This window comes from Variovorax sp. EBFNA2 (assembly GCF_033802765.1).
Lineage (GTDB): Bacteria > Pseudomonadota > Gammaproteobacteria > Burkholderiales > Burkholderiaceae_C > Variovorax > Variovorax paradoxus_H.
In genome coordinates this window covers 311614-366765 of the sequence record NZ_CP138496.1, presented here as the reverse complement: position 1 = coordinate 366765, position 55152 = coordinate 311614, and the positions used below count along the sequence as shown (strand labels likewise).

The window sequence follows — 55152 nt, the reverse complement described above, 5'->3', positions numbered from 1 at the left end:
GATCGGAGACAGAGGGAACCACGGCGCCGACCCCGCCCTGGTTGTTGCTCGCGCCCAGGCGCTGCGACACCGTGCCCGCGCAGGCCTTGAGCGCGCGCGCGATCTCGCCGTCCCAGGCGGTGTGGAAGATGCCGGCCGGGCCGATGGCGGTCACGGCCAGCACGATGGCGCCGGTGTGGTCGAACACGGGCGCGGCCATGGCGCTCACGCCCTCGATCACCTCGCCGTCGGAGCGGCTGATGCCGTGGTCGCGCACTTCCTGGCACTGGCGCGCGAAGTCGCTCCACGAGGGCAGCGGCTGCACCGGCGGCATGCCGGCCGGCGGCGCGGGCTCGGCGGCGCCCTTGCGCTGCTTCTGGCGCTGGCGCTCGTCCTCGAGCTGCGCGCGCACCACGGCCGGGTCGAGGTAGGCGGCAAACACGCGGCCCGAGGCCGTGTTGGTGAGCGAGAACACGGTGCCGTGGCGCATGTTCACGTGCACCGGCGAGGGCGACTCGGCCGTGCGCACGATGGTCGCGCCGCGCGCGCCCCACACAGCCAGCGCCACCGTGTGGCCGATCTGCTGCGCGAGCTGGCCGATCAGCGCCGTGGCGATGTGCACCGGGTCGGCCTGCTGCAGGCTGATCAGCCCCAGTTGCAAGGCCAGCGGGCCGAGCAGATAGTGGCCGCTGGCGCGGTCCTGCTCGATGAGGCCCAGCCGGCCGAAGCTCACCATGTACGGGTGGGCCTTGGCGGCCGTCATGTCCGCCTCGCGGGCAAGGTCTTTGAGCGCCATCGGGCGGCCGTGGTGCACCAGCGCGCGCAGCAGCTGCCCGCCGACTTCGATGCTCTGGATGCCGCGCTGGGCGCGGTCGGTGTCAACAGTCGCCATGGCCGCCTTGCCGTCTGGTTGTTCGTTCATGAAGAAGGCATTAGACATGAACTGATCTCGGGCTTACACTGCGCGCATTCGTCATCTGCAAACTCGTTCGCCTTAAACGAATAAGGTGAATCCAAAAACCACCCACCGGAGACACACGATGAGCCAAGCCAAGAAGTTCGCCAGCCAGGCCGACCTGGAAGAAAAGAAGATCACCTTCAGCCAGATCTCGGAGCACGCCTGGGCCTACACGGCCGAGGGCGACCCGAACACCGGCATCATCATTGGCGACGACTGCGTGCTGGTGGCCGACACCCAGGCCACGCCCGCCATGGCCGCCGACGTGGTGCGCCGCATCCGCGAAGTGACCGACAAGCCCATCAAGTACGTGGTGCTCACGCACTACCACGCGGTGCGCGTGCTGGGCGCGGCCGGCTACGGCGCCGAACACATCCTGGCCAGCCAGGACACGCGCGACCTGATCGTCGAGCGCGGCGAGGAAGACAAGGCCAGCGAAATCGGCCGCTTCCCACGCCTGTTCCAGAACGTCGAGACCGTGCCCCCGGGCCTGACCTGGCCCACCATGACCTTCACCGGCAAGATGACGCTGTGGCTGGGCAAGCTCGAAGTGCAGCTGCTGCAGCTGGGCCGCGGCCACACCAAGGGCGACACGGTCGTCTGGCTGCCGCAGGAGCGCGCGCTGCTGTCGGGCGACCTGGTCGAGTTCGGCGCCACGCCGTACGCCGGCGACGCCTACTTCCAGGACTGGCCGCAAACGCTGGACAATCTCGCCGCCCTGAAGCCCCTGGCCCTGGTGCCGGGCCGCGGCGCCGCACTGACCACGCCCGAAGACGTGGCCAAGGGCCTGCAGGAAACGCGTGCCTTCATCGCCGACGTGTACGCCAGTGTGCAGGACGGCGTGAAGGCCGGCCGCGACCTGAACGCGGTCTACAAGGAGACCTACGAGAAGCTCAAGCCCAAGTACAGCCAGTGGGTGATCTTCGACCACTGCATGCCGTTCGACGTGAGCCGTGCGTATGACGAAGCCTCGGGCCATGCGGACCCGCGCGTGTGGACGGCACAGCGCGACATCGACATGTGGAAGGCGCTCGAAGGCTGATTCCGCATGACTCCCTCCCCCGCTGGGGGAGGGCTGGGGTGGGGGCAGGCAGAGCGCCCGAAGTGAACGCCGCGTGCCCCCATCCCAACCTTCCCCCAGCGGGGGAAGGAGCAATGCAAGACACAAGACACGGAGACAACACGTGATCGACTACCAAAGCCTGCGCTTCGACTACACCCGCCACGCCGACCAGGACGCCGCCGCGCCCGCCCGCCACCCCGTGGTGGTCGTGGGCGCCGGCCCGGTGGGCCTCACGCTCGCCATCGACCTCGCCCTGCGGCAGATTCCCGTGGTGCTGCTCGACAACGACAACAGCCTGTCCAGCGGATCGCGCGCGATCTGCTTCGCCAAGCGCACGCTCGAGGTGTTCGACCGCCTCGGCTGCGGCGACCGCATGGTGGACAAGGGCGTGTCGTGGCACGTCGGCAAGGTGTTCTTCCATGACGAGCAGGTCTACCGCTTCGACCTGCTGCCCGAGCCCGGCCACGAGCGCCCGGCCTTCATCAACCTGCAGCAGTACTACGTCGAGGGCTACCTCGTCGAACGCGCCGCGGCCCTGCCGCTGATCGACCTGCGCTGGAACAACAAGGTGACGGGCATCGAGCAAGGCGAGGATGGCGCAGTGCTCACGGTCGAGACCCCCGAGGGCGAATACCGCCTGCAGGCCGGCTACGTCGCCGCCTGCGACGGCTCGCGCTCCAACCTGCGCCAGATGCTCGGCCAGGAAGCCAAGGGCCGCGTGTTCCGCGACCGCTTCCTCATTGCCGACATCACGATGGACGCGCAGCTGCCCACCGAGCGCCGCTTCTGGTTCGACCCCTCGTTCCACCCCGGCCAGAGCGTGCTGCTGCACAAGCAGGCCGACGGCATGTGGCGCGTCGACTTCCAGCTCGGCTGGGACGCCGACCCGGTGGAAGAACGCAAGCCCGAGCGCATCACGCCGCGTGTGCGCGCGCTGCTCGACAGCATCGGCTTCGAGGGCGTGCAGTTCCAGATCGGCTGGGCCAGCGTCTACACCTTCGCCTGCCAGCGCATGGAGCGCTTCCGCCACGGCCGCGTGCTGTTCGCGGGCGACTCGGCGCACGGCGTGTCGCCCTTCGGCGCGCGCGGCGCCAACTCGGGCGTGCAGGACGCGGACAACCTCGCGTGGAAACTCGCGGCCGTGCTGGCCGGCGACGCGCCCGATGCGCTGCTCGACAGCTACGCGAGCGAGCGCGAGTTCGCGGCCGACGAGAACATCCGCAATTCGACGCGCGCCACCGACTTCATCACGCCCAAGAGCGAGGTGAGCCGGCTGTTCCGCGACGCGGTGCTCGAGCTGACGAAGCGCCACGCCTTCGCGCGCTCGCTGGTCAACAGCGGGCGGTTGTCGGTGGCCACGGTGCTGCGCGACTCGCCGCTCAACACGCCCGATGCCGACTCCTTCGCCGGCGCGATGGTGCCCGGCGCGGCGGCGGCCGATGCGCCCGTGCGGCGCACCGACGGCAGCACCGGCTGGCTGCTGCGCGAATGCCATGTGGCGCGCTTCACCGCGCTGGTGTTCGGCACCGGCGACGCCGCCGAGCGCAGCCTGCAGGCGCTGAACGCCAGCGATCTCGCGCTGCATGTGGTGCGCGTGGACGGCGATGGTGCTGAACTCGCCACGCAGCGCTACGACGCGCAGCCCGGCACCGTCTACCTGCTGCGGCCCGACCAGCACGTGTGCGCGCGCTGGCGGCAGCCCACGGCGGCGAAGCTCCGCGCGGCCCTCGACCACGCACTGGCAAAGGCATGACCCCGATGCAACCACAGCTGATCACCACGCCGAACCTCGACGCGCCCGACGATTTCTACGAGGCGCTCATCGAGGCCCACCAGGGGCTTTCCACCGAAGAAAGCCACGCCTTCAACGCACGGCTCGTGCTCGTGCTGGCCAACCACGTCGGCTCGCTGGCCGTGCTGCGCGAAGCCTTCGACGCGGCGCGCGCCGGCTGACCTGCGACCACACTCCCACCTCATCGCGATTTTCGAAAGAGAAGCCCATGACCCAAGCAACACCCGCCTCCGAACGGCGCTACCAGAGCGGCTTCGGCAACGAATACGCCTCCGAGGCCGTGCCCGGTGCGCTGCCGCAAGGCCGCAACAACCCGCAGCGCGGCCCCTTCGACCTGTACACCGAGTTGCTCTCGGGCACCGCCTTCACGGCGCCGCGCCATGAGAACCGCCGCACCTGGCTGTACCGCCGCCAGCCCTCGGTGGTGTCGGGCCGCTACCAGCCCTACGCGCAGGCGCACTGGACCACCGGCGCCGACCGCGAGATCGCGTTGCCGCCCGAGCCGATGCGCTGGGGCCCGCTGCCGCTGGACGGCGCGGCCGACGCCGACTTCATCGACGGCATGCACACGCTGGCCGCCAACGGCGACGCCGAATCGCAGGTCGGCATCGGCTCGCTGATGTACCTGGCCGGCCGTTCGATGGAACAGCGCGCCTTCGTCAACGCCGACGGCGAGATGCTGGTGATGCCGCAACAAGGCCGCCTCGTCGTCACGACCGAACTCGGCGTGCTCGACGTGAAGCCCGGCGAGATCGTGGTGCTGCCGCGCGGCATGGCCTTCAAGGTCGCGTTGCCCGACGGCCTCTCGCGTGGCTACGTGTGTGAGAACTACGGCGCGCACTTCCGCCTGCCCGAGCTCGGCCCGATCGGCTCGAACGGCCTGGCCAACGCACGCGACTTCCAGGCGCCTGTGGCTGCCTTCGAGGCAGACGGCGGCGCCTACGAGCTGGTGAAGAAATTCGGCGGCCGCTTCTGGACCGCACCGACGAAACAGTCGCCCTTCAACGTGGTCGCCTGGCACGGCAACCTCGCGCCGGTGAAGTACGACACGGCGAACTTCATGGTGATCGGCTCGATCAGCTTCGACCATCCCGATCCGTCGATCTTCACCGTGCTGACCTCGCCCAGCGACACGCCCGGCACGGCCAACTGCGACTTCGTGATCTTCCCGCCGCGCTGGATGGTGATGGAAAACACCTTCCGTCCGCCGTGGTTCCACCGCAACCTCATGAGCGAGTTCATGGGCCTGGTGCTGGGCGAGTACGACGCCAAGCCGGGCGGCTTCAAGCCCGGCGGCGCGAGCCTGCACAACTGCATGGTGCCGCACGGCCCGGACGAGGAAGCCTTCGACAAGGCCACGCACGCCGACCTCAAGCCGCACAAGCTGGACAACACGCTGGCCTTCATGTTCGAGAGCCGCTACCGTTTCATTCCGACGAACTTCGCGCTGCAAAGCTCGGCGCTCGACACCGACTACACCGACTGCTGGGCCGGCCTCAAGGACCAATTCAAGCCATGAAGATGAAGAAGAGCGCTTTCGCCCTCACCCGCCGCGCGGCGGCCGTTGCACTGCTCGCGGCGCCATTCCTGCTGGCGCATGCGGCCGACTTTCCGTCGAAGCCGATCAAGTTCATCGTGCCCTACAGCCCCGGCGGCACCACCGACCTCGTGGCGCGCACCGTGGGCCAGAAGGTGTCGGAAAAACTGGGCCAGCCGGTGCTCATCGACAACCGCGGCGGCGCGGGCGGCAACATCGGCATGGACGCCGTGGCCAAGGCTGCGCCCGACGGCTACACGATCGGTTTCGGCGCGATCTCGACCAACGCGCTGAACCCGCACATCTACAAGTCGATGGCCTTCGACCCGCGCAAGGATTTCACGGCCATCAGCCTGCTGGGCATGTCGACCATCGTGCTCGAAGTGCCGGCCAGCTCGCCCATCAAGACCGTGCCCGACCTCATCGCCGCCGCGAAGAAGAACCCCGGCCTGCCCTACGCCACCGCGGGAGCGGGCACCTCGATGAACCTGGCCGGCGTGATGTTCGCGCAGATGACCGGCACCGAGCTCACGCACGTCGCCTACAAGGGCAGCGGCCCGGCCATCACCGACATGCTGGGCAACACCATCGGCGTGATGTTCGACAACCTGCCGGCGTCGCTGCCGCACATCCAGGCCGGCAAGCTGCGCGCGCTGGCGGTGGCGGGCTCCACACGCTCGCCCTCGCTGCCCGACGTGCCGACGATGGCCGAGGCAGGCCTCAAGGGCTACGCGCTGGAGCCATGGTTCGGCGTGTACGGCCCGGCGAAGCTGCCGGCGCCGATCGTGAAGGCGCTGAACGAAGCGTTCGTCGAAGCGCTCGCGATGCCCGACGTGAAGGCCAAGCTGCAGCAGGCCGGCTTCTCGCCGCGCGGCTCGACCGCGCAGGAGCTCACCACGCTCACCGACACCGAATACAAGCGCCTGGGCGACGTCGCCAAGAAGGCCGGCATGACCGCCGACTGATCCGATTCAAGAACCGAAAGACATCCATGACCGCACTCAACGCCACCCACGACCCGAAGTTGCGCAGCTGGGTTGCCGCCGCCAACGTGGCCGGCACCGACTTCCCGATCCAGAACCTGCCCTTCGGCCGCTTCCGCACCGCCGGCAGCAGCGAGGCCTTCCGCATCGGCGTGGCCATCGGCGACCAGATCCTTGACCTGCGCGCGGCCGGGCTCGTCGACACCGACGACATGAACGTGCTGATGAACGCGAGCGTGAAAGATCGCCAGGCCCTGCGCGCCGCGATCTCCGCCGGCCTTGCCGAAGGCAGCGGCCAGCAGGCCGTGTGGTCGAAGGCGCTGCTGGCGCAAGCCCAGGCCGAGATGACCGTGCCCTGCCGCATCGGCGACTACACCGATTTCTACACGGGCATCCACCACGCCACCACCATCGGCAAGCTGTTCCGTCCCGACCAGCCGCTCATGCCCAACTACAAGTGGGTGCCCATCGGCTACCACGGCCGCGCCTCGTCGATCGGCGTGAGCGGCCAGACCTTCAAGCGCCCGCAAGGCCAGACCAAGGCGCCCGATGCCGTCGCACCGAGCTTCGGCCCGTCGAAGCGGCTCGACTACGAACTGGAACTGGGCTTCCTCGTCGGCCGCGGCAATGCGCTGGGCGAGCCCATCGCCATCGGCGACGCCGAAGACCATCTGTTCGGCGTGACCCTGCTCAACGACTGGTCGGCGCGCGATCTGCAGGCCTGGGAATACCAGCCGCTCGGCCCGTTCCTCGCGAAGAACTTCGCGAGCACGCTGTCGCCCTGGATCGTGACGACCGACGCGCTGGCCCCGTTCCGCGCCAAGTTCGAGCGCCCCGCCGAAGACCCGCAGCCGCTGCCTTACCTCGACGCCCCCTCGAACCGCGCCAGCGGCGCGCTCGACATCACGCTCGAAGTGCTGCTGCAGACCGCGAAGATGCGCGCCGACGGCGTCGCGCCCGTGCGCCTCACGCTCGGCAACACCACCGAGGCCGCCTACTGGACCGCCGCGCAGCTCATCACGCACCACACGGTGAACGGCTGCAACCTGCAGCCCGGCGACCTGCTGGGCTCGGGCACGCTGTCGGGCCCGCAGCCCGACCAGGCCGGTTCGCTGATGGAACTCACGGGGGGCGGCAAGCAGCCGATCGTGCTGCCGAACGGCGAGAAGCGCACGTTCCTGGAAGACGGCGACACGCTGGTGATGCGCGGCTGGTGCGAGCGCGAAGGCGCGGTGCGCATCGGGCTGGGTGAGGTCACGGGGACCGTGATCGCCTGAGGCCCCGTGTTGTCCCCTCTCCCCTTGCGGGGAGAGGGTTAGGGTGAGGGCAAGGGCCTCACAACATCGCGCGGCCTCGATCGCCGCTCACCCTCACCCCCACCCTCTCCCCCAGGGGAGAGGGAGTCAGACCTTCAGGGCGTCGCCGCCGCCGCCGATGCCGCGCCCGCAGGCACCGGCGAAGCCGCCCCCGCCACGGGCCACACCACCTCGCTGGCCACGCGCGGCTTGCCCATCGGCGGACCGGCGCGGCCGATGCGCACAGCGGCCATGTCGGCCTCGCTGGGGTACTGGTCCATGAGCCAGTAGTCGAACACGCGGCGCGCAATGGGCGCCGCGGAGCCCGCGCCCCAGCCCGCGTTCTCGACGATGACGGCCAGCGCGATCTTCGGGTTGTTGGCCGGCGCGTAGGCCATGAACAGCGCGTGGTCGCGCTGGTGCTCTTCGAGCGCGCGCGCGTTGTACCGGGTGTTCTTGGCCTGCGTCACGGCCTGCGCCGTGCCCGTCTTGCCGGCTGCCTGGTAGCCCGCGCCCGCGAACACGCTGCGCGCGGTGCCGCTGGTGACCACGCTGGTCAGGCCTTCGCGGATCACCGCGATGTTGGCGGCGGTGAAGCCGAGGTTCTCGGCCGGCGGCTGCGGCAACGGCACGACCTGCCCGCTGACCGTGTTGCGCATCGCCAGTGCCAGGTGCGGACGGCGCTTCATGCCGCCGTCGGCCACGATGGCCGTGGCCTGCGCGAGCTGCAGCATGGTGAAGTTGTTGTAGCCCTGGCCGATGCCCAGCGAGATGGTCTCGCCCGCGTACCATTTTTTCTGCTCGGGCCGCTTGTAGGCGTTGCGCTTCCACTCGGTGCTCGGCAGCACGCCGCGCAGCTCGCCGCCCAGGTCGATGCCGGTGATCTGGCCGAAGCCCAGGGGCTTCATGAAGTCGTGGATGAGGTCCACGCCCATCTCGTTGGCCAGCGAGTAGTAGTAGATGTTGCTCGACACCTGGATCGAGCGGCGCATGTCGACGCCGCCCAGGTTGCCTTCGGGACTGCCGAAGCGGTGGCCGCCGAAGTTGAAGTAGCCGGGGTCGTTCACCACCACGCTCGCGCCGCGCTTGCCGGTCTGCAGCGCCGCCAGCGCCATGAAGGGCTTGTAGGTCGAGCCCGGCGGGTAGGTGCCGCGCAGCGCGCGGTTGAGCAGCGGCTTGTCGAGCGACTCGCTGAGCTCTTTCCAGCTCTCGGTGTCGATGCCTTCCACGAACAGGTTCGGATCGAAGGTGGGCTTGCTCACGAAGGCCAGCACCTCGCCGGTCTTGGGGTCGATGGCCACCAGCGCGCCGCGGCGCTCGCCGAACATGTCTTCCACCAGCTTCTGCAGCTTGATGTCCAGCGACAGCATGACGGTGTTGCCCGGCGTGGCCGGATGGCTTGCGAGCCGGCGCACGGCGCGCCCGCCGGCCGAGGTTTCCATCTGCTCGACGCCGGTCTGGCCGTGCAGCATTTTTTCGTAGCTCTGCTCGATGCCGAGCTTGCCGATGTAGTCGGTGCCCTTGTAGTTGGCCTGGTCTTCTTCTTCCCAGTCTTCCATCGCGGTCTTCTCGCGCTGGTTGATGCGGCCGATGTAGCCGAGCACGTGAGAGCCCGTCTCGCCGTTCGGATAGTTGCGGAACAGGCGCGCCTTGATCTCCACGCCCGGGAAGCGGTAGCGCTGGGCCGCGAAGCGCGCCACTTCTTCGTCGCTCAGGCGGGTGCGGATCGGAATGGAGTCGAAGCTGCGCGAGTCTTCGCGCAGGCGCTTGAAGCGGCGGCGGTCGCGCGGCGACACCTCGAGCACGCTGGTCAGGCTGTTGATGGTTTCCTCGACATCGCCGACCTTCGAAGGCGTGATTTCCAGCGTGTAGGCCGAGTAGTTGGAGGCCAGCACGATGCCGTTGCGGTCGAGGATGAGCCCCCGGTTCGGCACCACCGGCACCACGGCCGTGCGGTTGCTCTCGGCCTGCTCGGCCAGGTCGTCGTGGCGCACCACCTGCAGGTAAACGAGCCGCGACCCCAGCAGGCCGAAGGCGAACAGCACCGCCAGGCCGATGACGATCACGCGGCGCTTGAAGCGCGCCAGGTCGGCGGCAACGTTGCGGATTTCGGTCATGGCATCAGGAGCTTAGGCGTGCGCAGGTGCGATGGCAAATGCGGCGAAGGGCAGAACTTAGAGCGGCCGGTTCTCGTCGGGTTCGGGTGTGCGGCGCTGCGGTGCGAGCAGCAACGCACTGGCCAGCGGCCACAGTGCGGCCTCGAGGGCCGGCGAGATCAGCACGCCCCAGCCCGGGAACACGCCGCCGCCGATCATGCGCGTGATCACCTCGATGAACTGCGACAGCGCAAACAGCGGCAGCACCTGCAGCGCCTGCGAGAGCACCGGGTACCAGAGCAGGCGCCGGTGGATCATGGCCGCGAAGAAGCCCAGCGTGGTGTAGGACAGCGCATGCTGGCCCAGCATCGACGACTGGTGCACGTCCATGAGCAGGCCGAACATGAAGGCCGCGCCGATGCCCACGCGCGCGGGCTGGTGCACGCCCCAGAACACGATCACCAGCGCCAGCAGGTCGGGCATCCAGGCCGCGCGGCCGATGGGGATCATGTTGACCAGCAGCGCCACGAGCAGGCTGGTCCACATGAAGACGGGGCTGACGGGCAGCAGGAGCTGCTGCTGGCCGGGACGCTTGATCATCGCGTGGCTCCCGCGGGCTTCTTTTCGTTCTTGCCGGCGCCGGGCTTGCCGTCGGGGCGCTTGCGTTGGGTGGACGCGGCCTCGACGTGCGGCGGCGCCACCGGCGCGCCGGAAGGCTCGAGCACCAGCACGTAGCGCGCCGCCGTCACGCGGGCCAGCGGCACGCAGTAGATGCGCGCAAAGGCCGAATCGGCGCGGCGCTCGATGCGTTCGATCTTCGCCACCGGAAGACCGGCCGGGTAGATGCCGTCGACGCCGCTGGTGGACAGCAGGTCGCCCTCCTGCAGGTCGGCATTGGCCGCCATGAAACGCAGCTCCATGCCGCCGCCGTGCGCCGAGGCGTCGCCGAAGGCCACGCTGCGCACGCCGGTGCGGGTGTTCTGCACGGGAATGGCCAGGTCGCGGTCGATCACCAGCGTGACCTCGCTCGTGAAGGGCAGCACCTGCGTCACCTGGCCCAGCACGCCGCGCGCGTCGATCACCGGCGAGCCGGCGGCCACGCCCTGCGTGAGGCCCTGGTCGATGACGATCTTGCGCGTGTAGGGGTCGGCCGCGTCGTACAGCACCTCGGCCGGGCGGCCCGGCGTGGTGGTGGTCTGGCGCAGTTCGAGCAGCTCGCGCAGGCGGGCGTTGTCTTGGGCCAGCGTGTCGGCGCGGCTGGCGGTTTCGGCCTGCAGCATCAGGGCCTTGCGGGCTTCTTCTTCGTTGTGCTGCGCGGTCTGCAGTTCTTCGAAGTAACGGCTGCCGCCCATCACCAGCATGACGGGCTTGAGCGCCACCATCTGCACCGGATAGAGCACCGCGCCGATGGCCGAGCGGATCGGCTTCACGAGGTGAAAGCGTGCATCGGCCACCATGAGGAAGAGCGAGAGCGCGCCGAAGAAGATCAGCTTGCTGAGTGCCGATTGCCCCTGGTTGAACAGGGGTGGCGCTGTGCGATCGAGCGTGCCCAGAGGCATGTAGTCAGACCCGGCAGTGGTGCGGCATCAAATAACAAAAGGCCGGCCTGCGCAAGCAAAGGCCGGCCGATGGAGGCTTTCGCCTTTACTCGCTCGTGAAGATGCTACCGAGACGGTCCATGCGTTCGAGCGCGATGCCGCAGCCGCGCACCACGCAAGTCAGCGGATCTTCGGCCACAAGCACCGGCAGGCCGGTTTCCTCGGCGAGCAGTCGGTCGAGGTCGCGCAGCAGCGCGCCGCCGCCGGTGAGCATCATGCCGCGCTCGGCGATGTCGGCGCCCAGTTCGGGGGGCGTCTGTTCCAGCGCGTTCTTCACGGCCGAGACGATGTTGTTCAGGGGGTCGGTCAGGGCTTCCAGCACTTCGTTGCTGCTGATGGTGAAGCTGCGCGGCACGCCTTCGGAAAGGTTGCGGCCCTTGACTTCCATTTCCTTGACTTCGGAGCCCGGGAAGGCCGAGCCGATGTTCTTCTTGATGACTTCGGCCGTCGGCTCGCCGATCAGCATGCCGTAGTTGCGGCGGATGTAGTTGATGATGGCTTCGTCGAAGCGGTCGCCGCCCACGCGGACCGAGCCCTTGTAGACCATGCCGCCCAGCGAGATCACGCCCACTTCGGTGGTGCCGCCGCCGATGTCGACCACCATCGAGCCCGAGGCTTCGCTGACGGGCAGGCCGGCGCCGATGGCCGCGGCCATGGGTTCTTCGATGAGGTAGACGGCGGTGGCGCCGGCGGCTTCGGCCGCGTCCTTGATGGCGCGGCGCTCGACCTGCGTGGAACCGCAGGGCACGCAGATGATGATGCGCGGGCTCGGCGTGAGCAGCGTGCGCGGGTGCACCATCTTGATGAACTGCTTGATCATCTGCTCGGTGATCACGAAGTCGGCAATCACGCCGTCCTTCATCGGGCGGATGGCCTCGATGTTGCCGGGCACCTTGCCCAGCATGGCCTTGGCTTCGCGGCCGACGGCCTGGATCACCTTCTTGCCATGGGGGCCGCCTTCGTGGCGGATCGCGACCACCGAGGGCTCGTCCAGCACGATGCCCTTGTTGCGGGCGAAGATCAGGGTGTTGGCGGTGCCGAGGTCGATCGCCAGGTCGGTGGAGAAGTACCGACGGAAAGCTCCAAACATGTGCGGAATCCTCTGAGCACGGCCTGCGCATCGGCAGGACGTCGCTCTATTTTTTGGGTCGTTTGACGGGGTGAATTGATCGTTTTTGGCGCAAAAGCCGGCGCGTTCGCGGGGGTTGCGGCAAAGGCGGGATAATAACCGAATCCCCTCTGAATCCCGTGTCGGCACCCTCTTCGGCGTGCGATTGCCTCCGGTTTTTTCGACCCGTCAGCCATCTATGTCTCTTTCCGCTTCCGATATTGCACGCATCGCCTCTTTGGCGCGGCTGCAGCTTGCCCCAGACGAAAGCGAGCGCATGCTCACTCAAATCAACGGCTTCTTCGATCTGGTCGAACGCATGCGCGCGGTCGACACCACCGGCGTCGAGCCGCTGGCGCATCCGGTGGCCGCGCTCGAAGACGTGACGCTGCGCCTGCGCGACGACGTCGTGAGCGAGCCGAACAACCGCGAAGCCAACCAGAAGAGCGCCCCGGCCGTCGAAGCCGGCCTGTTCCTCGTGCCCAAGGTGATCGAATAATGAGCAGCGGTGAACTGCACCAATGGAGCGTGGTCGCGCTGGCGAAGGCGCTGGCCGACCGCAAGGTTTCGGCCGTCGAGGCCTCGCAGGCGTTCCTCGGCCGCATGAAGGCCCACGAATCGCTCGGCACCTTTGTCGACGTCAACGAAGAAGTCACGCTGGCCCAGGCCCGCGCGGCCGACGCGCTCCTTGCGAAGGGCAACGCGCCCGCGCTGGCCGGCGTGCCGATTGCGCACAAGGACATCTTCGTCACCACCGATTTCGCCACCACCGCCGGCTCGAAGATGCTCGCGGGCTACCGCTCGCCCTTCGACGCGACCGTGGTGCGCCGCCTGGCCGAAGCCGGTGCGGTCACGCTCGGCAAGCTCAGCTGCGACGAGTTCGCGATGGGCTCGGCCAACGAGAACGTCGCCGTGCCCGCCGTGGGCCACGACAAAGCCGTGCCCGTGCGCAACCCCTGGAACCTCGACCGCATTCCGGGCGGCTCGTCGGGCGCCAGCGCCGCGGCCGTGGCCGCGCGCCTCGCACCCGCCGCCACCGGCACCGACACCGGCGGCTCGATCCGCCAACCGGCCTCGTTCTGCGGCATCACCGGCATCAAGCCGACCTACGGCCGCGCCTCGCGCTACGGCATGGTGGCCTTCGCCTCCAGCCTCGACCAGGCCGGCCCCATGGCCCGCTCGGCCGAAGATTGCGCGCTGCTGCTGTCGGCCTTCTGCGGCCCCGACCTCGACCGCGATTCGACCTCGCTCGACAAGCCCGCCGAAGACTTCGGCCGCTCGCTGAACGACTCGCTCGACGGCCTGCGCATCGGTGTGCCGAAGGAGTTCTTCGGCGACGGCGTGGCGCCCGGCGTGCGCGCCGCCATTGATGCAGCGTTGTTGCAGTACGAGAAGCTCGGCGCGAAGCGCGTCGAGGTCTCGCTGCCGCGCACCGAGCTGTCGATTCCCGTGTACTACATCCTGGCCGCGGCCGAAGCGTCGAGCAACCTGAGCCGCTTCGACGGCGTCAAGTTCGGCCACCGCGCCACGCAGTACAAAGATTTGGCCGAGATGTACGAGCGCACGCGCGCCGAAGGCTTCGGCGACGAAGTGAAGCGCCGCATCATGATCGGCACCTACGTGCTCTCGCACGGCTACTACGACGCCTACTACCTGCAGGCACAGAAGGTGCGCCGCATGATCGCGGACGACTTCCAGCAGGCGCTGACGCAATGCGACGTGATCGCTGGCCCCGCCGCACCGACCACCGCCTGGAAGATCGGCGAACACGGCGACGACCCCGTGGCCGACTACCTCGCCGATATCTTCACGCTGCCCGCCTCGCTCGCCGGCCTGCCCGGCATGAGCGTGCCTGCAGGCTTCGACGCCGGCATGCCTGTGGGCCTGCAGCTGATCGGAAACTACTTCGGCGAAGCGAAGCTGCTCAATGCAGCGCACCGTTTCCAGCAAGCCACCGACTGGCACACGCGCACGCCGGAGGGTTTTTAAGATGAGCGACACCACCGCAGTGAACACCTTCGAAGCACAACAACAAGGCCGCCCGACCGGCCCGCTGGTGCGCGGCTATGAAGTCATCATCGGCTTCGAGACGCACGCGCAGCTGTCGACGAACAGCAAGATCTTCAGCCGCGCCTCCACGGCCTTCGGCGCCGAGCCCAACACGCAGGCCTGCGCGGTCGATCTGGCACTGCCCGGCACGCTGCCCGTGATGAACAAGGGCGCGGTCGAACGTGCCATCAAGCTGGGCCTGGCGCTCGGCTCGCACATCGCGCCGCGCAGCGTGTTCGCGCGCAAGAACTACTTCTACCCCGACCTGCCCAAGGGCTACCAGATCAGCCAGTTCGAGATCCCGGTGGTGCAAGGCGGCGCGGTGTCGTTCTTCCTCGGCGAAGAAAAGAAGACCGTGCGCCTGGTGCGCGCCCACCTCGAGGAAGACGCGGGCAAGTCGCTGCACGAAGACTTCATCGGCCAGAGCGGCATCGACCTGAACCGCGCCGGCACGCCGCTGCTGGAGATCGTGACCGAGCCCGACATGCGCTCCACCGCCGAGGCCGTGGCCTATGCGCGCGAACTGCACAAGATCGTCACGTGGATCGGCATCTGCGACGGCAACATGCAGGAAGGGAGCTTTCGCTGCGACGCCAACGTGTCGGTGCGCAAGCCTGGCGACAAGCTCGGCACGCGCCGCGAGATCAAGAACCTGAACAGCTTCAAGTTCATGCAGCAGGCGATCGACTACGAGATCAACTCGCAGATCGACGAGCTCGAAGACGGCCGCGCGATCCAGCAAGCGACCGTGCTGTTCGACCCCGCCACCGGCGAGACGCGCACCATGCGCACCAAGGAAGACGCGGCCGACTACCGCTACTTTCCCGACCCGGACCTGCCGCCGCTCGTGGTGGCCGCCGAATGGATCGAGCGCGTGCGCGCCACGATGCCCGAGCTGCCGCGCGCCACGGCCGAGCGCTATGTGCGCGACCACGGCCTGTCGGAATACGACGCCGCGCAGCTCACGCAAGGCGCGGCGCTGGCGCAGTACTTCGATGATGCGGTGAACGCCGGCGCAGCGCCCAAGCTGGCCAGCAACTGGATCACCGGCGAAATGGCTCGCCGCCTGAACGCCGCCGAAATCGGCATCGAGGCCGCGCCCGTGAAGGCCGCGCAGCTCGCGCAGCTGGTGACGCGCATCGCCGACGGCACGCTGCCGAACAACGCCGCGCGTCAGGTCTTCGAAGCGCTGTGGAGTGGCGAAGGCAGCGATGTCGACGCGATCATCGAAGCGAAAGACCTCAAGCCGATGAACGACACCGGCGCGCTCGACAAGATCCTCGACGAGGTGATTGCCAAGAACGCGAAGAACGTCGAGGAATACCGCGGCGGCAAGGAAAAAGCGCTCAACGGCCTCGTGGGCCAGGTCATGAAGGCCAGCGGGGGCAAGGCGAACCCGGCGCAGGTCACCGAGCTGCTCAAAGCCAAGCTGGGCTGATCAACCCCCGGGCCTTGCGCAAGGCCCGGGCCGGTTCGATTCAGCGGGGGTTGCCGCCGTTCTGCGGCGACCAGAGCGTCTTCAGGCGACCACGCTCCTCGTCGAAGCGCGCATTCACGCGCTTCTTCTCGTCTTCCTGCTCCGCGACGAAGCGGTTCTGCACGGCCAGGCTCTGCGTGTTGTCCTCGATCCTGCGGCGCACCGCGCCGGGCGCCTTGCTCGTGTCCTGCTTGTAGAACTCGAGTTCTTCGTCGATCTTCTTGCGCTCGTCGGCGAGCTCGGCGATGCGCTTCTTCGCGGCCTGGATCACGGCGTCGATCTGCGACAGCGCCTCGGCGCGCTCGCGGTCGTGCGTGGTGGCGTTGGGGTAGCGCACCAGCAGCGCGCGCTCGCGGCGGCGCTCGTCGATGATGCGCGCCGCCTGGATGGCGGCTTCGCGCGCGCGGTCCTCGCGCTCCTGCAATTCGCGCGCCGTGTAGGTCGGCTCCAGCTTGCGGCGCACCGTGCCGCTGGGGCCCAGTTCGCGCTGCTCGCGGTCGCTGCATTCGGCGATCGGCCGGTCGGCCGTGAGCGTGCGTCCGCGCGCGTCGACGCAGGTGTAGATGCCGACGCCGGGCGCGTCCGTCTTGGCGGGCTGCGCGAGCGTCGCACCGCACATCGACAGGGCCGCCAGGCCCAGCCACAGCGGCGCCGCGGCGAAGGCAGAAGAGGGATCGCGGGAATCGCGTGCGAGGCGTCGCATCGGCGCTGCGTCTCAGGCGCCGTAGCGCGTGCGGTAGGCCAGCACGCGCTCGCGGTGCGCGCCGAGGTCGGCGGCGGCGTTGCCCGAGAGGTAGCTCAGCAGGTCGTCCAGCGTGGCGATGGCGACCACCGCGAGGCCGAGCTGGTTGCGCACGTACTGCACGGCGCTGTGGTCCACGTCGACGCCGTTCTCGGTGGCTTTTTCCTGCCGGTCGAGCGCGATGGACACGGCATGCGGCGTGGCGCCCGCGGCCTGGATGGCGGCGATCGATTCGCGCACCGCGGTGCCGGCCGACATGACGTCGTCGACGATGAGCACGCGGCCCTTGAGCGGCGCGCCCACGAGATTGCCGCCCTCGCCGTGCGCCTTGGCTTCCTTGCGGTTGTAGGCGAAGGGGTAGTTGCGCCCGCGGCGGGCCAACTCGGCGGCCACGGTGGCGCCCAGCGGGATGCCCTTGTAGGCGGGGCCGAAGATCATGTCGAACTCGAGCCCGCTTTCGATCAGGCGGTCTGCATAGAATCCGGCGAGCCGCGCGATCTTGGCGCCGTCGTCGAACAGTCCCGAATTGAAGAAATACGGGCTCATGCGACCGGCCTTGGTCTTGAATTCGCCGAAGCGAAGCACGCCGGCGTCGAGCGCGAACTGGACGAAGTCCTGTGCCACCGCGCTGCTTGTCTGACCGTCTACAGCCATTGGAAATTCCTTGTGTTCAAACTGACCAGTCTCAATCTCAATGGCCTGCGCTCGGCGGCCACCAAGGGCGTCGCCGACTGGGTGGCCGAACTCGCGCCGGATTGTATTTGCATGCAGGAGATCCGCGTCCAGGCCAGCGATGTCGAGGGCCGCTTCGAAAAGATGGCCGAGCTCCAGGGCCACTTCCACTTTGCCGAGAAAAAAGGCTACGCGGGCACCGCGATCTACACGAAGCATGCGCCCAGCGCCGTCGTCGTGGGCTGGGGTGATCCCGAATTCGACGCCGAAGGCCGCTACCTCGAGCTGCGCTTCGACACGCCCAAGCGCAAGTTCTCGGTGATCAGCTGCTACTTCCCGAGCGGCAGCTCGGGCGAGGAGCGCCAGGCCGCCAAGTTCCGCTTCCTGAAAGGCTTCTTCCCGCACCTCGTGGCGCTGAAGAAGGAGCGCGAGTTCATCTTGTGCGGCGACATCAACATCGCGCACCAGGAAATCGACCTGAAGAACTGGCGCGGCAACCAGAAGAACAGCGGCTTCCTTCCCGAAGAACGCGCCTGGATGGCGCGCCTGCTCGACGCAGGCACCGAAGGCGCCGGCCTGGTGGACGTGTACCGCCGCCTCAAGCCCGACACCACGGGCGACGCCTACACCTGGTGGAGCAACCGCGGCCAGGCCTACGCGAACAACGTGGGATGGCGGCTGGACTACCACCTCGCGACCCCGGCGATGGGCGCGCTGGCGCGCACCGAGGCGATCTACAAGACGGTCAAGTTCAGCGACCACGCGCCGATCACGGTGGAGTACGACTTCACGCTGTAAGTCGCCCGCCGTCGATGCCCATCCCGACTCCGTCTCCTTCCACGAACCCCTCCGCGCCACCTGCTGCGACGGCGGTCTATCTGCCGCGCGACGTGGTGAACGCGCCCGAGGTGAAGGCCGCCATTGCGCGCCGCAGCGCCGAGCGCGGCGACGACGCCGACATGGCGGCCTGGCTGCTGAACCACTTCTTCCGCTGGGCCATCGGCAGCTTCGGCAACGTGCTGCCGGTGCAGTCGCCCGCCGATTACCTGGCCGCAGCCGGGCCCGACAAGCCGCTGCCCGAGTGGCTGACGAAGCAATTGCAGCCGCGCGCACCGGCCGCACAGGACAAGGACAACAAGGAAAAGTCCAAGAGCGGCAAGGCCGACCCGCAAGCCCTCGAAGCCAGCTCGAAGACTTTTTACTACCTCGACCCCGAGCACCTGCTGCTGGTCGACCGCGAACGCATGCTGGTCGAGTTCTTGCGCTCGCGGCGCGGCACGCGGCTCGAACAGAAGCTGCAGCGCATCACCTGCTTCATGGCCATGGCCCTGTGGGAGCAGGAGCACCAGCGCATGCAGGCCAAGCGCAAGAAGGGCTGGGTGCCCAGCAGCGGCCTGGCGCTGAAGGAACTGCTGCGCACGCCCAACGGCGTGATCTTCGAGTTCATCGGCAGCCATGCGGCGTTGCGCGAGGAAATGGCCTACGAGTCGTTCCACATGCAGCACTGCCTGGGGCAGTTCGCCAACCTCAAGAAACTGAACGGCGGCTATGGTGAGCAGTACGCCAGCGCCGCGCAGAGCGGCCGGCTGCGCCTGTTCACGCTGCGCAGCGCGGGCAACCTGCCGCACGTGACCATCAGCCTCGAAGTGCATGCCGACGGGCTGCGGATCGACCAGATCAAGGGCAAGCAGAACCGCCACCCGGTGCGCAAGTACGCCGACGACGTGCTGCAGTTCCTGCGCACGCTGCCGCCGCGCGGCGAGCGCCACAGCGACTGCGAAGGCATGGGCCTGGTGTTCGAGCCCGAGACGGCGGACGACACCAGCACCACCCAGGGCCAGTGGAAGTTCGTCACCGACGTGCGCAGCCCCGATTTCCTGCTCAGCGTGATGAGCGGCAACTTCCACCTGATCGAGCACTTCGAGCAGCCGCCGCCGGCACTGCAGTGGCTGCTGCTGCGCATTGCGCCGCACAAGCTGGCGCGGCTGCGGCAGATGGACGTGGCGGTGGCCGCCGCCGCCCGCCTGACGCTGCCCGCGAACCGGTTGCCGCCGTCGCTGCAGGCCGCCTCCTCGGAAGCGCCCGCCGCGATGATGGAGATCGAAGGCATCTCGCTGAGCGCCGCCGTGTGCGCGCCGCTGCTGCTGGGAGCCGCATTGCCATGATGCAGGCCCTCCTCATCCTCGTGCTGCTCGGGCTGCTGTACCTCGGGCTGCGCGTCGCATGGTTCGTCGTGCGCACCGCGTTGCGCATCGTCGTGCGCGGCTCGGACTCGGCGATCGGCGCCATGGAAAAGGCCAACGCCGACCTCGCGGTGCGCGCGGCGCAGGCCCGGGCCGACGCCGGCAAGGTGGTGCCCAACCGCCGCCGCTGGGCGCTGGCGCTCGGCGACATCCTGCTGCTGCGCAACGGCCTGCGCTGCGACAGCGACGCGCTGGCGCTGGAGCTGCCCGCCGAGCAGCGCCAGCGGCTGGCCAGGCAGGTGCTGCGCGAAATGAACATGGCCGCCGACCTCCCCGAGCGCGACATCGCCACGCAGATGCAGGCCGCGCTGGTCGGCTGGGTCGGCGGGCTCGGCCGCACCCACGCCAACTTCTACGAACAGCTCGCGGCCGAAGGCAAGGTGCGCGACGCGCTGGCCTTCGACTGCGCGCGCACCGCCTTCCTGGTGCGCTGCATCGCACTGCTGGGCTGGGTGCCCGAATCGCAGGCCTGGCTGGTGCTGTTCCTCAATGCGCAACGCGCGCAGGACAGCTTCGAAAGCTGGGAAGACTTCGGCCACGCCTATGCGCGGGCCCGGCTGCACTGGCTGCGCATCAGCAGCCAGGACGGCCCCGCCTCGTCGCGCGCCACGCTGGAGGTGCAGGAGCACCTGCAGAACACCCAGGGCAACTGGCTCACGCTGCCCTGGAAGCGCTACCGCATCTTCGACCCCCAACCCACCCCGACCTCCACTCCCGTCCCCGCCGCGTCGGCCTGACGCGCGACCGCCATGACAACAAACACGCCCCCCGCCGCAGCGACCGTGATTCCCGCCGCACCCGCGCCATGGAAGCTCTGCGACATCGACGCCCTGCTGCGCGCCGGCGATTACGCCGCGCTCGACCAGCGGCTCGACGACGCGCTCGCCGCCAGCTTTCAGGACCGCGACGATGAAGAGCGCTACTACGGCGCCTTGCCCGACGACCTGGCCGGCTGCACCGCGGCCGGCGCCGAAGGGCTGGCCCGCCTGACCGCGTGGCAGGCGGCCCATCCGCAATCGGCCCACGCCTGGCTGTGCGAAGCGCACTACTGGTACCACTGGGCCTACGAGTACCGCGGCTCGGGCTGGGCCAGCTCGGTCACCGCGCTCGGCTGGGAATGCGCCCATGCCTGCGCCACGCGCTGCGCCGTCGCCGCGCTGCGGGCACTCACGCTCGCGCCCACGATGTGGACCGCCTGCGCCCTGCTGCTGCAGAGCACCTCGGCCTTCAATGAACCCGAGTGGCTGACCGAGTTGGTGCGCAGCGGCCGCGGGCCCGGCAACCCGCTGCAGCACGACTTTTCCCTCGACGATGCGGCCACCCGCGAAGAGCTGCTGGTGCAGCTCGCGCGCTCCGGCCTGGCGCACGACGAGCGCGTGGCCTGCCCCGAGGCCGTACCCGCCGCCCTGCCCTCGCCCGTGCAGGGCAAGAAGATGATCAGCGGCACGTCCTACTGGATCCACGCCACGCTGCACGTGCACCCGCGGCTGTTCTTCTTCATGCGCCAGTGCGTCTGGTTCCAGCAGCCGCGCTGGGGCGGCAGCCACGAGCGCGTGCGCGCCTTCATCGCCTCGGCCGCCTGCGCCCACCTGAGCGAGGTCGAGAAAGACCGGCTGCGCCACGAGATCTGGCGTGACGAATACCAGGGCAACGCGGTCGACAAGGACGAAGACCCGGCCGAAGCGCAGCAGCGCATGGCCGCCACGCGCCAGCGCGCCAACGAGGCGCTCTACCCCTACCACCGCTGGGAAACCCTGCGCTGGCTGGCCATCAGCCACTACATGCTCGACCAGCATGCCGAGGCGCTGGCCTGCCTGCGCGAAGCCGAGAGCCACCACCCCATCGACGACGACTACGCCATGAATGTGGCGGTGCACGTCGCCCTGGAGCAGGAGCCCGACGGCCACTGGCTGGGCCAGGCCATCTGCAACAGCGCCAATGCCTACGAATGCAACACCGCGCTGATCCTGCACGCCTACGGCAGCCTGAAGGGCGCCTTCGGCTTCGTGCCCAACGAGGTGACCGGCAACGCCTGGCTGGCGGCCGCGCGCGAACGCAACGCCGGCACCGAGAACTGGGACGACCTGGCGCGCGCGCTGTGGCGCGTGCCGCGCAACAAGGAAGCTTTCGACGTGCTGGAACTCGGGCTGGCGGCGGGCGACACCTCGTGCCTGCTCACGCTCGGCATCTTCCACGCGGGCGGCGAGCACGGCACCAAGGATTTGCAGCAGGCCATGCGCTGCTACGGCCAGGCGGCGGAGGCCGGCAACAGCGTCGCGGCCTACAAGCTCGGCTACCTCTGCCACGACATGGCCTGGGACAACGCCACGCCCGTGTCGCGGCGCCCGGCGCTGCAGCTGCAGGCGGTCGAAGCCATGATGAAGGCCAGCGAACTGGGCCACGACGACGGCATCGAAGGCGCACTGATGTTCATCAGCAGCCTGTTCGACATCCCCGTGCGGCACCGCTACCTGGATTTCGTGCGCGAGCACGCCACCAACGGCGACGCCGTCGCCATGGCCGCGCTGTCGGCATTGATGGGCGACCCCAACGACAAGGGGCTCTACAACTACCGCGAGAGCGTGCGCTGGATCATGGGGGCGCAGGCCGTGGCGCCGGAAGACGAGTTCGTGGTGAACGTGACCAGGAACACCCACCAGGACGGCTTTCTGTCGTCCACGCTCTACAAGCTCACGCGCCGGCAGATCAAGGCGCACGAGATTCCGGGCGGCGACAACGCGATGGTCTGAGCGCGCGAGGCGCCGAGCGGGGCGTCAGGCCGCCGCTCAGCCCTTCTTCGCGTCTCTGTAGAGCTTCTCGACCTTCGGCACGTTCGCCTCGAGTTTGGCGATGCGGTCCGGCCCGCTCGGGTGGGTCGACAGGAAACTCAGGCCGCCCTGGTTCTTGGAGGCCGTGGCCATCTTCTTCCACAGCGACACCGACGCCTTCGGGTCGTAGCCCGCGCGCGCGGCGAGTTCGAGGCCGACGAGGTCGGCGTCGGTTTCGTCGCTGCGGCTGAACTTCAGGGTGATGAGCTGCGTGCCGGCGCGCGCCGCGAGGTCGCCGACCTGGCCGAGCCCCAGCAGCTGCGCGCCGATGGACAGCGCCGCGCCGGTGCCGACGCTCTTGGCCATGCGGGCGCGGGCGTGCTCGCGCAGCGCGTGCGCCATTTCATGGCCCATGACCATCGCGACCTCGTCGTCGCTGAGCTTGAGCTGTTCGAGGATGCCGGTGAAGAACGCGATCTTGCCGCCGGGCATGCAGAAGGCGTTGATCTGCTTGCTGCCGATCAGGTTGACCTCCCACTTCCATTCGCGTGCGCGAGCGTTCCACGGCAGGGCAAAGGGAATGAGGCGCTGCGCGATGGTGCGCAGCCGCTGCAGTTGCGCGTTGCCGTCGCCGGCCAGCGCATTCTTGGCGCGCGCCTGTTGGAGCAGCTGGCCGTACTGCTGCACGCCGGCCGCCTCGATCTGGTCGGCGGGCACGAGGTTGCGCGCCACCGAGGCATTGCCGACGTTGACCTGCGCCAGCGCCGGCGCACTCAGCGCGGCACCGGCGGCGGCGAGCAGGAAGGCCCGGCGCGGGTTCCATGCCGAGGCTTCGGAGAGGGCAGAAAGGGGGCGTTCGCATCGTGTGCACATAGGTGCCCGGATGATAGGAACAAATGGAGACGAGCGGGGCGCACCGATATCCCCGACAGCTCATGGACAATCCCCCACTCATGTCCGCACCGCCCGCCGAAACCACCCAAGCCCCCGCGAGCGCCGCCCTGCCCTGGCGTGACGCGCTCAAGGTCTACCTCGAACCGGCCACCCTGCGCATGCTGGCGCTGGGCTTCTCGGCCGGCCTGCCGCTGCTGCTGGTGCTGGGCACGCTGAGTTTTCGGCTGCGCGAGGCGGGCATCGACCGCACCACCATCGGCTACCTGAGCTGGGTCGGGCTGGCCTATGGCTTCAAGTGGGTCTGGGCGCCGCTGGTCGACCGGCTGCCGCTGCCGCCGCTCACGACGCTGCTCGGGCGCCGGCGTGGCTGGCTGCTGCTGGCGCAGGGCATGGTCATCGCCGGACTGATCGGCATGGCGATGAACGACCCGCGCCTGGGGCTGCAGCCGCTGATCTGGTGCGCGCTGCTGGTGGCCTTCGGCTCGGCCACGCAAGACATCGCGCTCGACGCCTTCCGCATCGAATCGGCCGAGACGCGCAAGCAGGCCGCGCTGGCCGCCGCCTATCAAACGGGCTATCGGCTCGCGATGATCTGGGCCGGCGCCGGCGTGCTGTGGGTCGCGGCCTGGGCCGAGGTGGCGCCCGCCGTGGCCGTCACGGGCGCAGCGGCCTACCAGAACGGCGCCTGGAAAACGGCCTACCTCGTGATGGCGGCCTCGATGGCGGTCGGTGTGCTCACGGTGCTGCTGTCGCCCGAACCGGTGCGGCGCGTGTTGCCGCAGGCGAAGAACGCGGGCGAATGGCTGCGAAGCGTGCTGATCGAGCCTTTTGCGGACTTCATCCGCCGCTACAAGTGGCAGGCGGCGCTGATCCTCGCGCTGATCGCCATCTACCGCATCAGCGACGTGGTGATGGGCATCATGGCCAACCCGTTCTATGTGGACATGGGCTTCACCAAGGACCAGGTGGCCACGGTCAGCAAGATCTACGGCGTGATCATGACGCTGGTGGGCGCCTTCGTGGGCGGCGTGCTCTCGATGCGGCTGGGCGTGATGCGCGTGCTGATGCTCGGCGCGGTGCTGAGTGCCGCGAGCAACCTGCTGTTCGCCTGGCTGGCCACGCGCGGGCACGACCTCACCGCGCTGATCGCGGTGGTGTCGGCCGACAACCTCGCCGGCGGCATCGCGTCGGCGGCCTTCATCGCCTACCTGTCGAGCCTGACCAACATCAGCTACTCGGCCACGCAGTACGCGCTGTTCAGCTCGCTGATGCTGCTGCTGCCGAAATTCATCGCCGGCTACTCGGGCGCGTTTGTCGACGCCTACGGCTACAGCACCTTCTTCACGGCCACCGCGATGCTGGGCGTGCCGGTGCTGCTGCTGGTGGCGCTGGCCGCGCGTTCGGCGGCCCGCACAGGCGACGGCGAGCGTCAATAGGGCCTGCGCCCGAGCTGTCTTCTGTGGGAAACAGCCGACGCAACCGGATACGCATCGCTGGTAGGCTGTGACATTCATTGCGTGAAAATTGCGCCTTCCCGCTTTTTCCTCTGTCGTTGACGCCTTTCCCCCGGTTGCCTGCCCCCACATCCATCGTGCCGTCCCGAATTTCTCCCCTTCACATCAGTGCCTACACGGCCACCTCGGCCGTCGGCGTCGGCAAGGAAGCGCACGCCGACGCGCTCGCGCACTCGCGCAGCGGCCTGCGTGCCAACGACTTCGGCGATGCGCCGCTGCCGACCTGGATCGGCCGCGTCGACGGGCTGGAAGACGTGCGCCTGCCCGAATCGGCGATGTCGTGGGACTGCCGCAACAACCGGCTGGCCTGGCTGGGCCTGCAGGCCGACGGCTTCCTCGAGGCGGTCGCGGCCGCGCGTGACAAGTACGGCGCCACGCGCATCGCGCTGGTGCTCGGCACCTCCACCGCCAGCATCGGCGAGACCGAGCTGGCCTACACGCAGCTCGACGCCGACGGCAACTTTCCGATGGACCAGCGCCGCCCCGCCGTTCATACGCCGCATTCGCTGGCCATGTTCGTGCAGCAGGTGCTGGGCATCGACGGCCCGAGCGAGACGATTTCGACCGCCTGCTCGTCCAGCGCCAAGGTGTTCGCCTCGGCCGAGCGCCTGATCCGCCTGGGCCTGGCCGACGCCGCCGTGGTCGGCGGTGCCGACACGCTGTGCGGCAGCGTGCTGTTCGGCTTCAACGCGCTGGAGCTGGTCTCCACCGAGCCCTGCCGCCCCTTCGACGCCGGACGCAAAGGCATCAGCCTCGGCGAGGCGGCCGGCTTTGCGCTGGTCGAGCGCGTGCAGCCCGGCGACACCGCCACGCCGCTGCTGCTGGGCTACGGCGAAGCGAGTGACGCGCACCACATGTCGACGCCGCACCCCGAAGGCCTGGGCGCCGAACGCGCGCTCGACGACGCGCTGGCGCGCGCCGGCCTTGCGCCCGAGGCCATCGACTACATCAACATGCACGGCACGGCGAGCCAGAAGAACGACGAGGTCGAGGGCGCGCTGGTGGCGCGCCGCTTCCCGGCGCACACGCACGCCAGCTCGACCAAGGGCTTCATGGGCCACACGCTGGGCGCCGCGGGCATCGTCGAGGCCGTGGTCTGCCTGCTGGCGATCGAGCGCGGCCTGATGCCGGGCACGGTCAACACGCGCACGCTGGACGAAGGCTTCGGCCCGCAGCTCAAGCTCGAACCCGTCACGGGCGAGGTGCGCTACGCGCTCTCCAACTCCTTCGGCTTCGGCGGCAACAACTGCGCGCTGGTCTTCGGCAAGGCGGTGAACGCATGAACGCGCCCACGCCCCCCACGCTCTACATCGAAGGCCCCGCCTTCTGGACCCCCACGCTGCCCGGCTGGGATGCCGCCCGCGCGGCCTTCCGCGGTGAAGGCTCGCTGAGCGATCCGCCCGCCAAGCGGCCCTCGCCGCAGGTGCTGGCCCCGGCCGAGCGCCGTCGCGCACCCGACACCGTGGCGCTGGCGCTCGAAGTGGCCGCCGCGGCCATCGCGGGTGCCGACCGCAACGCGGCCGACGTGCCCTGCGTGTTCACGTCGGCGCACGGCGACCTGTCGATCAACGACTACATGTGCAGCACGCTCGCGGGCGATCCGAAGATGCTGTCGCCCACCAAGTTCCACAACTCGGTGCACAACGCGGCCGTGGGCTACTGGACCATCGGCACCGGCTGCATGGCGGCCAGCAACGCGGTGTCGGCCTATGAACACAGCTTCGCCTCCGGCCTGCTCGAAGCGGCCGTGCAATGCGCGGCCAACCAGGAGCCGGTGCTGCTGGTCGGCTACGACACGCCCACCGTCGGCGCCCTCACCTCGGTGACCGACAGCCGCGGCCTGCTCGCGGTGGCGATGGTGATCGCGCCCGTGCGCACCGGGCGCAGCGTGGCCGCGCTGCAGTGGTCGCTGGCCCCCCACGGTGCGGCGGGCGACGACGCGGCGGCCACCTACACGTCGCTGCGGTCGGAAGCCGCAAAGTCGCTGGTGGCCATCAACCCGATGGCGCAGGCGCTCGGCCTGTTCGAATCGCTGGCGCACGTCGAAGGCGGCGACGAGCCGCCGCTGCACCTGCAGCTCTCGCCCACCCTGTCACTCAGGCTGCAGCTGCGGCCTCCTCCGAAGGACTGACACCATGACCGACACTGCGCTGGATTCGTTTGACGCAGTGATCATGGGAGGCGGTCTCGCCGGCCTCACGCTGGCGATCCAGCTGAAGCAGCGCTTCGGCGACCTGAAGGTGCTGGTGCTGGAGCGCCGCACGCATCCGGTGCCGCACGCGGCCCACAAGGTGGGCGAATCGTCGGTCGAGATCGGGGCGCACTACTTCGACACGGTGCTCGGGCTCAAGGCGCACATGGACGAAGCGCAGCTGCGCAAGTTCGGCTTTCGCTTCTTCTTCAGCGAAGGCCGCAGCGACATCGACAACGTCACCGAGATCGGCGCGAGCCGCTACCTGGCGGTGCCCAGCTACCAGATCGACCGCGGCATCTTCGAGAACTTCCTGGCCGAGGAAGCCGTGCGCCACGGCGTGCGCTTCGTCGACAGCGCGCTGGTGCGCCGCATCGACCTGGCCCAGGACCCCGCGGTGCCCCACCGCATCGAATGGACGCGCGGCGACGAATCCCACGCCACACAGGCGCGCTGGCTCATCGACGCCTGCGGCCGCGCCGGCATGCTCAAGCGCAAGCTCGGCCTTGTCGAGCCCAACGCGCATGACGTCAACGCGGTGTGGTTCCGCATCGGCGAGCGCATCGCCGTCGACGACTGGAGCGACAACGCCGAATGGCGCGAACGCTGCAACCCGCAGGCGCGCTGGCTCTCGACCAACCACTTCGTGGGCGCCGGCTACTGGGCCTGGCTGATTCCGCTGGCCTCGGGCTCGCATTCGGTGGGCATCGTGGCCGACCCGGCGCTGCACCCGCTGGACACCATCGACACCTTCGAGAAGGCGATGGCCTGGTTCGCCACCTACCAGCCGCGGCTGTACGAGGCGCTCGACGGCAAGCGCCACCTGCTGCAGGACTTCGCCTTCCTCAGGCATTTCTCGCACGGCTGCAAGCAGGTGTTCTCGGGCGAGCGCTGGGCGATGACGGGCGAGGCCGGGCTCTTTCTCGACCCCTTCTATTCGCCCGGCAGCGACTTCATCGCGATCGCCAACACCTACATCACCGACCTCGTCGCGCAGGACCGCGCCGGCCGGCCGCTGGAAGCACGGGCCCAGCTCTACGACCAGATCTACCACTCGTTCTACGAGAGCACGCTGGCGCTCTACCAGGACCAGTACCCGCTCTTCGGCGACCCGGAGGTGCTGCCGGTGAAGGTGATCTGGGACTACGCGTACTACTGGGGCGTGCTCGCGCAGATCTTCTTCCAGCGGCGCCTGACCGACCTGCCGGCGCTCGGAAGCCTGAAGGACGAACTGCAGCACTGCCAGCGCCTGAATGTCGCGGTGCAGCGGCTGATGCGCGACTGGTCGGCGTCGAGCCACAAGCGCAACCCGGCCGTGATGCTCGACCAGGCCGCGATGCCGTGGTTCGCCGAACTCAACCGCAGCCTGAAGGACACGCTCGACGATGCCGGCTTCAAGGACCGCATCCGGGCTTCGACGGTCATGCTGCGGCAACTGGCCGACGAGATCCTCGGGCGGGCGCGCACCGCCGATCCCGACGTGGAGGCCGGCGCGCTGCGGGCGCTTCTCGAAGAAAACCGCGGAAAAACACCCGCGACGGCGACGCACGACGCTATGCTTTTCGCAGCACCTCGGGTTGACACCCGCGCCTGAGGTTTACCCAACTTTACGGAGCGTTCAAGCCCGCTTGCTCCCTGTGGACGACCATGAAGCGCATGAGCACCCCCCAACTCCTGATGATCGAAGACGACGCCCGCCTGGCGCAGATGGTGGGCGAGTACCTGACCCAGTCGGGCTTCGCCTTCAACCACGCCGGTGACGGCGCCAGCGGCCTGGAGCAGCTGCAGCAGCACGCGCCCGACCTGGTGATCCTCGACCTGATGCTGCCCGACACCGACGGGCTCGAAGTCTGCCGCCGCATCCGCGCCCTGCCCGGCCCGCTGGCCAAGGTGTCGGTGCTGATGCTGACCGCCAAGGGCGATCCGATGGACCGCATCATCGGCCTGGAAATCGGCGCCGACGACTACCTGCCCAAGCCCTTCGAGCCGCGCGAGCTGCTGGCGCGCATCCGCGCCGTGCTGCGCCGTCGCAGCGAGAACGCCACCGAGGCCGAAGCCTCCACCGTGATGCGCTTCGGCACGCTCGAGATCGACCGCAACGCGCGCACCGTGTCCGTGGCCGGCGCGCTGGCGGACCTCACCTCCTACCAGTTCGACCTGCTCGTGGCCATGGCCGAGCGCGCGGGCCGCGTGCTCACGCGCGACCAGATCATGGAAGCCGTGCGCGGCCGCGAACTCGAAGCCTTCGACCGCTCGATCGACGTGCACATGGGGCGCATCCGCGCCGCCATCGAGGTCGACGCGAAGAACCCGAAGCGCATCCTCACCGTGCGCGGCGTCGGCTACGTGTTCGCCAAGCAGCAAGATTAGGACGCGACCCGCGATGCTGCGCAGCCTCTACCGCCGCCATCTCTACGTCCGCATCTGGCTCGCGGTGGTCGGCGGCGTGGTCATCCTCACGCTGATGGCCAACTGGATCGTGCGCGTGGCCGCCGAGGCCGAGCGCGAGCGCCTGGCGCCCGTGCCGCGCGAAGTGGTCGTGCTCGACAGCCAGGACCGCACCATCGGCACCGGCAAGGCCATGCGCGTGCCGGGCCAGGGGCTGGAGTTCGACGTGTCGCTGAGCGACGGCCGCGACATGACATTGCGCGTCGCGCCGCGCGAACGCCCCACCGGCACCGGCGGTTTCGCGCCCTGGCGCACCCCGTTCGGACTGGGCTGGATGATCGCGCTCGTGGGCGTGGCGGTGGCACTGGGCGTCTACCCGATCGTGCGGCGCATCACCCAGCGGCTCGAAACCCTGCAACGCGGCGTGCAGCGCTGGGGCGAGGGCGACCTGTCGGCGCGCGTGATCGAGGAAGGACAAGACGAAGTGGCCGATCTCTCCAAGCGTTTCAATGCCTCCGCCGAACGCATCGAGCAGCTCGTGCGTTCCCACAAGTCGCTGCTGGCGAATGCCTCGCACGAGCTGCGCTCGCCGCTCACCCGCATCCGCATGGGCCTGGAGCTCATGGGCGACCAGCCGAGCCCGGCGGCGCGCGAGGAGATTTCGCGCAACATCGGCGAACTCGACCAGCTCATCGACGAGATCCTGCTGGCCAGCCGACTCGACGCCAGCGAGGCCGACATGGGCACCATCGAAGCCGTCGACCTGACCGGCCTGGCCGCCGAAGAATGCGCACAGGTCAACGCCGAACTCGACCTGGCCGAAGGCACCGACAACGCCACGCTCACCGTGCCGGGCGTGTCGCGCCTGCTGCGCCGTGCGATCCGCAACCTGCTGGAGAACGCCCGCCGCTACGGCGCCGGCGAAATCAGCGTCGAGCTCGGCAGCGCCGGCGGCTACGCCACAGTGCGCGTCAACGACCGCGGGCCGGGCGTGCCGCCCGCGCTGCGCGAACGCATCTTCGAACCCTTCTACCGCCTGCCGGGCGCCAGCGAGCGCAACGGCGGTGTCGGCCTCGGGCTGGCGCTGGTGAAGTCGATCGCCGAGCGCCACGGCGGCTCGGTGCGCTGCGAAGACCGGCCGGGTGGGGGTGCGAGCTTCGTGATCCGCCTGCCGGCCAAAGCCACCGCCGCACCGCACTGACGCCAGCGGGCGCGCAGGTCAAGTCAGGTTCGGCAGAAAGGCCGCACCTAAAATCCCGGCCCTATGCAGAGATCGCACATCGTTCGGCCCGCGGCCATGTTCTGGGGGCTGGTGGTGTTCATGCCGGTCGGCGTCACCTACCTGTCGGCCATCGTGCTGCTGCTCGCCCTGCTCGTGGGTGGCGGTTTGCGCGAGCGCTGTGCGCGGCTGCGCGCCAACCCGCTGTGGTGGCCGGTGGTCGCCTACGTGGCGTGGACCTTCATCGTGCTGGCCGTGCGGCCGCACTATCCCGAAACCCCCTCCAACCTGTTCCACGGGCTGCGCATCGCCTTCACCTTCCTGATGGCGATGGCGCTCACGCGCGAGGAGGCGCTGTGGGCGCTGCGCGGCTTCCTCTTGATCGCAGCACTGAACATCGTGCTCATCGTGCTGCACTACACGCTGGGCTTTCCGGTGCCGGGCGCGCTGCGCGGCGTGGTGATGGAAGTGGGCAACAAGTCGATCAGCAACGCGCTGCTGTTCAGCATCGTCGCGGCCAGTGCCGCGGTCTACGGGCTGTCGCAGATCACGGGCCACCGGCCCTGGCGCGCGCTGGCGGCCTTCGCGCTCGTGCTCGGGCTGGGCGCCGTCGTCGCGCTGCCGCTCACGTCGCGCACCTCGGTGCTCGCGCTGCTGCTGGTGATTCCGGTGGTCTGCCTGCACCAGTGGAAGAACCATTTGAAGGCGCTGTCGGCCGCGCTGATCCTGGGCGCGGTGGTGATCGGTGCGAGCCTGTACCAGCTGCCGCAGCTGCAGCAGAAGGTCGAGACCGGCATCGAGGAACTCGAGAAGGCGCAGACCGGCGCCGTGTTCCACGGCAGCTGGATCATCCGCTACTACATGTACCGCGACACCGGCGCGATGATCGCCGACCAGCCCGTCGCGGGCTGGGGCATCGGCGGCTGGACCGACCAGTGGCACAAGCGCGGCCCGGCGCTGTTCGCCGACTCCAACATGCCGCACAACGACTTCCTCTGGGTGGGCGCGCAAAGCGGCATCCCGGGCATCCTGAGCCTGCTGGCGATCATGCTCATCGCCGTCTGGCAGGCCTGGCGCCGGCCCGACATCGCCGGCCGCTACGCACTGGCCGCGACGCTCATCGCGCTCATCGCGTCGAGCGTGAACTCGGCGATGCGCGACGCGCAGATCGGGCTGGCGGTGTTGTGGATCGCGATGGTCTACCTGCGGCTGGCGCAGGAATCGCAGGACCCCGATCCGTGGCGCGGCTTATGGCCGGTGCGGCCGGCGCGGCCGGCCCGTCTTCAGGCCTGACCGCGGTCGGTCTTCTGCTTCTGCGCGGCAGCGAACTGCTTGCCGCTGAGCCCGACGAAGAAATAGATCGTCACGGCGTGCAGCACGCCGATGAAGACCAGCGAGAACAGCAGCGGCCCCATCTGCGGGGCCAGGGCCCCGGACAACAGGCCCACGCCCAGCCCGAACGCGGCCTGGAGTGCCAGGTCGACCGCCAGCATGCCGAGCACGGCACGCGGCTTTTCTTCGCGGGTGAAGTAGCGGCCGTTGCGCTTGCCGAACGCCATGCACGCCCACATGACGGCGCCGAGCAGCGCCGCCGTGTTGGTGCCGGCGTTGGTCTTGACGCCCAGAAGGCTCAGCGCGATGGCGATGCCGAGCAGCAACACCAGGTAGGCGAGGCCGAATCGCACCAACAGGCCGCGGATCGACACGTCAGTGGCGGCTCGAGACGGTCTCGCCCGCCTTCAGGCGGTACACCGTGCCGCAGTACGGGCACTTGGCTTCGCCGGTGCGCGCCACGTCGAGATAGACCTTCGGGTGGCCGCTCCAGAGCTTCATGTCGGCCTTCGGGCTGGGGCAGAACACGCCGCCCTGGTGGTTGAGCTCCTTCGCGAGGAGTTCGACGACTGCATTGGTGGACATGTTTTCTCTCAGACCTTCGTGAGCCAGTGGGCGTACTTGGGATTCTTGCCGTTCACGATGTCGAAGAAGGCCGACTGGATCTTCTCGGTGACGGGGCCGCGCGAGCCGCCGTCGCCGCGGTTGCCGATCTCGATGCGGTCAAGTTCGCGGATGGGCGTCACTTCGGCGGCGGTGCCGGTGAAGAAGGCTTCGTCGGAAATGTAGACCTCGTCACGCGTGATGCGCTTTTGCACGAGCTCGATGCCGAGGTCCTTGCAGATGTGCAGGATGGTGTTGCGCGTGATGCCGTTCAGGGCGCCGGCCGACAGGTCGGGCGTGTAGACCACGCCGTTCTTGACCACGAACACGTTCTCGCCCGCGCCTTCCGACACGAAGCCGCTCGCGTCGAGCAGCAGCGCTTCGTCGTAGCCATCGTCCAGCGCTTCCATGTTGGCCAGGATCGAGTTGGTGTAGTTGCTGACCGACTTGGCCTGCGTCATCGTGATGTTCACGTGGTGGCGCGTGTAGCTCGAGGTCTTCACGCGGATGCCGCGGCGCATGCCTTCTTCGCCGAGGTAGGCGCCCCAGGACCAGGCGGCGACCATGGCGTGGATCTTGTTGCCCTTGGGGCTCACGCCCAGCTTCTCGGAGCCGATCCAGATGAGGGGGCGCAGGTAGCAGCTTTCGAGCTTGTTCTCGCGCACGACCTGTTTCTGGGCTTCATTCAGCTGCTCTTGCGAGAAGGGGATCTTCATGCGCAGGATCTTGGCGCTGTTGAACAGGCGCTCGGTGTGCTCGGCCAGGCGGAAGATGGACGTGCCGCCGTCCGCCGTCTTGTAGGCGCGCACGCCCTCGAAGGCGCCGCACCCATAGTGCAGCGTGTGGCTCAGCACGTGGATCTTGGCGTCGCGCCAGTCCACGAGTTCGCCGTCCATCCAGATCTTGCCGTCACGGTCGTCCAGCGAGGGGGGGATCGAGCTCATTTCCTGATTCCTTTGGGAGCGGTGTGGGTGCGACCCACTGGGAAGTCGCAAAAGCTTTCGATTTTACGGCCGAGCCCGGAACGCGGTGCCCGACAATGGCCGGTTGTGCCAACCAGTGGAAAAAGGGTTCCCGTGTCCGTATTCAAGAACGTCATCGTCTATCGCATCGAACCTGCCTGGTCCCAATCACTGACCGAGGCAGAAGAAGGGCTGGCCAAGCAACGCTTCGTGCCTTGCGGCCCCTCGCAGGAAAAGTCCGCCGGCTGGGTCGAGCCCCGCGGCGAAGCCAACGGCCCATTGGTCGAATCCATCGACGGCCAGTGGCTGGTCGAGTACATGATCGAAAGCAAGCAGGTCCCCGGCTCCGTGGTGCGCCGCAAGCTCGACGAGCGCTGCGCCCAGATCGAAACGACCACCGGCCGCAAGCCCGGCAAGAAGGAAAAGAAGGAGCTCAAGGAAGACATCACCCTGGAGCTGCTGCCCATGGCCTTCACGCGCAGCGCGCGCGTCACGGTGTGGATCGACAAGGCCGAGAACCGCCTCGTGATCAACAGCGGCAACGCCTCGCGCGCCGACGAAGTGGTCACCAGCCTCGTGAAGTCGCTCGACGGCTTTGCCGTGGCGCTGATCAACACGCAGATCGAGCCGGCCGCCGCCATGGCCAACTGGCTGCTGACGCAGGAGCCGCCGGCCGGCTTCAGCATCGACCGCGAGTGCGAGCTCAAGGCCTCCGACGACTCGAAGGCCGTGGTGCGCTATGCCAAGCACGCCCTGGACATCGACGAGGTCAAGCAGCACATCACCGACGGCAAGCGCCCGACGCGCCTGGCGCTCACCTGGGACGACCGCGTGTCCTTCGAACTCACGCACGGCCTGCTGATCCGCAAGATCACCTTCCTCGAAGGCACGGGCGACGGCGCGGCGGGCGGCAAGAAAGAAGACAACTTCGACGCCGACGTGGCCATTGCCACCGGCGAACTCGGCCAGCTGGTGCCGGCGCTGCTCGACGCGCTGGGCGGCGAGGCAGCGTTCTCGGCGGCACCGCCAGATGAAGCACCCAAGGCTGCGGCTACTGCCACCGCACCTGCGGCGCAGGCCGACACGCCCGAAGAAGAAGACGCGCCGTTCTAAGTAAGCAGGCCAGGCGAAGCGCCCGCGCGCCTTCAGGCCGCGGGCGTTTCTTCGTCGGCCGGCGTCTCGGGCCGCGTGAGCGTCCAGCTCTGCAGCTTGCCGCCGTTGAACACGGCATCGACATAAGAGCCGCCGGCGTCGGTCCAGCGGTACAGCTCGGGCTGCTCGTTCTCGGGCGAGCGCAGTTCGCCGAGCGCGCGCGTCATCGCAATGACGTGCATCAGCGTCACGCCGGGCTTGAGCTTGGCATTGAGCATCACCGAGCTCGCCACCGTGCCGATCGGCCGGTCGGCGGCGCGCTTGAGCACCTGCATGGCGCGGTTGAAGTGCATCAGCAGGAACATCACGATCGCGCCGCCGGCGAACGCCACGCCGCCCCATCCGTATTGGTGCCACGACAGGCCGAGGAGCGCGATGGCCCCCACGGGCACCAGCAATTTCTGGAAATTCATGGGGCGCATTGTCGCCGCCCGGCACGCGCGCCCTCGGGGGCGATGCGATGGTTCCTGGCGAACGAGCGCCCCCTCGCAGTAGCCACCGTGGCTACCGCCGGGCGCAGAAAGCGGTACTCGCCCCGAAAAGCACAGGGTACCCAGGCGGCTGCGGGCACATTTCGCCGCACGGGCATCTGCCCGGGCCACCGAGAAACGCATGAACATCCCGCGCTCCGTCACTTTCGTTCGACTCACCCTTGCCGCCGCACTCGCGGGCACCGTCCTCAGCGGCTGCTACGTGGTGCCGCTCGGGCAACCCGCTCCCATCGCGCCGTCGCAGCAAAGCTATGCCGTCGCACCGGGGCCGGTGTCACAGACCTTCAGCGCGCGGCTCTATCCGTCGAACGCCGAAGCCGCGCGCTACGGCGCCGTCGGGGGCACGGTGACCAACGACATGAACGGCCGCGGCCACTTCAATGCGCAGATCGGCGCCGAACAGTTTCAGGGAGAGGCGACCCGCGTGGCCGGCTCGCGCACGGCCGGCGTGGCAAACGCCACCGGCAGTCGCGGCGGCAACCTGAGTTGCCAGTACACGATGAACTCCGCCACCTTGGGCAGCGGCCAGTGCGTGCTCAACAACGGGCCGGCGTTCACGATGCACATCGGAAGTTAAGCAGCGTCACACACAGAGAAATAGAAGGCCAGGGAGGCCAGGGAAGGTAGGGAGGGTATGCCCGGCGCGACCACCACGCGCCGGGCATTTTTTTCTTTGGGCTACCAGTTCACGAGTTGGCGCATCTTGCGCCGCAGCTCGCGCTCACGCTTCTGCTCGGCCCTCCAGTCGTCGCGGATGGCCAGCGTGACCGACAGCGCCATCAGCAGGATCACGAACGCGAACGGCAAGGCGAACACGATGGTCGCCGTCTGGATCGCCTTGATGCCGCCCGCGAACAGCAGGCTCAGCGCAATCGCCGCCACCAGCACGCCCCAGGTGATCTTCACGCGGGCCGGCGGGTTCGGATTGCCGTTGGTGCTCATGATGCCCAGCACCAGCGTCGCGGAATCGCCCGAGGTCACGAAGAACACGAACACCAGCAGCGTGGCCACGATCGACAGAAGCCCGCCCATCGGCATGGCCTTGAACATCACGAACATGGTGGTCGACACGTCCGCCTTCACCGCTTCGACCAGCGGCACGCCCTGGAAGATTTCGAAGTTGAGCGCCGCGCCACCGAACACCGAGAACCAGGCGAAGCCCACCAGCGTCGGGGCGATCACCGTGCCCAGGATGAACTGGCGGATCGTGCGGCCGCGCGACACGCGCGCAATGAACAGGCCCACGAACGGCGACCACGCCAGCCACCAGGCCCAGTAGAACAAGGTCCAGTCGGCCACCCACGAGCTGTTGCGAAACGGGTTCATGCGCAGGCTCATGCGCACGAAATCGGCGAGGTACGCGCCCAACGTGTTGGTGAAGGTCTCGACGATGGCAATGGTCGGCCCCACGACCAGCACCGTGAGCGCCAGCAGCGCCGCCACCACCAGGTTGCCCATCGACAGCCACTTCACGCCGCGCTCGACGCCGGTGACCGCCGAGGTGATGAACAGCGCGGTCGTCACCACGATGATCGTCGCCTGCGTCCAGCGGCCGATCTCCGCGCCGAAGGCCGCGTGCAGCCCGCTGTTGATCTGCGTGGCGCCCATGCCCAGCGAGGCCGCCACACCGAAGGCCGTGGCCACCACGGCCAGCACGTTGAAGGCCGGCGACAGCCGCTGCACGAAGCGCCATGGCAGCGCCTCGGTGGCCGAGCTGACCAGCGGCAGCGCCTTGCGCCGGAAGCTGAAGAAGGCGATCGACAGGCCCACGATGCCGTAGATCGCCCAGGGGTGCAGTCCCCAGTGGAAGAAGGCGTAGCGCATCGCCACGCCCGCGGCATCGGGCGAAGCGGCGATCACGCCGGGCGGCGGATTCGCATAGTGCGAGATCGGCTCGGCCACGCCCCAGAACACCAGGCCGATGCCCATGCCGGCCGCGAACAGCATCGAAAACCACGCGCCGATGGAGAACTCGGGCTCGTCGTCTTCATCGCCCAGCTTCAGGTCGCCGAAGCGGCTGAAGGCCAGGAAGAAGGCCAGCACCACCAGCCCGAGCACCACCCACAGGTAGAACCAGCCGAAGTTGCGCGTGATGTCGGCGAGCGCGGTGCTGAACACGCGGTCGAGCGACGCGGGAGAGACCAGCCCCCACAGCACGACCACCGCGATCAGCCCGGCAGAGACGATGAGTTGCATGGCGGGGGCCTCCTGAATGTGAGTGTTGTCGTGCCGGCGCGCGCACGTGCGAGTGTCAGTCGAGTCGGCGCACCACGTCCATCGCTTCCTCGATGCGGTCGACCGGGTGAATGGTCAGGCCTTCGATCTCCTTCGTGCCCTTGCGCGGCGCGTTGGCCTTCGGCACCACGGCCACGCTGAAGCCCAGCTTGGCCGCTTCGCGCAGGCGCTCCTGGCCGCGCGGCGCGGGTCGCACCTCGCCGGCCAGACCCACTTCGCCGAAGGCGATGAAGCCCTTGGGCAGCGGCTTGCCGCGCAGGCTCGAGGTGATGGCCAGCATCACGGCCAGGTCGGCCGCGGGCTCGCTGATGCGCACGCCGCCCACCGCGTTGACGAACACGTCCTGGTCCATGCAGGCCACGCCGGCGTGGCGGTGCAGCACGGCCAGCAGCATCGCGAGGCGGTCGCGGTCCAGGCCCACCGAGAGGCGACGCGGGCTCGGGCCGCCGTTGTCGACCAGCGCCTGGATTTCCACCAGCATCGGCCGCGTGCCTTCGAGCGTGACCAGCACCACGCTGCCCGGCACCGGCTCGTCGTGCTGGCTCAGGAAGATCGCGCTCGGGTTGGTCACGCCCTTCAGGCCGCGCTCGGTCATGGCGAACACGCCGATCTCGTTCACCGCGCCGAAGCGGTTCTTGATGGCGCGCACGAGCCGAAAGCTCGAGTGCGTGTCGCCCTCGAAATACAGCACCGTGTCGACCATGTGCTCGAGCACGCGCGGGCCGGCCAGCGCGCCTTCCTTGGTGACGTGGCCCACCAGCACCACGGCCGTGCCGCTGGTCTTGGCAAAGCGCGTCAGGTGCGCCGCGCATTCGCGCACCTGCGCCACCGAGCCGGGCGCGGAGGTGAGCTGGTCGGAGTACACGGTCTGGATCGAGTCGATCACCGCGATGGCCGGGCGCGTGACGTCGAGCGTGGCGATGATCTTTTCGAGCTGGATCTCGGCCAGCACCTGCACCTGCGAATGGTCGAGCCCGAGCCGTTTGGAGCGCAGCGCGACCTGCGAGCCGCTTTCCTCGCCGGTGACGTACAGCGCGTTCTGCCCCGCACGCTGCAGCGCATCGACCGCCTGCAGCAGCAGCGTCGACTTGCCGATGCCCGGGTCGCCGCCGATCAGCGTGACGCCGCCCGACACGATGCCGCCGCCGAGCACTCGGTCGAGCTCGTCGATGCCGGTGGGCGTGCGCGCGATGTCGGTCGCTTCGATTTCCGAGAGCGTGGCCAGTTCGGAGACGCCCGCCAGCGGCGAGAACTGCGTGCCGAAGCGGTTGTTGGCCGGTGCGTTGCTGCCAGCCACTTGTTCTATCAATGTGTTCCATGCCCCGCAGCTGGGGCATTTGCCGAGCCACTTGGGGCTGGTGCCGCCGCATTCGCTGCAGACGAAAGTTGTTTTGTCCTTGGCCATGCAGCGAGTTTAGGTGTCCGCACAAACCCTGATGACTGGCATCTTGGAAAGAAAGCCCCAATCATTTAACATGTTAAATAATTCTGAGAGGCACAGCTTTTGAGCACCACCTTCACGCACCGCAATTTGCCGCGCCTGCTGCTGCAGGCCCGCGAAGCCGTGATGGCCCACACGCGGCCCAGCCTGCGCGAGCACGCGCTGTCCGACCAGCAATGGCGCGTGCTGCGCGTGCTGGGCGAACACGGCGCGGTCGACACGGGCCGCGTCGCGCGCGAGGCCTTCATCCTCGGCCCCAGCCTCACGGGCGTGCTGGCACGCATGGAGCGCGACAACCTCATCACCCGCGCCCGCGACCCGGCCGACCAGCGCCGCACCGTGGTCGAGGCCACGCCGCACGGCATGAAGCTCGTGAAGCGCCTGGGCAGCAGCATCGAGGCGCACTACGACTGGATGGAAAAGTCGATGGGCAAGGCCAAGCTGACGCAGCTCTACGGCCTGCTCGACGAACTGATCGCGCTGGAGCAACCCGACACATGACCACTTCCTTTCTCCCCGCCGGCACCGTGTACGGCACGCTGCTGAACTTCCGCGCCGAGGCCGCGGCGCTCGCGCCGCAGATGACCGAGGCGCCCTACAAGGCACCGCCGAAGGCGCCCGTGCTCTATGTGAAGACGGCCAACACCTGGAGTCCGCATGGCAGCGCGATCGCCGTGCCCGCCGCGGTGCCCGAGGTGGAAGTCGGCGCGAGCATCGGCATGGTGATCGGCGCCGAGGGCGACATCGAAGGCTTCGTGCTGCTGAACGATCTGTCGATTCCGCATGCGAGCTTCTTCCGCCCGCCGGTGAAGTTCAAGTGCGTCGACGGCTTCCTGGGCATCGGCCCGGCGCTGCGCGACGCGCAGGACGTGGCCGACCCGGCGCAGTTCCGCGTCGAGGTGCGCATCAACGGCGAGTTGAAGCAGTCGATCGACTTCTCGCAGCTCGTGCGCCCCGCACCGCAGCTGCTCGCCGACGTGGGCGAGTTCATGACGCTGGCGCACGGCGACGTGCTGATGCTCGGCTGCGACCTCGGCCGCCCATTGGCCCGCGCGGGCGACCGCATCGACATTTCCGCACCGGGGTTCGAAACCCTGACCCACACGCTGGTGAAGGAAGCAACGGCATGAAGCACGCACGCGTCATCTTCGAAGGTCGCGAGCACACCGGCACCGCGCACGAATTCAACGGCCAGGCCGACGCCGCCGTGCGGCTGCAAGACGGCCGCGTCGTGCCGCAGGACCAGCTCGTGTGGCTGCCGCCGCTCGCGCCCACGGCGCGCCCGCGCACCATCCTCGCGCTGGGCCTGAACTACGCCGACCACGCGAAAGAGCTGGAGTTCAAGGCGCCCGAGGAACCGCTGGTGTTCGTCAAAGGCCAGAGCACGCTCATCGGCCACCGCCAGTTCACGCACCGCCCGGCCGACGTGAAGTTCATGCACTACGAATGCGAACTCGCCATCGTGGTCGGCAAGACCGCGAAGCACGTGAAGCGCGACGACGCCTACGACTTCATCGGCGGCTACACGGTGGCCAACGACTACGCGATTCGCGACTACCTCGAGAACTGGTACCGCCCCAACCTGCGCGTGAAGAACCGCGACACCTGCACGCCGCTGGGGCCGTGGTTCGTCGATGCGGTCGACGTGGCCGACCCGATGGCGCTTGCGCTGCGCACGACGGTGAACGGCACCGTCACGCAGCAAGGCAACACGCGCGACATGATCTTCGACGCGCCCTTCCTCATCGAGTACTTCAGCCGCTTCATGACGCTGTCGCCGGGCGATTTGATCCTCACCGGCACGCCCGATGGCGTGGTCGATTGCCAGCCGGGCGACGTGGTCGTGACCGAGATCGACGGCATCGGCGCGCTGGTCAACACCATCGCCGCGCGCTGACCCGCCGGCTGCGCCACCCCTTTCAATAAAAACGGAGACACACCGCCATGACGACTGCCAGAACCCGGACCTTCCGCCTTGCTGCCGCCCTCGTGGCGGCCAGCGCCGCCACGATGTTCACGCCGACCTCGACCGCGCAAACCACATCGGCCTACCCGACCAAACCCGTGCGCTGGGTCGTCGGCTACCCGGCCGGCGGCGGCACCGACTACCTCGCGCGCACGGCCGGCGCGCAGCTCTCGCAGCAGCTCGCACAGCCCGTCACGGTCGACAACCGTCCCGGCGCGGGCGCGATCATCGCGTCGGAAAACGTGGCGCGTTCGCCGGGCGACGGCTACACCGTGTTCTCGGCCGACAACGGCGTGCTGGTCTACAACCCCGCGCTCTACAAGAAGCTGCCCTACGACGCCGAGAAAGACTTTGCGCTGCTCGGCATGATGGGCCGCTCGCCGCTCATCATCACGGCCGCGCCGGGCGCGGGCTTCAGCGATGCCAAGGCGCTCATCGCCGCGCTCAAGGCCTCGCCGGGCAAGTACAGCATCGCCACGCCGGGCACCGGCAGCCCGCACCACCTGGCCTACGAGCTGTTCCAGCGCGAAGCCGGCGTGTCGCTGCTGCACATTCCCTACAAGGGCGGCGCGCCCGCGCTGCAGGACCTCATGGGCAACCAGGTGCCGCTGATGATGCTCGACCTGCCCAGCGGCATCAGCGCCGTGAAGGCCGGCAAGGTCATTCCGCTGATGGCCATGTCATCCGAACGCGTGCCGCAGCTGCCCCAGCTGCCGACGGCCAAGGAACTCGGCTACGCCGTCGAGGCCTACACGTGGCAAGGGCTGGTGGCACCGGCCGCCACGCCGAAAGACATCCAGGCGCGCCTCGGCGCCGACCTGCTCAAAAGCATGAACGACCCCGGCGTGAAGCAGAAGCTCTACGACGCCGGCTGGGAAGCCCGCCCCACGGACGCCGCCGAGATGACCCGCTTCGTGGACACCGAACGCAAGAAGTGGCACGCGCTGATCAAGGCGCGCGACATCAAGCTCGACTGACGACACACCGCCTCAAGGCCGCAACACCTTCACGCCCATGCAACAGATCCATCACCTCATCGACGGCAAGCAAGTCCACGGTGCCGACTACTTCGAAACCGTCAACCCCGCCACGCAGGAAGTGCTGGCCGAAGTCGCCTCGGGCGGCGAGGCCGAAGTGAACGCCGCGGTGGCGGCCGCCAAGGCCGCGTTCCCCAAGTGGGCCGGCATGCCCGCGCCCGAGCGCGCCAAGCTCATCCGCAAGCTCGGCGACCTGATCGCCAAGCACGTGCCCGAGATCGCGCAGACCGAGACCAACGACTGCGGCCAGGTGATCGCGCAGACCGGCAAGCAGCTCATTCCGCGCGCGGCCGACAACTTCTACTACTTCGCCGAGATGTGCACGCGCGTCGACGGCCACACCTACCCCACGCCCACGCACCTGAACTACACGCTGTTCCATCCGGTGGGCGTGTGCGCGCTCATCAGCCCGTGGAACGTGCCCTTCATGACCGCCACCTGGAAGGTCGCGCCCTGCCTGGCCTTCGGCAACACGGCCGTGCTGAAGATGAGCGAGCTCTCGCCGCTCACGGCCGCGCGCCTGGGCGAGCTGGCGCTCGAAGCGGGCATTCCCGCCGGCGTGCTGAACCTCGTGCACGGCTACGGCAAGGAAGCCGGCGAGCCGCTGGTCGCACACCCCGACGTGCGCGCGATTTCGTTCACCGGCTCCACCGCCACGGGCAACCGCATCGTGAAGAGCGCGGGCCTGAAGAAGTTCAGCATGGAACTCGGCGGCAAGAGCCCTTTCGTGATCTTCGAAGACGCCGACCTCGACCGCGCACTCGACGCGGCCGTGTTCATGATCTTCAGCAACAACGGCGAACGTTGCACGGCCGGCTCGCGCATCCTGGTGCAGCAGTCGATCTATGCCGACTTCGCCGCGAAGTTCGCCGAGCGCGCGAAGCGCATCACAGTGGGCGACCCGCTCGACGAAAAGACCATCGTCGGCCCGATGATTTCGCAGGCCCACCTGGCCAAGGTGCGCAGCTACATCGAGCTCGGTCCGAAGGAAGGCGCCACGCTGCTGTGCGGCGGCCTCGACACACCGGCCAAGCTGCCCGACCGCGTGAAGAAGGGCAACTACGTGATGCCCACCGTGTTCGCCGACGTCGACAACCGCATGAAGATCGCGCAGGAAGAAATCTTCGGCCCGGTCGCCTGCCTGATCCCGTTCAAGGACGAGGCGCACGCCATCGAGCTGGCCAACGACATCGCCTACGGCCTGAGCAGCTACGTCTGGACCGAGAACATCGGCAAGGCGCACCGCGTGGCCGCCGCGGTCGAGGCCGGCATGTGCTTCGTCAACAGCCAGAACGTGCGAGACCTGCGCCAGCCCTTCGGTGGTACCAAGGCCTCGGGCACGGGCCGCGAAGGCGGCACCTGGAGCTACGAAGTGTTCTGCGAGCCGAAGAACATCGCGGTGTCGATGGGCTCGCACCACATTCCGCACTGGGGCGTGGCGTGAACACGCAACGCCGCACGCTGCTTCAGGGCGCCGCCGCACTCGCGGCCCTGCCCGCACTGGCACGCGCGCAGACGGCATGGCCCGCCAAGCCGGTGCGCATCGTCGTGCCCTTCACGCCCGGCGGCACCACCGACTTCGTCGCGCGCCTCGTCGGCCTCGAACTCGGCAAGGCGCTGGGCCAGCCGGTGATCGTCGAGAACAAGCCCGGCGCCGGCACGGTGATCGGCGTCGATGCGGTCGCCAAGTCGGCGCCCGACGGCCACAGCTTCGTGTGCGTGGCCAACAGCTTCACGGCCAACCAAACGCTGGTGCGCAAGCTGCCCTACGACACGCTCAAAGACCTGCGCCCGGTCGCGCTCATGGGCATGTCGGAGCACGTGCTCGCCACGCACCCGGGCAGTGGCCTGAAGACGCTGGCTGACCTGCGCCACCAGGCCAAGGCCAAACCCGGCACGCTGAGCTTCGCCTCCTTCGGCAACGGCACCTCGGCGCACCTGTCGGGCGAAATGCTCAAGCTGGAGATGGGCCTGGACATCGTGCACGTGCCCTACAAGGGCCAGGGCCCCGCGCTCGCCGACCTGCTCGGCGGCCAGGTGACCGTCATGTTCGGCAACTGGCCCGAGTTCCGTGGCCATGTGCAGGCCGGCAAGCTGGTGGCGCTGGGCATGGCGACCGCGCAGCGCTCGCAGTACGCGCCCGCGATACCCACACTGGCCGAACAGGGCGTGGCCATCGCGTCCAATTCGTGGAACGGCCTGCTGGCCCCGGCCGGCACGCCCGACGCCATCGTGCAACGCATGAACGCCGAAGTGAACCGTGCACTCGCATCGCCGGCGGTGACCGAGGCGTTCCACAAGGGCGGCATCGCGTCGCTGTCGGGCACGCCCGAGCGCTTTGCCGAGTTCATCCGCAGCGAGATCGCGAAGTACGGCGACGTGATCCGCAAGGCCAACATCCAGATCGAGGGCTGACCCATGAGCCTCTATGCGATGCAGAAGTTCCTGTTCGCGCTGAACCGCGACGCCGAGGTGCAGCGCCGCTTCGCCGAAAGCGGCGACACGCGCACCGCGCTGCTGGCCGGCTACGACCTGAACGACGAAGAGCGCGAAGCGATCGGCACCGGCGACATCGGCAAGCTCTACGTGCTCGGGTGCAACGGCCAGTTGCTGATGCACTTCGCGCCGCTGCTGGGCATCGCATGGGCGGACTATCTGGAAGCCATGCGCGAAGGCGTGCGCAAGTACGGCCCCGTGCGCGCGGGCATCTACGCAATGACAACCGGAACCGACGAGAAAGTGGCAGGCGTATGAGCCTCGTATTCGCAGGCGTGTGCAGCCACGCCCCCGGCATCACGGGCCGCGCCCATCTAGCCGATCCGGCGGTGAAGGACGAGTTCCACGCGCAGTTCCATCGCTTCGGCGAGGCGATGCGCGCGACCAAGCCCGACGCGGTGATCGTCATCGCGGCCGAGCACTTCGCGAACTTCTTCATGAACAACATGCCCGCGTATGCGATCGGCATGGCCGACAGCTACGAGGGCCCGATCGAAGACCCGAAGTGGCTGGGCATCGAGGCGCGCACCATCCCCGGCGACGCCGCGCTGTCGCAGCGCCTGATCCGCGAGGTGATGCAGACCGTGGACGTGGCCTACGCGGAAGAGTGGAAGTTCGACCACGGCATCATGGTGCCGCTGAACTTCCTCACGCCGAACTTCGACACCAAGGTCATTCCCGTGAACATCAACTGCCAGGGCCCGCCGCTCACGCCGCTGCACCGCGCGTGGGCCTTCGGCGAGGCCTTGCGCCGCGCCTGCGACAAGGCGCCCGAGCGCATCGCGCTGGTGGGCACCGGCGGCATCTCTCACTGGCCGGCCACGCCCGATTCGGGCAAGGTGAATGCCGAGTGGGACGCCGAGTTCATGCGCCGCTGGTGCGCCAACGACCGCGAAGCGCTGCTTTCGCAGGTCGACTACAACGACGAAGCCACCTACCGCGAAGCGGGCCAGGGCGGCTTCGAGATCCGCACCTTCCTCAGCGTGGCCGCGGCCGCGCGCGGCAAGGGCGAGATCTTCCACATGAAGGCCATCCCGATCTTCGCGGTGACCTGCACGGCCGCCGTGATGTCGGTGGTCTGAACAAGAAAAGAAGAGAACACGCATGCCGCACCTCGTGATCCTGTACACGCCCAACATCGAGGCCGAGACCGACGTGTCGGCGCTGTGCCGCACGCTGGCCGACACCATGCTCGTGCAGCGTGACGAGGCCGGCAAACCGGTGTTCCCCACCGGCGGCACGCGCGTGCTGGCCTACCCGGCCGCGCACTACGCCGTGGCCGATGGCCAGGCCGATTACGCCTTCGTGTACCTCAACCTGCGCATGGCCTCGGGCCGCTCCGAGGCGGTGAAGAAGAAAGCCGGCGACGCGCTGCTGGCCGCCGTGCGCGCGCATTTCGAGCCCGTCTTCTCGCAGCGCCACATCGGCATCACACTGCAGATCGACGAAGCGCCGGGGCAGGTGTACGACGGCAAGCACAGCAACCTGCATCCCCTGTTCAACAAGACCTAAGCACAAGAAGCGAGCCCCCATGCTCTCCACCGCCACCATCGCCCAACTGGCCGCCGAACTGCACGAGAGCGAGAAGTCGCGCGTGCAGGTCGAGCATTTTTCCAAGCGCTTTCCCGAGATGACGATCGAAGACGGCTACGCCATCTCGCGCGAATGGGTGAAGCACAAGATCGCCGAAGGCCGCATCGTCAAGGGCCACAAGATCGGCCTCACCTCGCGCGCCATGCAGCAGTCCAGCCAGATCGACGAGCCCGACTACGGCACGCTGCTGGACGACATGTTCTTCGAGCAGGGCGGCGACATCCCGTTCACGCGCTTCATCGCGCCGCGCATCGAGGTCGAGCTGGCCTTCGTGCTCGGCAAGAAGCTGCAGGGGCCCAACGTGACCCTCTTCGACGTGCTGGCCGCCACCGACTACGTGGTGCCCGCCATCGAGATCATCGACGCGCGCATCGAACAGTTCGACCGCCACACCAAGGCGCCGCGCAAGGTGTTCGACACCATTTCCGACAACGCGGCCAACGCCGGCATCGTGATGGGCGGCCGGCCGGTGAAGCCCGACGCGGTCGACCTGCGCTGGGTGAGCGCGCTGCTCTACAAGAACGGCGTGATCGAAGAGTCGGGCGTGGCCGCGGCCGTGCTCAACCATCCGGCCACCGGCGTGGCGTGGCTCGCGAACAAGCTCGCACCGTGGGACGAATGCCTTGAGGCCGGCGAGATCGTGCTGGGCGGTTCGTTCACGCGCCCCACCACCGCCGTGCCGGGCGACACCTTCCACGCCGACTACGGCCCGCTCGGTTCCATCGCTTTCCGTTTCGTCTGACGAGTTTTTCCATGCACACCCCACTCAACACTTTCAAGCAGGCCATGCAGGCCGGCCAACCGCAAATCGGCCTGTGGGTCGGCCTGGGCGACGGCTACGTGGCCGAGCTGCTGGCCGGCACCGGCTACGACTGGCTGCTGGTCGACGGCGAGCACGCGCCCAACGACGTGCGCTCGGTGCTCGCGCAGCTGCAGGGCATTTCCAGCGCGTGGTCGGCGCAGCCCGACGCGCAGCGCTCGCACCCCATCGTGCGCATTCCCGTCGGCGACACCACGCTGATCAAGCAGTACCTGGACATCGGCGCGCAGACGCTGCTGGTGCCGATGGTCGACACCGCCGAGCAGGCCGCCAAGCTGGTGCAGGGCATGCGCTACCCGCCCGAAGGCATCCGCGGCATGGGCAGTGCGCTGGCGCGCGCGTCGCGCTGGCAGGCGTATCCCAACTACCTGCACGAAGCCAACGCGCAGACCTGCCTGCTGGTGCAGGCCGAGACGGTCGAGGCGATGAAGAACCTCGACGCCATCGCGGCCACGCCGGGCGTGGACGGCGTGTTCATCGGCCCGGCCGACCTGTCGGCCTCGATGGGCTTCGTGGGCCAGCCCAATCACCCCGAGGTGCAGGCCGTGATCGCCGACGCCGTCGCACGCATCCGCAAGGCCGGCAAGGCGGCCGGCATCCTGTCGACCACCGAGGAGCAGGCGCGCAAGTGGCTCGCGGCCGGCGCGCTGTTCGTGGCCGTGGGTGTCGACACGATCCTGCTTGCAGCCGCCGCCAAGCAGCTGCTCGCGAAGTACAAGGCCGCGCCGGGCGTCATCGCGCCCAACGGCTACTGACCTCTCACGCCCTTTCACGAGCCAGCCTTCGCCAGCCGCATGACCACGCCCACCGATCCGCCCCCCAAGCGCTTTCGCTCCGCCACCATCCGCGAGGGCACGATCCGCGCGACCACGCGCAGCTTCCTGCACGCGCTCGGGCAGGACGACGAGGACATCGCGCGCCCGCACGTCGGCGTGTTCCACACGGGCGGCGAGATGAGCCCGTGCAACCTCAACCTGCGCGAGCAGGCGCAGCACGCCAAGACCGGCATCTACGCGGGCGGCGGCACGCCGCACGAATGCCCGGTGGTGTCGGTGAGCGACGGCCTGACGATGGCGCACTCGGGCATGCGCTTCTCGCTGATCTCGCGCGAGCTCATCGCCGACAGCGTGGAGGCTTCCACGCGCGGCCACCAGTGGGATGGCATCTTCGCCATCGGCGCCTGCGACAAGAACCTGCCGGGCCTGATGATGGGCATGGTCCGCTGCAATGTGCCCAGCGTGTTCGTGCATGGTGGCTCGGCTTTGCCCGGGCAGATGCCCGGTCCCGATGGCCGCGACCTCAACGTGGTCGACACCTACGAGACCATCGGCAAGGTGCTGGCCGGCACCGCCACGCACGACGAGCTCGACGCCATGAGCCGCGCCTGCCTGCCCACGGCCGGCGCCTGCGCAGGGCAGTTCACGGCCAACACGATGGGCATGGTGTCGGAGGCGCTGGGCCTGGCGCCCATCGGCTCGAGCATGGTGCCGGCGGTGTTCAGCGAGCGCGCGCCGCTGATGCGCCGCGCCGCGAAACAGCTCATGAAAGCGGTGCTGGGCGATGGCCCGCTGCCGCGCGATGTCGTGACGCGCAAGGCGCTCGAAAACGCCTGCGCCGTGGTCTCGGCCACGGGCGGCTCGACCAATGCGGCGCTGCACCTGCCGGCCATTGCGCACGAAGCCGGCATCAAGTTCCACCTGGACGACGTGGCTGAAATCTTCGCGCGCACGCCGCTCATTGCCGACCTGCGTCCGGGCGGCCAGTACCTGGCGCGCGACGTGTACTACATCGGCGGCGCGGGCGTCATCTTGCGCACGCTGCTGGAGCAAGGCTTCCTGCACGGCGACGCCCTCACCTTCACCGGCCGCACGCTGGCCGAGGAAGTGGCCGACGCCGCCGCGCCCGATGGTCGCGTGGTGCGCGCAGCGGGCAACCCGATCACGCGCGACGGCGGGCTGGCGGTGCTCAAGGGCAACCTCTGCCCCGACGGCGCGCTGCTCAAGACGGCGGGATTGAAGACGCTGGTGCACCGCGGCCCGGCGCGCGTCTTCAACTCGGAAGAAGAAGCGCAGGCCGCCGTGCAGAACCGCCGCTACGAAGCGGGCGACGTGATCGTCATCCGCAACGAAGGCCCCAAGGGCAGCCCCGGCATGCGCGAGATGCTGGGCATCACCGCGCTGCTCTACGGCCAGGGCATGGGCGACAAGGTGGCGCTGCTCACCGACGGGCGTTTTTCGGGCGCCACGCGCGGCCTGTGCATCGGCTACGCGGGGCCCGAGGCGGCCGACGGCGGACCGATCGCGGTGCTGCGCGACGGCGACATGGTGGCCATCGATGCACGCGCCGCGGCGCGCAGCATTTCGGTCGAACTGAGCGCCGAAGAAATCGCGTCGCGGCTGGCCGGACGTGAGGTAAACGCGGGGGTGGTGCACGGTGGTTTGTTGGAAAAATACGCGCTCACCGTGCGCCCTGCCCACCAGGGCGCCGTGACCCACTCGGGCGCGGTCACCTGGCTGCGCGACGAGTCGTGATCCTGCTCCCTCCTCACCCTCCAGAAAAGAGACAGACATGACCTTCACCCGCCGCCACATGCTGCAGTCCACTGGCGCCTCGGCGCTGCTCGCGAGCCTCGGCCAGCAGGCCTTTGCGCAGGCTGCCGCGCTCGAGAACGCGACCATCGTCACCGGCTTCGCGGCCGGCGGCACCTCGGACACCACCTGCCGGCGCATCGCGCTGAAGCTGAGCCCCGACTACGCCAAGACCGCCGTGGTCGAGAACCGCACCGGCGCGGGCGGCCAGATTGCCGTGAGCTACGTGAAGGGCCGTCCGGCCGACGGCACCACCATCCTGCAGACGCCCACGTCGATCCTCACGATCTACCCGCACATCTACAAGAAGCTGCCGTACGACCCGATGGTCGACCTCACGCCCGTGAGCCTGGCCTGCATCTTCGACTTCGGCTTCGCGGTCGGCCCGTCGGTGCCGGCCACCGTCAAGACGGTGCCCGAGTTCCTCGCCTGGGCCAAGGCCAACCCGGCCGGCGCCAACTACGGCTCGCCGGCCGCGGGTTCCACGCCGCACTTCATCGGCGCGCTGCTGGGCAAGCAAGGCGGCGTCGAGCTCAAGCACGCGGCCTACCGCGGCACGCAGCCGGCCATGCTCGACCTGCTGGGCGGCAACATCTCGGCGGTGTCGGGCCCCATCGGCGACATCACGCAGCACCTGCAATCGGGCAAGGTGCGCATCCTGGGCGTGTCGGGTGCCAAGCGCAACCGCTTCGCGCCCGATGTGCCCACTTTCGGCGAGCAGGGCATCAAGAACATGGCGCACAGCGAATGGTTCGCCTTCTTCCTGCCGGCCAAGGCCTCGCCCGAACTCGTGGCCAGGCTGAACACGTCGATGAAGAACGCGCTGGCGCAGAAGGACGTGATCGACGGCCTCGGCACTTTCGGCCTGGAAGCGATGTCTTCCACGCCTGCCGAGCTGGGCGATCTGTTGAAGAAGGACACCGCCAAGTGGGCGCCGATCGTCAAGGAAGTCGGCTTCACCGCGGAAGGCTAATCACATGAAGGAACTGCCATGAACACACTCGCCACCACTGCGCCGTCGGCGCTGGTCCATCCCTCGATCCATCCCGACGAGCGCGCCGCGCGCGAAGAGCTCGCGGCCTGCTATCGCGTGTTCGCGATGCTGGGCTGGGTCGAGATGATCTACAACCACATCACGGTGCGGCTGCCCGACAGCGTGACGGGCGGCGAGAAGCAGTTCCTCATCAACCCCTTCGGCCTGCACTACAGCGAAGTGACGGCCAGCAACCTGGTGAAGATCGACCTGCAGGGCAAGGTGCTCGACGGTTCGACGCACTTGGTGAACCCGGCCGGCTTCGTGGTGCATGCGGCCATTCACGACGGCCTGCCCGGCGCGCACTGCGTGATGCACACGCACACCACGGCCGGCGTGGCCGTGGCCTGCCTGCAGGGCGGCCTGCAGCAGACCAATTTCTATACCGCCCAACTGCACGGCATGGTGGCGTACCACGACTTCGAGGGCATCACGATCCATGCCGACGAAGGCCCGCGCCTGCTCAAGAGCATCGGCGACCGCAACGCGGTGATCCTGCGCAACCACGGCCTGCTGGCCTGGGGCCAGACGCTGCCGCAGACCTTCGCGATTTTGTGGACGCTGCAACGCGCTTGCGAGATCCAGATGGCGACCTTCTCGATGGGCGCCGCGATTCCGGTGAGCGAAGAGATCGCGCAGCGCTGCACGCGCGACGCGCTGCAGTTCAGCCCCGCGCATGGCGCCGGGCAGGACGTGTTCAATGCACTGGTGCGGCAAGTGGACCGCATCGACCCAAGCTACCGCAACTGAGGCGCCTGTTCCCATGAAGATTTGCATTTACGGCGCCGGCGCGATCGGCGGATGGATCGGCGTCGGCCTCGCACAAGCGGGCCAGCGCCTCAACGTGGTGGCGCGCGGCGCCACGCTCGATGCGCTGCAGAAGGACGGCCTCTCGCTCATGCGCGGCGACGTGCGCACGCGCGTGCCGGTGAACGCGGTGGCCGACCCCGAGGCACTGGGCGTTCAAGACCTGGTGGTGATCGCCGTGAAGGCGCCCGCGCTGGCCGGCGTGGCCGAACGCATCGGGCCGCTGATCGGGCCCGACACGATCGTGCTGGTCGCAATGAACGGCGTGCCGTGGTGGTTCCTCGAAGGCGGCTTCGGCGGCGAGATCACGGGGCACCGCCTCGCGGCCGTCGATCCTGAAGGCGCCATTGCGAAGGCCATTCCGTCGCGCAACGTGATCGGCTGCGTGGTGCACGCCAGCTGCTCGCTCGACGGACCGGGCGTGGTGCGCCACCACTTCGGCAACGGGCTGATCGTGGGCGAGCCTTCGGGCGAGGCCACGCCGCGCGTGCAGAAGCTGGTCGAGCTGCTGAAAAGCACGGGCATCGACACCACGCTGTCGCCGCAGATCCAGAAGGACGTGTGGTTCAAGCTGTGGGGCAACATGACGGTGAACCCGATCAGCGCGCTCACGGGTGCCACCACCGACCTGATCATGGGCGACGACTATGTGCGCGGTTTCATCTCGGCGGTGATGCTCGAAGCCAAGGAGATCGGCCGGCGCATCGGCATCGAGATCACGCAGAGCCCCGAAGACCGGCATGCGGTGACGATGAAGCTCGGCGCGTTCAAGACCTCGATGCTGCAGGACGTGGAAGCGGGCCGATCGGTGGAGCTCGACGCACTCGTCACCGTGGTGCGCGAGCTGGGCGAGCTGACGGGCGTGGCCACGCCGTTCACGGATGCGCTGCTGGGGCTGGCGCGGCTGCGGACGCGGCAGCTCGGTTTGTACTGACCGGGCTGCCCCGCCGTCTTACCAGCGCTTTTCGGGCGCGGCGGCGATGAACTTGGTGCAGACCTCCACGGCCTTCGCGCGCTCGTCGCGCAGCAGTTGCCAGTTGTCGGCCTGCCACCGCGCCCATGCAACCGCCTCCGACTGGTAGCGGCATTCGATCGGCGGGCGCATGAAGCCGGGGCGCCCCAGGTCGGCGCCGAACTTGAGGCGGAACAGCTCGTCCGATCCCAGCAGGTTTTCGTAGACCAGGTGCCACGGCCCCGGGAGCAGCAGGGTGTCGGCTTCCTTCGGAATCTGGCGCGCCGCCTCGATCTCCTCGGGCGTGGAACCGTCGGTCAGGGCGGTGGCCAGCGCGGTCTCGGCGCGCTTGCGGTAGATGTCGGTGGCGACCTTGCTCAAGGCGTCGTTGAGTTCGCGCATGGCGGGGTTGACGCCCAGCGGATCGTCCTTGAGTTCCTCGAGCGTGGTGCCGCCCAGGTCGTCTTTCGAGAAGCCTTGCGCACCCACGCCGCCCGAAAGCACCGCGAACGCGACGTTCAGCGCGACCTGTCCGGCCACGTTGTTGATCGTGTTCTCGCGGCGCACCACGCGCAGGTGCTCGATGCCGGGTTTGTAGGTGCCGCGGTTGAAGCGCAGACGGGTTTGCGGGGGTGCGGCGGGTGCTGCTTCGGCGGACGCTGAAGCTGCGGCCATGGGTTGCGGCGCGGCCGCTTCGGTCTGGGCCTGCGCCGAGAAGCCGGTGATGGCCAGTGCCAGGCCGAGGGCATGCCGTGCGGCACGCGATGGCGTTCGTTTCTTCGTCGAATGGGTCATTGAACTGTTTTCCTCCGGGGCGGATTGTCTCCGGCGGAGTGCTCCGTTCATTCAACGATGTTCGGGGCGTGTGCACAGGCCACCGGGTACTTCCCTCCGCGAATGTCCCCCGGGCTTCGCCCTCCTCCTTGATTTCGCTGCGGGAAGCACCCAGTGTCCTGCGCACACCGAGCGCTGTCGTTGTGCTGCGCGATCGATCACCGCACTGCCCAACGCTCACGTCGATGGGGTGCCTTGCGCAGCGAAATCAAGGGGGAGCCCGCAGGGCGGAGGACATTCGCGGAGCAAGGCTCCCCGTCGGCGGGAGCGTCGCCCTGAACGTCAGCCGTTCAGTTCAACCAGCCAGCCCGACGTACACGTTCTGCACGTCGTCGTTCGCATCGATGGCGGCAAGGAAGGCTTCGACCTCTTCCAGGTCCGCAGCGCTCAGGCTCGCCGGATCGATCGGGTTCTTGGGCCGGTAGCCCAGCTTGGCCGACAGCACGGTGAAGCCCTGGGCCGGCAGTGCGCGGCTCACGAGGTCGAGGTCGGCGGCTTCGGTCAGGAACAGGGTGGTGCCGTCTTCGGCGCCCGGCTCGAAGTCTTGCGCGCCGGCTTCGATGGCGGCCACTTCGGCGTCGGCGTCCGGGGTGGCGGGTTCGGCCTCGATCATGCCGAGGTGGTCGAAGTCCCACGAGACCGAGCCGGAGGTGCCGAGCTGGCCCTTGCGGAACAGCACGCGCATTTCAGGCGCGGTGCGGTTCACGTTGTCGGTCAGGCACTCGACCATCACGGCCACGCGGTGCGGGGCGAAGCCCTCGTACATGACGTGGTCGAAGTGCACCGCCTCGCCCGTGAGGCCGGCGCCCTTCTTGATGGCGCGGTCGAGCGTGTCCTTCGGCATCGAGACCTTGCGGGCCTGCTCGACGACCAGCCGCAGCCGCGCGTTCGAGCCCGGATCGGCGCCGTTGCGCGCGGCGATCATGATTTCCTTGGCCAGCTTGCCGAACAGCCGGCCCTTGGCATTCGCGGCCACGTCCTTGTGCTTGGCTTTCCATTGCGCGCCCATGTCTGCATTCCTTGGTGTTGTTGGGGGGCGGCGAAACGCCGCAGCCCCCGAGGATGCCACGAGCCGGAGGCCTCGCACAGCGAGGCCCCTTCCGCCGTCAGGGGCGCCGCGTCTGTTCACCCTCCTCGGGCGCCAGGCTCACCCACAGGGCGGCGCCCACGATCAGCAGGCCGCCGGCCCAGCCCCAGGCGCCGATGCGCTCGCCCAGCCCGAGGGCCGCGATGGCCGCGCCGAACACCGGTTCGCTGCCCATGAGCAGCGACACGCGGCTCGGGCTGCTGCGCGAGGCGGCATGGTTCTGCGCGAAGAAAGCGAACACGGTGCACAGCAGCACGAGGTAGGCCATGCCCCACCAGAAGCCGGCCGTGGCGGGCGGCAGGTGCCAGGCGCCGCCGCCCGACACGGCCAGCAATGACAGCGCCGCCGCGCCCAGCGCCATCACGCCGGACTGCACGGCCGTCAGCGTGAGCGCCGGCAGGTTGTGGCGGCCCGCCAGCCGGCGGGTGAGGCACACCATGACGGCGCGCAGGAAGGCGGCGGCGAGCATGAGTGCGTCGCCCCACCCCATCGACAGGTTGGCGAGCGAGGGCGCCGAGAGCAGGGCTGCGCCCACGGCCGAGAGCCCGGTCGCCCAGAACACGCGCCGCGCGGGCCGTCGGCCCAGCAACCACCATTCGACGAACGGCGTGATCGCCACGCACAGGCTGATGAGGAAGGCCGCGTTGCTCGCCAGGGTCAGCGAGACGCCGAAGGTCTCGCACAAGAAGATGGCGAGCAGGTTGGCGCCCAGCAGGCCGCCCACGGCGAGCCCCTGGCGCCATTGCGGGTCACGCCACAGCGGACGCAGCGCGGGCAGCAGCACAAGAAAGGTGAGACCGAAACGCAGCGCGACGAACTCGAGCACGGGCAGCTGCTGCGTCGCCTGCTTGGCCACCGCATAACTGCCGCCCCAGACCGCCGCCACGAGCAGCAGCATGAGTTCAGCGGGACCGAAGCCGGCCGTCCACGACCTGCGCCCCACCGGGACCGCACCTTGCAACGCCTTTGAATCCATACTGTCTGCCCGCGGCCCGAGGCGCCTGAAAGAAGAAGAGAAGGCGCATTGTTTCCGGGCGGCACCAGGGCCGCACAGCCGTCGGCCGGAACAGGACTGTTGCGTGGTCGGAACGAATTCATTTCTCAAGGTGCTGCCCGAGATGGTGACCTTTGTGCGGGTCGCCGAAGTGGGCAGCTTC

Annotated in this window: 55 protein-coding genes (2 of these 55 cut by a window edge); 38 read left to right on the top strand and 17 right to left on the bottom strand. The window is 68.5% G+C overall.

Features of this window, described 5'->3' with window-relative positions:
* Positions 1 to 871, bottom strand: partial view of an IclR family transcriptional regulator gene (locus RZE79_RS01700; RefSeq protein ID WP_319361061.1) — the 5' portion only. The gene continues 5 nt to the left of window position 1, outside the view; 871 of the gene's 876 nt are visible here — the first part of the coding sequence; its start codon is at positions 869 to 871; the stop codon falls past the left edge of the window.
* 148 nt (positions 872 to 1019) lie between these two features.
* On the opposite strand from RZE79_RS01700, the gene RZE79_RS01695 reads away from it, so the two are divergent.
* The 6 genes from RZE79_RS01695 to fahA all read left to right on the top strand — a co-directional run bounded on the left by RZE79_RS01695 (position 1020) and on the right by fahA (position 7589).
* Positions 1020 to 1979 carry an MBL fold metallo-hydrolase gene (locus RZE79_RS01695; protein ID WP_319358743.1) on the top strand — a complete coding sequence of 320 codons (960 nt, stop codon included), beginning with the start codon at positions 1020 to 1022 and terminating at the stop codon, positions 1977 to 1979.
* Positions 1980 to 2121: 142 nt separating this feature from the next.
* Positions 2122 to 3753 (top strand): FAD-dependent oxidoreductase, encoded by a 1632-nt coding sequence (locus RZE79_RS01690; protein ID WP_319358741.1) that lies wholly within the window; start codon positions 2122 to 2124, stop codon positions 3751 to 3753.
* 5 nt (positions 3754 to 3758) lie between these two features.
* The gene (locus RZE79_RS01685; protein ID WP_153285863.1) at positions 3759 to 3953 is read left to right on the top strand and encodes a DUF2783 domain-containing protein; all 195 of its coding nucleotides are present in this window, start codon (positions 3759 to 3761) and stop codon (positions 3951 to 3953) included.
* Between the two features lie 47 nt (positions 3954 to 4000).
* Positions 4001 to 5311, top strand: coding sequence for a homogentisate 1,2-dioxygenase (gene hmgA / locus RZE79_RS01680; RefSeq protein WP_319358738.1), 1311 nt, complete (start codon positions 4001 to 4003; stop codon positions 5309 to 5311).
* Positions 5312 to 5313: 2 nt separating this feature from the next.
* Positions 5314 to 6294, top strand: a complete 981-nt coding sequence (locus RZE79_RS01675) for a tripartite tricarboxylate transporter substrate binding protein (protein ID WP_319361059.1) — start codon at positions 5314 to 5316, stop codon at positions 6292 to 6294.
* 26 nt (positions 6295 to 6320) lie between these two features.
* The gene (gene fahA / locus RZE79_RS01670) at positions 6321 to 7589 is read left to right on the top strand and encodes a fumarylacetoacetase (protein ID WP_319358736.1); all 1269 of its coding nucleotides are present in this window, start codon (positions 6321 to 6323) and stop codon (positions 7587 to 7589) included.
* A gap of 134 nt (positions 7590 to 7723) precedes the next feature.
* Here fahA and mrdA read toward each other — a convergent pair whose 3' ends face one another.
* The 4 genes from mrdA to RZE79_RS01650 form a co-directional block, all read right to left on the bottom strand.
* Positions 7724 to 9724, bottom strand: a complete 2001-nt coding sequence (gene mrdA / locus RZE79_RS01665; protein WP_319358734.1) for a penicillin-binding protein 2 — start codon at positions 9722 to 9724, stop codon at positions 7724 to 7726.
* A 57-nt stretch (positions 9725 to 9781) separates the two neighbouring features.
* Positions 9782 to 10303 carry a rod shape-determining protein MreD gene (gene mreD / locus RZE79_RS01660; protein WP_153281118.1) on the bottom strand — a complete coding sequence of 174 codons (522 nt, stop codon included), beginning with the start codon at positions 10301 to 10303 and terminating at the stop codon, positions 9782 to 9784.
* Positions 10300 to 11262: a rod shape-determining protein MreC gene (mreC, locus tag RZE79_RS01655; RefSeq protein ID WP_099794613.1), complete on the bottom strand. Its 963-nt coding sequence runs from the start codon at positions 11260 to 11262 to the stop codon at positions 10300 to 10302. Before mreC ends, mreD begins: the two co-directional genes overlap by 4 nt.
* A gap of 85 nt (positions 11263 to 11347) precedes the next feature.
* Positions 11348 to 12391 carry a rod shape-determining protein gene (locus tag RZE79_RS01650; protein ID WP_056583929.1) on the bottom strand — a complete coding sequence of 348 codons (1044 nt, stop codon included), beginning with the start codon at positions 12389 to 12391 and terminating at the stop codon, positions 11348 to 11350.
* A gap of 217 nt (positions 12392 to 12608) precedes the next feature.
* Between RZE79_RS01650 and gatC the strand changes: the two genes are divergently transcribed.
* From gatC to gatB, 3 genes are read left to right on the top strand one after another with little or no spacing between them, the layout of a single operon-like run.
* Positions 12609 to 12908 carry an Asp-tRNA(Asn)/Glu-tRNA(Gln) amidotransferase subunit GatC gene (gene gatC, locus RZE79_RS01645; protein WP_056583926.1) on the top strand — a complete coding sequence of 100 codons (300 nt, stop codon included), beginning with the start codon at positions 12609 to 12611 and terminating at the stop codon, positions 12906 to 12908.
* Positions 12908 to 14398, top strand: a complete 1491-nt coding sequence (gatA, locus tag RZE79_RS01640; RefSeq protein ID WP_319358729.1) for an Asp-tRNA(Asn)/Glu-tRNA(Gln) amidotransferase subunit GatA — start codon at positions 12908 to 12910, stop codon at positions 14396 to 14398. Before gatC ends, gatA begins: the two co-directional genes overlap by 1 nt.
* 1 nt (position 14399) lies before the next feature.
* Positions 14400 to 15896, top strand: a complete 1497-nt coding sequence (gene gatB / locus RZE79_RS01635) for an Asp-tRNA(Asn)/Glu-tRNA(Gln) amidotransferase subunit GatB (protein ID WP_319358727.1) — start codon at positions 14400 to 14402, stop codon at positions 15894 to 15896.
* Positions 15897 to 15936: 40 nt separating this feature from the next.
* Here gatB and RZE79_RS01630 read toward each other — a convergent pair whose 3' ends face one another.
* Together RZE79_RS01630 and pyrE are read right to left on the bottom strand one after the other, a co-directional pair.
* Positions 15937 to 16638, bottom strand: coding sequence for a DUF4124 domain-containing protein (locus tag RZE79_RS01630; RefSeq protein ID WP_373696526.1), 702 nt, complete (start codon positions 16636 to 16638; stop codon positions 15937 to 15939).
* 12 nt (positions 16639 to 16650) lie between these two features.
* Positions 16651 to 17331, bottom strand: a complete 681-nt coding sequence (gene pyrE / locus RZE79_RS01625; protein ID WP_099794609.1) for an orotate phosphoribosyltransferase — start codon at positions 17329 to 17331, stop codon at positions 16651 to 16653.
* A gap of 12 nt (positions 17332 to 17343) precedes the next feature.
* On the opposite strand from pyrE, the gene RZE79_RS01620 reads away from it, so the two are divergent.
* From RZE79_RS01620 to RZE79_RS01605, 4 genes are read left to right on the top strand one after another with little or no spacing between them, the layout of a single operon-like run.
* Positions 17344 to 18147 carry an exodeoxyribonuclease III gene (locus RZE79_RS01620; RefSeq protein ID WP_319358725.1) on the top strand — a complete coding sequence of 268 codons (804 nt, stop codon included), beginning with the start codon at positions 17344 to 17346 and terminating at the stop codon, positions 18145 to 18147.
* A gap of 14 nt (positions 18148 to 18161) precedes the next feature.
* Positions 18162 to 19514, top strand: a complete 1353-nt coding sequence (locus tag RZE79_RS01615) for a hypothetical protein (RefSeq protein WP_319358723.1) — start codon at positions 18162 to 18164, stop codon at positions 19512 to 19514.
* Positions 19511 to 20329, top strand: coding sequence for a DUF1266 domain-containing protein (locus RZE79_RS01610; protein ID WP_319358721.1), 819 nt, complete (start codon positions 19511 to 19513; stop codon positions 20327 to 20329). The genes RZE79_RS01615 and RZE79_RS01610 overlap by 4 nt, the downstream gene beginning before the upstream one ends.
* A 12-nt stretch (positions 20330 to 20341) precedes the next feature.
* Entirely contained in the window at positions 20342 to 22342 is a 2001-nt protein-coding gene (locus RZE79_RS01605; protein WP_319358719.1) for a DUF4034 domain-containing protein, read from the top strand.
* A gap of 36 nt (positions 22343 to 22378) precedes the next feature.
* On the opposite strand, the gene RZE79_RS01600 is transcribed toward RZE79_RS01605, so the two are convergent.
* A complete protein-coding gene (locus tag RZE79_RS01600) occupies positions 22379 to 23233 on the bottom strand; it encodes a M48 family metallopeptidase (RefSeq protein ID WP_319358716.1) in 855 nt (284 codons plus the stop codon).
* Between the two features lie 62 nt (positions 23234 to 23295).
* On the opposite strand from RZE79_RS01600, the gene RZE79_RS01595 reads away from it, so the two are divergent.
* The 7 genes from RZE79_RS01595 (at position 23296) to RZE79_RS01565 (ending at position 31859) form a co-directional block, all read left to right on the top strand.
* Entirely contained in the window at positions 23296 to 24690 is a 1395-nt protein-coding gene (locus RZE79_RS01595; RefSeq protein WP_319358715.1) for an AmpG family muropeptide MFS transporter, read from the top strand.
* A 155-nt stretch (positions 24691 to 24845) separates the two neighbouring features.
* A complete protein-coding gene (locus RZE79_RS01590) occupies positions 24846 to 26051 on the top strand; it encodes a beta-ketoacyl-[acyl-carrier-protein] synthase family protein (RefSeq protein WP_319358713.1) in 1206 nt (401 codons plus the stop codon).
* Positions 26048 to 26899, top strand: coding sequence for a beta-ketoacyl synthase chain length factor (locus RZE79_RS01585; RefSeq protein ID WP_319358711.1), 852 nt, complete (start codon positions 26048 to 26050; stop codon positions 26897 to 26899). The genes RZE79_RS01590 and RZE79_RS01585 overlap by 4 nt, the downstream gene beginning before the upstream one ends.
* A 4-nt stretch (positions 26900 to 26903) precedes the next feature.
* Positions 26904 to 28553, top strand: coding sequence for an NAD(P)/FAD-dependent oxidoreductase (locus tag RZE79_RS01580; RefSeq protein WP_319358710.1), 1650 nt, complete (start codon positions 26904 to 26906; stop codon positions 28551 to 28553).
* A 53-nt stretch (positions 28554 to 28606) separates the two neighbouring features.
* Positions 28607 to 29329, top strand: a complete 723-nt coding sequence (locus tag RZE79_RS01575) for a response regulator transcription factor (RefSeq protein ID WP_099794604.1) — start codon at positions 28607 to 28609, stop codon at positions 29327 to 29329.
* A gap of 13 nt (positions 29330 to 29342) precedes the next feature.
* Positions 29343 to 30548: an ATP-binding protein gene (locus RZE79_RS01570; protein WP_319358707.1), complete on the top strand. Its 1206-nt coding sequence runs from the start codon at positions 29343 to 29345 to the stop codon at positions 30546 to 30548.
* A gap of 63 nt (positions 30549 to 30611) precedes the next feature.
* Positions 30612 to 31859, top strand: coding sequence for an O-antigen ligase family protein (locus tag RZE79_RS01565; protein WP_319358705.1), 1248 nt, complete (start codon positions 30612 to 30614; stop codon positions 31857 to 31859).
* Here RZE79_RS01565 and RZE79_RS01560 read toward each other — a convergent pair.
* Genes RZE79_RS01560 through RZE79_RS01550 form a run of 3 tightly spaced genes read right to left on the bottom strand, consistent with a single transcriptional unit; the run spans position 31850 to position 33445 of the window.
* Positions 31850 to 32272: an ABZJ_00895 family protein gene (locus tag RZE79_RS01560; RefSeq protein ID WP_319358703.1), complete on the bottom strand. Its 423-nt coding sequence runs from the start codon at positions 32270 to 32272 to the stop codon at positions 31850 to 31852. The two genes, RZE79_RS01565 and RZE79_RS01560, sit on opposite strands and share 10 nt — an antisense overlap.
* Before the next feature lies 1 nt (position 32273).
* Positions 32274 to 32483, bottom strand: coding sequence for a zinc-finger domain-containing protein (locus RZE79_RS01555; RefSeq protein WP_101493462.1), 210 nt, complete (start codon positions 32481 to 32483; stop codon positions 32274 to 32276).
* Between the two features lie 8 nt (positions 32484 to 32491).
* Entirely contained in the window at positions 32492 to 33445 is a 954-nt protein-coding gene (locus RZE79_RS01550; RefSeq protein WP_153281132.1) for a branched-chain amino acid transaminase, read from the bottom strand.
* A gap of 132 nt (positions 33446 to 33577) precedes the next feature.
* Here RZE79_RS01550 and RZE79_RS01545 point away from each other — a divergent pair, with 132 nt between their 5' ends.
* Entirely contained in the window at positions 33578 to 34576 is a 999-nt protein-coding gene (locus RZE79_RS01545; protein ID WP_319358700.1) for a recombination-associated protein RdgC, read from the top strand.
* A 32-nt stretch (positions 34577 to 34608) separates the two neighbouring features.
* Here RZE79_RS01545 and RZE79_RS01540 read toward each other — a convergent pair whose 3' ends face one another.
* On the bottom strand, positions 34609 to 35037 hold the full coding sequence (locus RZE79_RS01540; protein WP_153281134.1) for a glycerate kinase: 429 nt from the start codon (positions 35035 to 35037) through the stop codon (positions 34609 to 34611).
* Positions 35038 to 35227: 190 nt separating this feature from the next.
* Here RZE79_RS01540 and RZE79_RS01535 point away from each other — a divergent pair, with 190 nt between their 5' ends.
* Positions 35228 to 35683 (top strand): hypothetical protein, encoded by a 456-nt coding sequence (locus RZE79_RS01535; protein WP_056583865.1) that lies wholly within the window; start codon positions 35228 to 35230, stop codon positions 35681 to 35683.
* A 101-nt stretch (positions 35684 to 35784) separates the two neighbouring features.
* On the opposite strand, the gene RZE79_RS01530 is transcribed toward RZE79_RS01535, so the two are convergent.
* Both RZE79_RS01530 and radA read right to left on the bottom strand, forming a co-directional pair.
* Positions 35785 to 37302 (bottom strand): BCCT family transporter, encoded by a 1518-nt coding sequence (locus tag RZE79_RS01530; RefSeq protein WP_319358695.1) that lies wholly within the window; start codon positions 37300 to 37302, stop codon positions 35785 to 35787.
* Positions 37303 to 37357: 55 nt separating this feature from the next.
* The gene (radA, locus tag RZE79_RS01525) at positions 37358 to 38746 is read right to left on the bottom strand and encodes a DNA repair protein RadA (protein ID WP_319358693.1); all 1389 of its coding nucleotides are present in this window, start codon (positions 38744 to 38746) and stop codon (positions 37358 to 37360) included.
* A 99-nt stretch (positions 38747 to 38845) separates the two neighbouring features.
* On the opposite strand from radA, the gene hpaR reads away from it, so the two are divergent.
* From hpaR to RZE79_RS01450, 15 genes are read left to right on the top strand one after another with little or no spacing between them, the layout of a single operon-like run.
* Complete coding sequence (gene hpaR, locus RZE79_RS01520; RefSeq protein ID WP_319358686.1) at positions 38846 to 39283, top strand: homoprotocatechuate degradation operon regulator HpaR; 438 nt, start codon at positions 38846 to 38848, stop codon at positions 39281 to 39283.
* Positions 39280 to 39912, top strand: a complete 633-nt coding sequence (locus tag RZE79_RS01515; protein ID WP_319358684.1) for a fumarylacetoacetate hydrolase family protein — start codon at positions 39280 to 39282, stop codon at positions 39910 to 39912. The genes hpaR and RZE79_RS01515 overlap by 4 nt, the downstream gene beginning before the upstream one ends.
* Entirely contained in the window at positions 39909 to 40679 is a 771-nt protein-coding gene (locus RZE79_RS01510; protein ID WP_319358682.1) for a fumarylacetoacetate hydrolase family protein, read from the top strand. Before RZE79_RS01515 ends, RZE79_RS01510 begins: the two co-directional genes overlap by 4 nt.
* A gap of 47 nt (positions 40680 to 40726) precedes the next feature.
* Positions 40727 to 41725: a tripartite tricarboxylate transporter substrate binding protein gene (locus tag RZE79_RS01505; protein ID WP_319358679.1), complete on the top strand. Its 999-nt coding sequence runs from the start codon at positions 40727 to 40729 to the stop codon at positions 41723 to 41725.
* Positions 41726 to 41762: 37 nt separating this feature from the next.
* Positions 41763 to 43229 (top strand): 5-carboxymethyl-2-hydroxymuconate semialdehyde dehydrogenase, encoded by a 1467-nt coding sequence (gene hpaE, locus RZE79_RS01500; protein WP_319358677.1) that lies wholly within the window; start codon positions 41763 to 41765, stop codon positions 43227 to 43229.
* On the top strand, positions 43226 to 44200 hold the full coding sequence (locus RZE79_RS01495) for a tripartite tricarboxylate transporter substrate binding protein (protein ID WP_319358676.1): 975 nt from the start codon (positions 43226 to 43228) through the stop codon (positions 44198 to 44200). The genes hpaE and RZE79_RS01495 overlap by 4 nt, the downstream gene beginning before the upstream one ends.
* Positions 44201 to 44203: 3 nt before the next feature.
* Positions 44204 to 44539: an aromatic ring-opening dioxygenase subunit LigA gene (locus RZE79_RS01490; RefSeq protein ID WP_319358674.1), complete on the top strand. Its 336-nt coding sequence runs from the start codon at positions 44204 to 44206 to the stop codon at positions 44537 to 44539.
* Positions 44536 to 45363 carry an extradiol ring-cleavage dioxygenase gene (locus RZE79_RS01485; RefSeq protein WP_319358673.1) on the top strand — a complete coding sequence of 276 codons (828 nt, stop codon included), beginning with the start codon at positions 44536 to 44538 and terminating at the stop codon, positions 45361 to 45363. Before RZE79_RS01490 ends, RZE79_RS01485 begins: the two co-directional genes overlap by 4 nt.
* Positions 45364 to 45385: 22 nt before the next feature.
* Complete coding sequence (locus RZE79_RS01480; RefSeq protein ID WP_319358671.1) at positions 45386 to 45793, top strand: 5-carboxymethyl-2-hydroxymuconate Delta-isomerase; 408 nt, start codon at positions 45386 to 45388, stop codon at positions 45791 to 45793.
* Positions 45794 to 45812: 19 nt separating this feature from the next.
* Positions 45813 to 46616 carry a 2-oxo-hept-4-ene-1,7-dioate hydratase gene (gene hpaH / locus RZE79_RS01475; protein WP_153281147.1) on the top strand — a complete coding sequence of 268 codons (804 nt, stop codon included), beginning with the start codon at positions 45813 to 45815 and terminating at the stop codon, positions 46614 to 46616.
* A gap of 11 nt (positions 46617 to 46627) precedes the next feature.
* On the top strand, positions 46628 to 47449 hold the full coding sequence (hpaI, locus tag RZE79_RS01470; protein WP_319358669.1) for a 4-hydroxy-2-oxoheptanedioate aldolase: 822 nt from the start codon (positions 46628 to 46630) through the stop codon (positions 47447 to 47449).
* 39 nt (positions 47450 to 47488) lie between these two features.
* Positions 47489 to 49225 carry a dihydroxy-acid dehydratase gene (gene ilvD / locus RZE79_RS01465; protein ID WP_319358667.1) on the top strand — a complete coding sequence of 579 codons (1737 nt, stop codon included), beginning with the start codon at positions 47489 to 47491 and terminating at the stop codon, positions 49223 to 49225.
* Between the two features lie 37 nt (positions 49226 to 49262).
* On the top strand, positions 49263 to 50255 hold the full coding sequence (locus RZE79_RS01460; RefSeq protein ID WP_319358665.1) for a Bug family tripartite tricarboxylate transporter substrate binding protein: 993 nt from the start codon (positions 49263 to 49265) through the stop codon (positions 50253 to 50255).
* A gap of 18 nt (positions 50256 to 50273) precedes the next feature.
* Positions 50274 to 51065 (top strand): class II aldolase/adducin family protein, encoded by a 792-nt coding sequence (locus RZE79_RS01455; RefSeq protein WP_099794582.1) that lies wholly within the window; start codon positions 50274 to 50276, stop codon positions 51063 to 51065.
* A 13-nt stretch (positions 51066 to 51078) separates the two neighbouring features.
* Positions 51079 to 52056 carry a 2-dehydropantoate 2-reductase gene (locus RZE79_RS01450; protein ID WP_070063517.1) on the top strand — a complete coding sequence of 326 codons (978 nt, stop codon included), beginning with the start codon at positions 51079 to 51081 and terminating at the stop codon, positions 52054 to 52056.
* An 18-nt stretch (positions 52057 to 52074) separates the two neighbouring features.
* Here the strand turns inward: RZE79_RS01450 and RZE79_RS01445 are convergent, their stop codons facing one another.
* From RZE79_RS01445 to RZE79_RS01435, 3 genes are all read right to left on the bottom strand, one after another.
* Entirely contained in the window at positions 52075 to 52869 is a 795-nt protein-coding gene (locus tag RZE79_RS01445) for a hypothetical protein (protein ID WP_319358663.1), read from the bottom strand.
* Between the two features lie 334 nt (positions 52870 to 53203).
* A complete protein-coding gene (locus tag RZE79_RS01440) occupies positions 53204 to 53917 on the bottom strand; it encodes a YebC/PmpR family DNA-binding transcriptional regulator (protein WP_101493489.1) in 714 nt (237 codons plus the stop codon).
* Between the two features lie 97 nt (positions 53918 to 54014).
* The gene (locus RZE79_RS01435; protein WP_319358662.1) at positions 54015 to 54971 is read right to left on the bottom strand and encodes a DMT family transporter; all 957 of its coding nucleotides are present in this window, start codon (positions 54969 to 54971) and stop codon (positions 54015 to 54017) included.
* Between the two features lie 142 nt (positions 54972 to 55113).
* Here RZE79_RS01435 and RZE79_RS01430 point away from each other — a divergent pair, with 142 nt between their 5' ends.
* Positions 55114 to 55152, top strand: the start of a protein-coding gene (locus RZE79_RS01430) for a LysR family transcriptional regulator (RefSeq protein ID WP_319361056.1). It continues 843 nt past the right edge of the window; 39 of the gene's 882 nt are visible here — the first part of the coding sequence; the start codon lies at positions 55114 to 55116; its stop codon lies beyond the right edge, outside the window.

Coding starts and splice junctions, on each gene's coding strand:
- RZE79_RS01695 (WP_319358743.1), top strand. CDS start 1,020: ATGAGCCAAGCCAAGAAGTTCGCCAGCCAGGCCGACCTGGAAGAAAAG.
- RZE79_RS01685 (WP_153285863.1), top strand. CDS start 3,759: ATGCAACCACAGCTGATCACCACGCCGAACCTCGACGCGCCCGACGAT.
- hmgA (WP_319358738.1), top strand. CDS start 4,001: ATGACCCAAGCAACACCCGCCTCCGAACGGCGCTACCAGAGCGGCTTC.
- RZE79_RS01675 (WP_319361059.1), top strand. CDS start 5,314: ATGAAGAAGAGCGCTTTCGCCCTCACCCGCCGCGCGGCGGCCGTTGCA.
- fahA (WP_319358736.1), top strand. CDS start 6,321: ATGACCGCACTCAACGCCACCCACGACCCGAAGTTGCGCAGCTGGGTT.
- mrdA (WP_319358734.1), bottom strand. CDS start 9,724: ATGACCGAAATCCGCAACGTTGCCGCCGACCTGGCGCGCTTCAAGCGC.
- mreD (WP_153281118.1), bottom strand. CDS start 10,303: ATGATCAAGCGTCCCGGCCAGCAGCAGCTCCTGCTGCCCGTCAGCCCC.
- mreC (WP_099794613.1), bottom strand. CDS start 11,262: ATGCCTCTGGGCACGCTCGATCGCACAGCGCCACCCCTGTTCAACCAG.
- RZE79_RS01650 (WP_056583929.1), bottom strand. CDS start 12,391: ATGTTTGGAGCTTTCCGTCGGTACTTCTCCACCGACCTGGCGATCGAC.
- gatC (WP_056583926.1), top strand. CDS start 12,609: ATGTCTCTTTCCGCTTCCGATATTGCACGCATCGCCTCTTTGGCGCGG.
- gatA (WP_319358729.1), top strand. CDS start 12,908: ATGAGCAGCGGTGAACTGCACCAATGGAGCGTGGTCGCGCTGGCGAAG.
- gatB (WP_319358727.1), top strand. CDS start 14,400: ATGAGCGACACCACCGCAGTGAACACCTTCGAAGCACAACAACAAGGC.
- RZE79_RS01630 (WP_373696526.1), bottom strand. CDS start 16,638: ATGCGACGCCTCGCACGCGATTCCCGCGATCCCTCTTCTGCCTTCGCC.
- pyrE (WP_099794609.1), bottom strand. CDS start 17,331: ATGGCTGTAGACGGTCAGACAAGCAGCGCGGTGGCACAGGACTTCGTC.
- RZE79_RS01615 (WP_319358723.1), top strand. CDS start 18,162: ATGCCCATCCCGACTCCGTCTCCTTCCACGAACCCCTCCGCGCCACCT.
- RZE79_RS01610 (WP_319358721.1), top strand. CDS start 19,511: ATGATGCAGGCCCTCCTCATCCTCGTGCTGCTCGGGCTGCTGTACCTC.
- RZE79_RS01605 (WP_319358719.1), top strand. CDS start 20,342: ATGACAACAAACACGCCCCCCGCCGCAGCGACCGTGATTCCCGCCGCA.
- RZE79_RS01600 (WP_319358716.1), bottom strand. CDS start 23,233: ATGTGCACACGATGCGAACGCCCCCTTTCTGCCCTCTCCGAAGCCTCG.
- RZE79_RS01595 (WP_319358715.1), top strand. CDS start 23,296: ATGGACAATCCCCCACTCATGTCCGCACCGCCCGCCGAAACCACCCAA.
- RZE79_RS01585 (WP_319358711.1), top strand. CDS start 26,048: ATGAACGCGCCCACGCCCCCCACGCTCTACATCGAAGGCCCCGCCTTC.
- RZE79_RS01580 (WP_319358710.1), top strand. CDS start 26,904: ATGACCGACACTGCGCTGGATTCGTTTGACGCAGTGATCATGGGAGGC.
- RZE79_RS01575 (WP_099794604.1), top strand. CDS start 28,607: ATGAAGCGCATGAGCACCCCCCAACTCCTGATGATCGAAGACGACGCC.
- RZE79_RS01570 (WP_319358707.1), top strand. CDS start 29,343: ATGCTGCGCAGCCTCTACCGCCGCCATCTCTACGTCCGCATCTGGCTC.
- RZE79_RS01565 (WP_319358705.1), top strand. CDS start 30,612: ATGCAGAGATCGCACATCGTTCGGCCCGCGGCCATGTTCTGGGGGCTG.
- RZE79_RS01555 (WP_101493462.1), bottom strand. CDS start 32,483: ATGTCCACCAATGCAGTCGTCGAACTCCTCGCGAAGGAGCTCAACCAC.
- RZE79_RS01550 (WP_153281132.1), bottom strand. CDS start 33,445: ATGAGCTCGATCCCCCCCTCGCTGGACGACCGTGACGGCAAGATCTGG.
- RZE79_RS01540 (WP_153281134.1), bottom strand. CDS start 35,037: ATGCGCCCCATGAATTTCCAGAAATTGCTGGTGCCCGTGGGGGCCATC.
- RZE79_RS01535 (WP_056583865.1), top strand. CDS start 35,228: ATGAACATCCCGCGCTCCGTCACTTTCGTTCGACTCACCCTTGCCGCC.
- RZE79_RS01530 (WP_319358695.1), bottom strand. CDS start 37,302: ATGCAACTCATCGTCTCTGCCGGGCTGATCGCGGTGGTCGTGCTGTGG.
- radA (WP_319358693.1), bottom strand. CDS start 38,746: ATGGCCAAGGACAAAACAACTTTCGTCTGCAGCGAATGCGGCGGCACC.
- RZE79_RS01515 (WP_319358684.1), top strand. CDS start 39,280: ATGACCACTTCCTTTCTCCCCGCCGGCACCGTGTACGGCACGCTGCTG.
- RZE79_RS01510 (WP_319358682.1), top strand. CDS start 39,909: ATGAAGCACGCACGCGTCATCTTCGAAGGTCGCGAGCACACCGGCACC.
- RZE79_RS01505 (WP_319358679.1), top strand. CDS start 40,727: ATGACGACTGCCAGAACCCGGACCTTCCGCCTTGCTGCCGCCCTCGTG.
- hpaE (WP_319358677.1), top strand. CDS start 41,763: ATGCAACAGATCCATCACCTCATCGACGGCAAGCAAGTCCACGGTGCC.
- RZE79_RS01490 (WP_319358674.1), top strand. CDS start 44,204: ATGAGCCTCTATGCGATGCAGAAGTTCCTGTTCGCGCTGAACCGCGAC.
- RZE79_RS01485 (WP_319358673.1), top strand. CDS start 44,536: ATGAGCCTCGTATTCGCAGGCGTGTGCAGCCACGCCCCCGGCATCACG.
- RZE79_RS01480 (WP_319358671.1), top strand. CDS start 45,386: ATGCCGCACCTCGTGATCCTGTACACGCCCAACATCGAGGCCGAGACC.
- hpaH (WP_153281147.1), top strand. CDS start 45,813: ATGCTCTCCACCGCCACCATCGCCCAACTGGCCGCCGAACTGCACGAG.
- hpaI (WP_319358669.1), top strand. CDS start 46,628: ATGCACACCCCACTCAACACTTTCAAGCAGGCCATGCAGGCCGGCCAA.
- ilvD (WP_319358667.1), top strand. CDS start 47,489: ATGACCACGCCCACCGATCCGCCCCCCAAGCGCTTTCGCTCCGCCACC.
- RZE79_RS01460 (WP_319358665.1), top strand. CDS start 49,263: ATGACCTTCACCCGCCGCCACATGCTGCAGTCCACTGGCGCCTCGGCG.
- RZE79_RS01455 (WP_099794582.1), top strand. CDS start 50,274: ATGAACACACTCGCCACCACTGCGCCGTCGGCGCTGGTCCATCCCTCG.
- RZE79_RS01450 (WP_070063517.1), top strand. CDS start 51,079: ATGAAGATTTGCATTTACGGCGCCGGCGCGATCGGCGGATGGATCGGC.
- RZE79_RS01445 (WP_319358663.1), bottom strand. CDS start 52,869: ATGACCCATTCGACGAAGAAACGAACGCCATCGCGTGCCGCACGGCAT.
- RZE79_RS01440 (WP_101493489.1), bottom strand. CDS start 53,917: ATGGGCGCGCAATGGAAAGCCAAGCACAAGGACGTGGCCGCGAATGCC.
- RZE79_RS01435 (WP_319358662.1), bottom strand. CDS start 54,971: ATGGATTCAAAGGCGTTGCAAGGTGCGGTCCCGGTGGGGCGCAGGTCG.